50 protein-coding genes and 1 pseudogene (2 of these 51 cut by a window edge) are annotated in these 57,671 nt (G+C 67.6%); 23 read left to right on the forward strand and 28 right to left on the reverse strand.

The window, feature by feature from the left end; translation table 11 throughout:
• The 5 genes from DBO33_RS23995 to DBO33_RS24015 form a co-directional block, all read left to right on the forward strand.
• Positions 1–1,151, forward strand: the 3' portion of a protein-coding gene (locus tag DBO33_RS23995; RefSeq protein WP_107657069.1) for a glutamine synthetase family protein. The gene continues 154 nt to the left of window position 1, outside the view; the window shows 1,151 of its 1,305 coding nt (coding positions 155–1,305); its start codon lies off the left edge, out of view; its stop codon occupies positions 1,149–1,151.
• A gap of 52 nt (positions 1,152–1,203) precedes the next feature.
• Positions 1,204–3,192, forward strand: a complete 1,989-nt coding sequence (gene asnB, locus DBO33_RS24000; RefSeq protein ID WP_159080453.1) for an asparagine synthase (glutamine-hydrolyzing) — start codon at positions 1,204–1,206, stop codon at positions 3,190–3,192.
• A 63-nt stretch (positions 3,193–3,255) separates the two neighbouring features.
• Positions 3,256–4,653 (forward strand): pyridoxal phosphate-dependent decarboxylase family protein, encoded by a 1,398-nt coding sequence (locus DBO33_RS24005; RefSeq protein WP_107657071.1) that lies wholly within the window; start codon positions 3,256–3,258, stop codon positions 4,651–4,653.
• Between the two features lie 290 nt (positions 4,654–4,943).
• Entirely contained in the window at positions 4,944–7,049 is a 2,106-nt protein-coding gene (locus tag DBO33_RS24010; protein WP_107660540.1) for an AMP-binding protein, read from the forward strand.
• Positions 7,050–7,094: 45 nt separating this feature from the next.
• Positions 7,095–7,973, forward strand: a complete 879-nt coding sequence (locus tag DBO33_RS24015) for a GNAT family N-acetyltransferase (protein WP_107657072.1) — start codon at positions 7,095–7,097, stop codon at positions 7,971–7,973.
• 15 nt (positions 7,974–7,988) lie between these two features.
• Here the strand turns inward: DBO33_RS24015 and DBO33_RS24020 are convergent, their stop codons facing one another.
• The 7 genes from DBO33_RS24020 to DBO33_RS24050 are packed head-to-tail and all read right to left on the reverse strand — an operon-like array spanning position 7,989 to position 16,186.
• Entirely contained in the window at positions 7,989–9,230 is a 1,242-nt protein-coding gene (locus tag DBO33_RS24020) for an ATP-grasp domain-containing protein (protein ID WP_107657073.1), read from the reverse strand.
• Between the two features lie 20 nt (positions 9,231–9,250).
• On the reverse strand, positions 9,251–10,498 hold the full coding sequence (locus tag DBO33_RS24025; protein WP_107657074.1) for a methylaspartate mutase: 1,248 nt from the start codon (positions 10,496–10,498) through the stop codon (positions 9,251–9,253).
• Position 10,499: 1 nt separating this feature from the next.
• Positions 10,500–11,987: a hypothetical protein gene (locus DBO33_RS24030; RefSeq protein ID WP_107657075.1), complete on the reverse strand. Its 1,488-nt coding sequence runs from the start codon at positions 11,985–11,987 to the stop codon at positions 10,500–10,502.
• Positions 11,984–13,222: an ATP-grasp domain-containing protein gene (locus tag DBO33_RS24035; RefSeq protein ID WP_107660541.1), complete on the reverse strand. Its 1,239-nt coding sequence runs from the start codon at positions 13,220–13,222 to the stop codon at positions 11,984–11,986. The genes DBO33_RS24030 and DBO33_RS24035 overlap by 4 nt, the downstream gene beginning before the upstream one ends.
• Positions 13,222–13,710: a cobalamin B12-binding domain-containing protein gene (locus DBO33_RS24040; protein WP_107657076.1), complete on the reverse strand. Its 489-nt coding sequence runs from the start codon at positions 13,708–13,710 to the stop codon at positions 13,222–13,224. The genes DBO33_RS24035 and DBO33_RS24040 overlap by 1 nt, the downstream gene beginning before the upstream one ends.
• Positions 13,707–15,080, reverse strand: coding sequence for an MFS transporter (locus tag DBO33_RS24045; RefSeq protein WP_199856736.1), 1,374 nt, complete (start codon positions 15,078–15,080; stop codon positions 13,707–13,709). The genes DBO33_RS24040 and DBO33_RS24045 overlap by 4 nt, the downstream gene beginning before the upstream one ends.
• Positions 15,077–16,186 (reverse strand): LLM class flavin-dependent oxidoreductase, encoded by a 1,110-nt coding sequence (locus DBO33_RS24050; RefSeq protein WP_107657077.1) that lies wholly within the window; start codon positions 16,184–16,186, stop codon positions 15,077–15,079. The genes DBO33_RS24045 and DBO33_RS24050 overlap by 4 nt, the downstream gene beginning before the upstream one ends.
• Before the next feature lie 563 nt (positions 16,187–16,749).
• Between DBO33_RS24050 and DBO33_RS24055 the strand changes: the two genes are divergently transcribed.
• Genes DBO33_RS24055 through DBO33_RS24065 form a run of 3 tightly spaced genes read left to right on the forward strand, consistent with a single transcriptional unit; the run spans position 16,750 to position 19,927 of the window.
• Positions 16,750–17,742: an asparagine synthetase A gene (locus DBO33_RS24055; RefSeq protein WP_107657078.1), complete on the forward strand. Its 993-nt coding sequence runs from the start codon at positions 16,750–16,752 to the stop codon at positions 17,740–17,742.
• Positions 17,739–19,010, forward strand: coding sequence for a glutamate synthase-related protein (locus tag DBO33_RS24060; protein WP_107657079.1), 1,272 nt, complete (start codon positions 17,739–17,741; stop codon positions 19,008–19,010). Before DBO33_RS24055 ends, DBO33_RS24060 begins: the two co-directional genes overlap by 4 nt.
• Positions 19,007–19,927 carry a ketopantoate reductase family protein gene (locus DBO33_RS24065; protein WP_107657080.1) on the forward strand — a complete coding sequence of 307 codons (921 nt, stop codon included), beginning with the start codon at positions 19,007–19,009 and terminating at the stop codon, positions 19,925–19,927. The genes DBO33_RS24060 and DBO33_RS24065 overlap by 4 nt, the downstream gene beginning before the upstream one ends.
• A gap of 59 nt (positions 19,928–19,986) precedes the next feature.
• On the opposite strand, the gene DBO33_RS24070 is transcribed toward DBO33_RS24065, so the two are convergent.
• Together DBO33_RS24070 and DBO33_RS24075 are read right to left on the reverse strand one after the other, a co-directional pair.
• Positions 19,987–20,586, reverse strand: coding sequence for an ABC transporter permease (locus tag DBO33_RS24070; protein ID WP_107657081.1), 600 nt, complete (start codon positions 20,584–20,586; stop codon positions 19,987–19,989).
• 46 nt (positions 20,587–20,632) lie between these two features.
• Positions 20,633–21,688, reverse strand: coding sequence for a medium chain dehydrogenase/reductase family protein (locus tag DBO33_RS24075; RefSeq protein ID WP_107660543.1), 1,056 nt, complete (start codon positions 21,686–21,688; stop codon positions 20,633–20,635).
• A gap of 108 nt (positions 21,689–21,796) precedes the next feature.
• Here DBO33_RS24075 and DBO33_RS24080 point away from each other — a divergent pair, with 108 nt between their 5' ends.
• Positions 21,797–22,438 carry a TetR/AcrR family transcriptional regulator gene (locus tag DBO33_RS24080; protein WP_107657082.1) on the forward strand — a complete coding sequence of 214 codons (642 nt, stop codon included), beginning with the start codon at positions 21,797–21,799 and terminating at the stop codon, positions 22,436–22,438.
• Here DBO33_RS24080 and DBO33_RS24085 read toward each other — a convergent pair.
• Together DBO33_RS24085 and DBO33_RS24090 are read right to left on the reverse strand one after the other, a co-directional pair.
• Positions 22,425–22,940: a hypothetical protein gene (locus DBO33_RS24085; protein WP_107657083.1), complete on the reverse strand. Its 516-nt coding sequence runs from the start codon at positions 22,938–22,940 to the stop codon at positions 22,425–22,427. The genes DBO33_RS24080 and DBO33_RS24085 overlap by 14 nt on opposite strands.
• Before the next feature lie 366 nt (positions 22,941–23,306).
• Positions 23,307–24,491: a protein-arginine deiminase domain-containing protein gene (locus DBO33_RS24090; protein ID WP_159080454.1), complete on the reverse strand. Its 1,185-nt coding sequence runs from the start codon at positions 24,489–24,491 to the stop codon at positions 23,307–23,309.
• Between the two features lie 760 nt (positions 24,492–25,251).
• On the opposite strand from DBO33_RS24090, the gene DBO33_RS24095 reads away from it, so the two are divergent.
• Positions 25,252–26,145 carry a LysR family transcriptional regulator gene (locus tag DBO33_RS24095; RefSeq protein ID WP_107657085.1) on the forward strand — a complete coding sequence of 298 codons (894 nt, stop codon included), beginning with the start codon at positions 25,252–25,254 and terminating at the stop codon, positions 26,143–26,145.
• Between the two features lie 63 nt (positions 26,146–26,208).
• Here DBO33_RS24095 and DBO33_RS24100 read toward each other — a convergent pair whose 3' ends face one another.
• The 3 genes from DBO33_RS24100 to DBO33_RS24110 form a co-directional block, all read right to left on the reverse strand.
• Positions 26,209–27,141, reverse strand: coding sequence for an alpha/beta fold hydrolase (locus tag DBO33_RS24100; protein WP_159080455.1), 933 nt, complete (start codon positions 27,139–27,141; stop codon positions 26,209–26,211).
• Positions 27,142–27,190: 49 nt separating this feature from the next.
• Positions 27,191–28,027, reverse strand: a complete 837-nt coding sequence (locus DBO33_RS24105; protein WP_107657087.1) for an alpha/beta fold hydrolase — start codon at positions 28,025–28,027, stop codon at positions 27,191–27,193.
• A gap of 234 nt (positions 28,028–28,261) precedes the next feature.
• Positions 28,262–29,221 (reverse strand): acyl-ACP desaturase, encoded by a 960-nt coding sequence (locus tag DBO33_RS24110; protein ID WP_107657088.1) that lies wholly within the window; start codon positions 29,219–29,221, stop codon positions 28,262–28,264.
• Between the two features lie 242 nt (positions 29,222–29,463).
• Between DBO33_RS24110 and DBO33_RS24115 the strand changes: the two genes are divergently transcribed.
• The gene (locus DBO33_RS24115; protein ID WP_199856737.1) at positions 29,464–30,453 is read left to right on the forward strand and encodes an Acg family FMN-binding oxidoreductase; all 990 of its coding nucleotides are present in this window, start codon (positions 29,464–29,466) and stop codon (positions 30,451–30,453) included.
• Positions 30,454–30,608: 155 nt separating this feature from the next.
• Here DBO33_RS24115 and DBO33_RS24120 read toward each other — a convergent pair whose 3' ends face one another.
• The 5 genes and pseudogenes from DBO33_RS24120 to DBO33_RS24140 form a co-directional block, all read right to left on the reverse strand.
• Entirely contained in the window at positions 30,609–31,094 is a 486-nt protein-coding gene (locus DBO33_RS24120) for an SRPBCC family protein (RefSeq protein WP_107657089.1), read from the reverse strand.
• Positions 31,091–31,411, reverse strand: a pseudogene (locus tag DBO33_RS24125) (ArsR/SmtB family transcription factor); the annotation flags it as partial. The pseudogene DBO33_RS24125 and the gene DBO33_RS24120, both read right to left, overlap by 4 nt.
• A 101-nt stretch (positions 31,412–31,512) precedes the next feature.
• Positions 31,513–32,412, reverse strand: coding sequence for a universal stress protein (locus DBO33_RS24130; protein ID WP_107657091.1), 900 nt, complete (start codon positions 32,410–32,412; stop codon positions 31,513–31,515).
• Positions 32,413–32,478: 66 nt separating this feature from the next.
• Positions 32,479–34,182 (reverse strand): SulP family inorganic anion transporter, encoded by a 1,704-nt coding sequence (locus tag DBO33_RS24135; RefSeq protein ID WP_234391006.1) that lies wholly within the window; start codon positions 34,180–34,182, stop codon positions 32,479–32,481.
• A 285-nt stretch (positions 34,183–34,467) separates the two neighbouring features.
• Positions 34,468–35,310 (reverse strand): nitroreductase family protein, encoded by an 843-nt coding sequence (locus DBO33_RS24140; RefSeq protein WP_199856738.1) that lies wholly within the window; start codon positions 35,308–35,310, stop codon positions 34,468–34,470.
• 236 nt (positions 35,311–35,546) lie between these two features.
• Here DBO33_RS24140 and DBO33_RS24145 point away from each other — a divergent pair, with 236 nt between their 5' ends.
• The 3 genes from DBO33_RS24145 (at position 35,547) to DBO33_RS24155 (ending at position 38,995) form a co-directional block, all read left to right on the forward strand.
• On the forward strand, positions 35,547–36,209 hold the full coding sequence (locus DBO33_RS24145; protein WP_107657092.1) for a response regulator: 663 nt from the start codon (positions 35,547–35,549) through the stop codon (positions 36,207–36,209).
• Between the two features lie 64 nt (positions 36,210–36,273).
• Entirely contained in the window at positions 36,274–38,019 is a 1,746-nt protein-coding gene (locus DBO33_RS24150; protein WP_107657093.1) for a GAF domain-containing sensor histidine kinase, read from the forward strand.
• Between the two features lie 106 nt (positions 38,020–38,125).
• A complete protein-coding gene (locus tag DBO33_RS24155) occupies positions 38,126–38,995 on the forward strand; it encodes a universal stress protein (RefSeq protein ID WP_107657094.1) in 870 nt (289 codons plus the stop codon).
• A gap of 8 nt (positions 38,996–39,003) precedes the next feature.
• On the opposite strand, the gene DBO33_RS24160 is transcribed toward DBO33_RS24155, so the two are convergent.
• From DBO33_RS24160 to DBO33_RS24185, 6 genes are all read right to left on the reverse strand, one after another.
• The gene (locus tag DBO33_RS24160; RefSeq protein WP_107657095.1) at positions 39,004–39,192 is read right to left on the reverse strand and encodes a ferredoxin; all 189 of its coding nucleotides are present in this window, start codon (positions 39,190–39,192) and stop codon (positions 39,004–39,006) included.
• 18 nt (positions 39,193–39,210) lie between these two features.
• Positions 39,211–40,431 carry a cytochrome P450 gene (locus DBO33_RS24165; protein WP_107657096.1) on the reverse strand — a complete coding sequence of 407 codons (1,221 nt, stop codon included), beginning with the start codon at positions 40,429–40,431 and terminating at the stop codon, positions 39,211–39,213.
• An 89-nt stretch (positions 40,432–40,520) separates the two neighbouring features.
• Positions 40,521–41,003 carry a flavin reductase family protein gene (locus tag DBO33_RS24170; protein WP_107657097.1) on the reverse strand — a complete coding sequence of 161 codons (483 nt, stop codon included), beginning with the start codon at positions 41,001–41,003 and terminating at the stop codon, positions 40,521–40,523.
• Between the two features lie 12 nt (positions 41,004–41,015).
• Complete coding sequence (locus tag DBO33_RS24175) at positions 41,016–41,276, reverse strand: acyl carrier protein (RefSeq protein ID WP_199856739.1); 261 nt, start codon at positions 41,274–41,276, stop codon at positions 41,016–41,018.
• Positions 41,261–42,553, reverse strand: a complete 1,293-nt coding sequence (locus DBO33_RS24180) for a ketosynthase chain-length factor (protein WP_107657098.1) — start codon at positions 42,551–42,553, stop codon at positions 41,261–41,263. The genes DBO33_RS24175 and DBO33_RS24180 overlap by 16 nt, the downstream gene beginning before the upstream one ends.
• A complete protein-coding gene (locus tag DBO33_RS24185; RefSeq protein WP_107657099.1) occupies positions 42,550–43,818 on the reverse strand; it encodes a beta-ketoacyl-[acyl-carrier-protein] synthase family protein in 1,269 nt (422 codons plus the stop codon). Before DBO33_RS24185 ends, DBO33_RS24180 begins: the two co-directional genes overlap by 4 nt.
• A gap of 175 nt (positions 43,819–43,993) precedes the next feature.
• On the opposite strand from DBO33_RS24185, the gene DBO33_RS24190 reads away from it, so the two are divergent.
• Positions 43,994–45,298, forward strand: coding sequence for a helix-turn-helix transcriptional regulator (locus DBO33_RS24190; RefSeq protein ID WP_107657100.1), 1,305 nt, complete (start codon positions 43,994–43,996; stop codon positions 45,296–45,298).
• Here DBO33_RS24190 and DBO33_RS24195 read toward each other — a convergent pair.
• Positions 45,293–45,718: a nuclear transport factor 2 family protein gene (locus tag DBO33_RS24195; RefSeq protein WP_107657101.1), complete on the reverse strand. Its 426-nt coding sequence runs from the start codon at positions 45,716–45,718 to the stop codon at positions 45,293–45,295. The two genes, DBO33_RS24190 and DBO33_RS24195, sit on opposite strands and share 6 nt — an antisense overlap.
• 231 nt (positions 45,719–45,949) lie before the next feature.
• Here DBO33_RS24195 and DBO33_RS24200 point away from each other — a divergent pair, with 231 nt between their 5' ends.
• Positions 45,950–47,494 (forward strand): FAD-dependent oxidoreductase, encoded by a 1,545-nt coding sequence (locus tag DBO33_RS24200; RefSeq protein ID WP_199856740.1) that lies wholly within the window; start codon positions 45,950–45,952, stop codon positions 47,492–47,494.
• 22 nt (positions 47,495–47,516) lie between these two features.
• On the opposite strand, the gene DBO33_RS24205 is transcribed toward DBO33_RS24200, so the two are convergent.
• Positions 47,517–49,409: a flavin-containing monooxygenase gene (locus tag DBO33_RS24205; protein WP_107657102.1), complete on the reverse strand. Its 1,893-nt coding sequence runs from the start codon at positions 49,407–49,409 to the stop codon at positions 47,517–47,519.
• Positions 49,410–49,589: 180 nt separating this feature from the next.
• Between DBO33_RS24205 and DBO33_RS24210 the strand changes: the two genes are divergently transcribed.
• The 6 genes from DBO33_RS24210 (at position 49,590) to DBO33_RS24235 (ending at position 56,264) form a co-directional block, all read left to right on the forward strand.
• Complete coding sequence (locus tag DBO33_RS24210; protein ID WP_107657103.1) at positions 49,590–50,756, forward strand: acyl-CoA dehydrogenase family protein; 1,167 nt, start codon at positions 49,590–49,592, stop codon at positions 50,754–50,756.
• On the forward strand, positions 50,753–52,498 hold the full coding sequence (accD, locus tag DBO33_RS24215; RefSeq protein WP_234391007.1) for an acetyl-CoA carboxylase, carboxyltransferase subunit beta: 1,746 nt from the start codon (positions 50,753–50,755) through the stop codon (positions 52,496–52,498). Before DBO33_RS24210 ends, accD begins: the two co-directional genes overlap by 4 nt.
• Positions 52,499–52,501: 3 nt before the next feature.
• Positions 52,502–53,866, forward strand: coding sequence for an acetyl-CoA carboxylase biotin carboxylase subunit (locus DBO33_RS24220; protein ID WP_107657104.1), 1,365 nt, complete (start codon positions 52,502–52,504; stop codon positions 53,864–53,866).
• A 5-nt stretch (positions 53,867–53,871) separates the two neighbouring features.
• Positions 53,872–54,261, forward strand: a complete 390-nt coding sequence (locus DBO33_RS24225; RefSeq protein ID WP_107660549.1) for a lipocalin-like domain-containing protein — start codon at positions 53,872–53,874, stop codon at positions 54,259–54,261.
• Positions 54,258–55,184: an alpha/beta hydrolase gene (locus tag DBO33_RS24230; RefSeq protein WP_107657105.1), complete on the forward strand. Its 927-nt coding sequence runs from the start codon at positions 54,258–54,260 to the stop codon at positions 55,182–55,184. The genes DBO33_RS24225 and DBO33_RS24230 overlap by 4 nt, the downstream gene beginning before the upstream one ends.
• Positions 55,185–55,508: 324 nt before the next feature.
• Positions 55,509–56,264: an AfsR/SARP family transcriptional regulator gene (locus tag DBO33_RS24235; protein WP_107657106.1), complete on the forward strand. Its 756-nt coding sequence runs from the start codon at positions 55,509–55,511 to the stop codon at positions 56,262–56,264.
• 19 nt (positions 56,265–56,283) lie between these two features.
• Here the strand turns inward: DBO33_RS24235 and DBO33_RS24240 are convergent, their stop codons facing one another.
• Positions 56,284–56,670 (reverse strand): winged helix-turn-helix transcriptional regulator, encoded by a 387-nt coding sequence (locus tag DBO33_RS24240; RefSeq protein WP_107657107.1) that lies wholly within the window; start codon positions 56,668–56,670, stop codon positions 56,284–56,286.
• A gap of 259 nt (positions 56,671–56,929) precedes the next feature.
• Here DBO33_RS24240 and DBO33_RS24245 point away from each other — a divergent pair, with 259 nt between their 5' ends.
• Positions 56,930–57,671, forward strand: partial view of an aromatase/cyclase gene (locus DBO33_RS24245; protein ID WP_107657108.1) — the 5' portion only. 101 nt of this gene lie beyond the right edge of the window; the window shows 742 of its 843 coding nt (coding positions 1–742); its start codon is at positions 56,930–56,932; its stop codon lies off the right edge, out of view.

Genomic DNA, 57,671 nt, shown 5'->3' on the forward strand with positions numbered 1-57,671 from the left:
TATTGGCCTGGGATTACCAGATGGAGGTCATCGAGACCGATGACTACAGCTGGTCCAATGGTTATCCCGATATCTTCCTGCGCCCCGATGTGGCGACGCTGCGACTCGTGCCATGGAAGCAGCGGACCGCCCTGGTCTTCTGTGACGTCGTCGACGGGTCCGGCAAGCTCGCCACGGTAGCGCCGCGCGACGTACTGCGCCGTGCGACAGCCGAGTTGGTGCAAGCCGGTCTCTCGCCCTACATCGCGATGGAGAGCGAGTTCTACGCACTCGACGCGGAGACGCTGCGCCCCAGGGGCGACCGCAATCCGGTCTACAGTTTGCACGACCATCATTACCTGGAGCCGTTCCTCGACGACGTCTGCCAGACGCTGCTCAGCGCCGAGGTCGAGGTCGAGGCGTGCGGGGCCGAGTACGCGCCGGGTCAGGTCGAGATCAACCTCACCCCCTCCGACCCGCTCACCGCGGCCGACGGGCTGCTCTTCTTCCGTTATGCCGTGAAGCAACTGGCGCCCCGGCACGGATTCCGGGCGACCTTCATGGCCAAGCCGTTCGGCGACCTCTCCGGCAGCGGCCTGCACATCCATCAGAGCATGTGGCGCAAGGAAAAAGACAATGCGTTCTGGGACGCGGGCACGCTGAGCAGCATCGGCCACAATTACGTGGCCGGGCTCCTGAAGTACGCCGCCGAGCTACAGCTCGTGTCCGTGCCGACGCCCAATGGCTACAAACGCGTCGCCGATCATTCGTTCGCGCCGACGAATCTCTCCTGGGGCGTGGACAACAGGTGCGCCGCGGTGCGCGTCCTGGTCCGCGACGCCGGCGGCACCCGGGTGGAGACGCGCATCGCCGCCGCCGACGCCAACCCCTACCTGCTCGCGGCCGCCCAGCTCACCGCGGGCTTGGCCGGCGTCACCGAAGACCTGAAACCGCCACCGCCCGCCGCGAATTCCTATGTCTCGGAAGAGTATCCGCCGCTGCCGACAAATATCTGGGCGGCCGCGAACCTGTTCGGCGAGAGCGAGTTCGCCCGGCGCGCACTCGGCGCGGCAACAGTGGAGAACCTGTGCCGGGTGGCGCGCAGCGAGGCGGCGGCGGGGCAGCGCGAAGTGACCGATGGGGAGCGCGGCCGGTATCTGGATTCGGTGTAGTCGGCGATGCTCCGTAATTCTCGAGGAAACAGGAGATAGACCCGTGTGTGGTGTGGTCGGATTCATTGACAGCGGATTACGCAAAGACCAGCGACTGGATCTGGTACGGCGGGGCATTCGGGCGATCGCCCATCGCGGCCCGGACGAAGTGGGCCTGTACGACTGTTCCGCCTTCACCCTCGGCACGGTCCGCCTCTCGGTGATCGACCCGAGGCTCGGCCAGCAGCCCATGGTGACCCCGGACAATCGTTACATCGCCGGCTTCAACGGCGAGGTGTTCAACTACATCGAGCTGCGCAGCGAGCTGGAGCGCAACGGCGTGCGCTTCAAGACGAACTCCGACACCGAGGTGCTACTGCATTCGCTCGCCTACTGGGGACTGGATGCGCTGTCGCGCATGAACGGCCAGTTCGGTTTCGTCTTCTACGACAAGTGGGAGGACGTGCTGATCCTCGGCCGCGACCGCTTCGGCGAGCGCCCGATGTTCTACACCGAGCAGGACGGCACCTTCTATTTCGCGTCCGAGATCAAAGGACTGTTCGCCTTCCCCCGGGTGCCGCGCGAGCTCGCCCCGGACAAGGTGCGGCGCGCCATGCGGTATTGGAGCCCGGTCCCCGGCGAGACGTGCTTCACGGGCATCGACGCGATCCCGCCGGGGCACATATTGACCGTGCGCGACGGGCAGGCCGAGCTGTCGAAGTATTACCACGGCATCGCCCGACAGAGCACCGTCTCGCCGCCGAAGTCGTTCGAGGAAGCGAAGATCGGACTGCGGGAGGTCATTCGAGAGTCCATCCGGCTGCGCCTGCGCACGGACTACTCACTGGGCACCTATATCAGCGGCGGCATCGATTCGGCGGTCGTCTCCTCGGTGATGAACGAGCTGATCGACGAGCCGCTCACCACATTCTCCATCGATGCCGCGGACAGTCCGGTGAACGAGTGGCCGTACCAGCGGGCCATGGTGGACCGGTTGGGTAGCAAGCACACTCGCATTCCGGTTTCGCGGGCACAGGTCCGCGAACGATTCCCGCATGTCGTCCGGCAGTGTGAACAGCCGCTGCATTTCACGGCTCCGGTGGCCTACGGCGTGCTGGCCGAGCAAGTCGGGTTGGCCGGTGTGCGAGTCATTCTCGGCGGCGAAGGCTCCGACGAGCTCTTCGCCGGTTACGACATCGCCAAAGAGGCGCGCATCATCGAAGCCTGTCTCGGCCGGGGGTCCTTCGCCGGTGCGGCCGACGAACTGGCGCCCGCGCTGAACGACGTGCTGTACAGCGACGGCAAGAGCGCCGACGCGATCATCCGGTTCTACACGGATCGAGCGAACCGCGATTTCACCCTCGGACCGCATCTGCGTCGCTTCGAATCCGAGCCCGTCGACGAGCTCATCGATGCGGCGGGTGGCGTCCAGGACGATCACGCGGTACTGCTGCGCCGGTTCCGCGCCGACTTCCCGGACTTCGAGCAGCGATCCGCCGTCGATCGATCGATGCTCGTCGACATGCACACCTTCCTGATCGGCTACGGGATGACCTGCCTGGGCGACCGGGCCGGAACGGGTTTCGGCGTCGAAGGCCGATACCCCTTCATGGATTCCAACGTGGTCGAATACGCGGCCGCCCTGCCGGTCGAGTGGAAGTTGAACGGAGTGCGGGAGAAGCACATTCTGCGCGAGGCGTATGCCGACCGCCTGCCACCCGAGATCGTCGATCGACCGAAGTTCGGCATGCGGCTGCCCGGTGCCGAGGCGCTGCTGCCGGACGGTGACGACTGGGTGGCGGCGATCTTGACACCGTCCGCCATCCGCCGCGTCGGTTTCCTCGTGCCCGCCGCGGTGGACCGGCTCGTGGACCGGGTGACGAAGGCCGAGACACCGCGCGTGCCTTATCCCTTCGGTGACGCGTACGTGCACCTGCTCAGTGTGCTGCTGATGGAGGAGTTCCTGATCCACGACTTCCAGGTGCCCGAGGTCGATATCGACCGAATCATGATGCGCAACATCGACGGCGACCACGACCCGGTGGGTACGGCCGCGCGCTGATCGACGCGCGCTCGCCGAGGTGGGCCAGGCGAGCTTCCCGAGTTAGTCCAGAGAGGATCCATCATGTCTCATGTCGATTTGGTCGACGATGTGCGAGAAGTAGGGACGGCGGTCCTCGAAACCCTTGCCGCCCATATCGAAACGGCCCGGACCGGCGCGGGCGAGGTCGTGTCCTCGGCCGATATCGATACGGTCGCCAAGCGGCTGGAGCTGCGCCGGTGGATCGAGGAAGGGGGGATGACGCTGCCCGAGTTGCTGTCGTTCGTCACCACCTACAGCGACATCTCGGCCGGCCATCATCACCCCGGGTACATGGCGCATCAGATCGCGCCGTCGGATACTCCCGGGGTGGTCGCCGATCTGCTCCAGGCGATGACCAACAACATTCCCCTGGTATACGAGCTCGCTCCGGCCGCCGCGGCGGTGGACCGGGCGGTGTGCCGGTGGATGCTGGACAACGTCGGCTGGGGCGCGACCGGCCTCGGGGCGATGACCAATGGCGGCACCCTGGGCAATCTGACCGCCTTGCTCGCCGCTCGTTCGCATGCCGACGCCACGGCGTGGCGGGACGGAAACCCTGGCGATCTCGTCATTTTCGCCCCGGCGACCAGTCACTACTCCGTGCGCAAGGCAGCCGCCGTCATGGGGCTGGGCGAACGCGGGGTCTACCCGTTGCGCACCGACGCCCTGGGCCGCATCGATCCGGCGGAGCTCGAACCCGCGCTCGCCGAAGTGCGCGCCCAAGGAAAGCGGCCGGTCGCCGTGGTGGCCAACGGCTGCGCCACCGGGACGGGCCTGTACGACCCGATCGCCGAGGTGGCGCAGTTCTGCGAGGACAACGGCCTGTGGTTCCACGTGGACGGCGCGCACGGCGCCGCCGCGCTGATCTCGCCGCGCCACCGCGGCCTGCTGGCCGGCATCGAGCGGGCCGACTCCACGGTGTGGGACGGGCACAAGATGCTGCGGACCTCGGCGCTGTGCACGGGCGTGTTGTTCCGCGAAAAGCGTTATCTCGACACCATGTTCAAGCAGGACGCGAGTTATCTCTATCGCCCCGAGGCCGAAGACGTGGACCCGGGGCAGTACACCTTCGAAACCTCCAAGGCGCCACTCGGTCTCAAGATCTTGCTGACGCTGGCCTATCGCGGTGAAGCTTCCTTGCGTTCTTATGTCGAACGGCAATACGGCCTCGCCACCGATCTGTGGGAGCTCATCCAGGAGCGGGCCGACTTCACCGCGCCGTATCAGCCGCAGAGCAATATCCTCTGCTTCCGGTACGAGCCGTGGGGCGACCGGCAGCTCGAATTGCGGTCCCGGCTCATCCAAGACGGCCGGTTCTATCTCTCGTCGTTCGCGCTGGGTGGCCGTCCCTACCTGCGCGCCGCGCTCATGTCGCCGACGACCGACCGGCAGACGTTGAACGACCTGCTGGAGGTGATCGTCAAGGTCGCCGAGGCGTGATTCCCGGCGCGTACCTGCGACCGGTCACCAAGTGCGCATGATGATCCAGGTCGACCGACGCACCGGCCGGGAACCGTTGCGCGTTGGGCGAGTTCACATCAAGGCCGACTCCGGATGGGTGCGGCGCACAATGTAGCGGTAAATGGTGGGCAACATCGCCATCGCGTCCCATACTGGGGTCGATTGCAGGTTGCCGGTTCGCTGACGCATCGGCCGCACGGGTGACCGGCGAATCGAGGGGCACCCGCCGGCCCCGAGTTGTTCGAACCGGCCGACGAGAAGTGCGTGAGTTGGTAACCGACGTCATCGATGTGAGCGCCGACTTCGCGGTCGCCCGGAAAGCGCTGTGGGATCTGCTACTCGAACCGCAGACCTACCCACGGTTGTTCGCGGGCATCGGCGCCTGTGAGCTGGTGGAGACCGGACCGGACAGCCGGATCGCGCAGCTGCGCATCGGCACCGCCGAGTCCGGCATCCGCACGCATGAGCTGCGGCTGACCGTGTGGCGCTGGTACGAGAGCTTCGAGTTGCAGTGCCCGGGGACGGGCAGCTTCGTATCGGTGAAGCTGCAGGGTGACCAGGAGCGCACCAAGGTCGTCGTCACCGTGTTCGCGCCGGGCCGGTGGCATCCACACATCGCCGAGCAGTCCAACGCGGCCGTGGTGGCGTGGGTGAAGAGCGGGCTGCGGCGGGCGGTCGATGTCATCCGCGGCGCACGGACCTCGACGGTGATCAATGCCGAGAATGCCCCGCTGCGCAGGCAGGTCAGCGTGGCCAAACAGATGGTCACCGTCGGTGTCGGGCGCACCACGAACCTCGCGATCGGCGTGAAACAGGCTCGCTCCCTGGCGAAATGGGGCTTCAACCTGGCCGGTGGTTACGCGGCGGCCGCGGCCTACGATCCGGATCGCATCGCCCTGATCGACGGATCCGGCACCCGCACCTTCGCCGAGATGCACGCTCGCACAAGCGCACTGGCCGGTGCGATGGCCCGGCTCGACCTCGGCTTCGGCGATACGGTGGGGCTGCTCTCGCGCAACCATGCCGGCATGGTCGAATGCATGGTCGCCGCAGGCAAACTCGGCGTCGACGTGGCGCTGTTGAATGTCGGGCTGTCCGGTCGGCAGATCGAGGACATCGTGCAGCGGCACCGGATCGCCGCGCTGTTCGTCGACGGCGACCTCGAGCAGCTGGTCTGCTACCTGCACACCGACCTGCCGCGCTTCAACATCGACGGCCACCCGCCGGTGCCGCACCGGACCACCATCGAGGATCTGATCGCGCAGGGCGAGCGGAACTTTCATCGCCCGACCCGGCCGGGCCGGTTGATCGTGCTGACCTCCGGCACCAGCGGCACGCCGAAGGGCGCGCGCCGCCCCGAACCCAAAGGCTTCGGCACCATCGCCGCGCTGCTGTCGCGGATTCCGCTGCCCATGGAAGAGCCGATGCTCATCCCCGCTCCGCTGTTCCACACCTGGGGGCTGGCCGGACTCCAGATCAGTACGCCACTGCGCGCGACAGTGGTGCTGCCGGAGCGATTCGACGCCGAAGAATGTCTGCGGCTCGTCGCCGAACACCGGGTCGCCAGCATGATCGTCGTGCCGACCATGGTGAACCGCATCCTCGATCTGCCCACCGCGGTGCGGGCCCGCTACGACACGTCGAGCCTGCGCGCCGTCGTCAGCTGCGGCGCCCCGCTGGCCGGTGCGACGGTGCTGCGTTTCATGGACGTCTACGGTGAAATCCTCTACAACGTCTACGGTTCCACCGAAGTCTCCTGGGCCACCATCGCCACCCCCGACGACCTGCGGACCGCGCCGACCACCGCGGGCAAGCCGCCACTGGGCACCCGAGTCGCCGTGCTCGGCCCCGATCAACGCCCGGTACCGATCGGCGTCACCGGAAACATCTACGTCGGCAACCACATGCTGTTCGACGGTTACGTCAGCTCGGCTCCGCCCGCCGAATCCGACGGCATGCTCGACACCGGCGACCTCGGCTATCTCGACGTCGCCGGACGACTGTTCATCGCGGGCCGCGACGACGAAATGATCATCTCCGGCGGCGAGAACGTCTTCCCCCGCCCCGTAGAAGAGGCCCTCGCCCATCTCCCCCAGGTCAGCGAGGTCGCCGTAGTCGGCGTCCCCGACCAGGAATTCGGCCAGCGCCTCGCCGCCTTCGTCGTGAAACGCGAAGACTCCGGCCTGGATTCGGACATGATCCGCTCCTACATCCGCCACCGCCTCAGCCGCTTCTCCGTCCCCCGCGACGTCACCTTCCTCGCCTCCCTCCCCCGCGGTGAAACCGGCAAGATCATCAAACAACTGCTCACCGGCCCCCACTCCGGCGAAGCCCCACTGCCCTCCCCACTCGGCGGCCCGCACGTAATCACCTGAGCCGCTGCACCGAGTCCCGCGCTCGATGCTCAGTAGCGTGACGGGATGGATTCCGTGGAGATCAGGGTGATGGGGACCGAGGACCTGGCGAAGGCAGAACGGGCGTCGGATGTGACGTTCCTGGACGGTGATCGGCGCATTCGGCGGGTCAGCGAGCCGGAGCCGGAACCTCGGTCGGAAACAGCGGCCAAGCAGTGGATCGATCGGATGCGATATTTCCTGACGGTGGATCCGGCGGGTTGCTTGGTCGCGATGGATGGTGACGAGGTGGTCGGCTTCGCGATTTCCCAAAATCGTGACCAGCTCTGGTTTCTCGCGACGTATGGCGTGCTGCCGGACCGGCAAGGCCAAGGGATCGGCAAGCAGCTGATGGACGCCGTGCTCGCGCACGCGGGCGACCGGCCCGGGATGTTCTCCGCCACCGTGCATCCCGGTGCGACCAGACGGTACCGGCTCGCCGGGTTCATGCTGCATCCGCAGATGCGCATGGTCGGGACGGTTGATCGTGCCACGCTTCCGGCGGTGACCGGGCTGCGCGACGGAGGGGTCGAGGACTTCGACTGGATGAACCGGTTGGACCGGCAGCTCCGTGGCGCCGGGCACGGGCCCGATCACCATTACCTGCTCGGCGCCAACCGTCTTGTCGTCTCCCACACGGGAGGCGAGTCGGGTTACGCCTACATCGATGACCGCGGCCGAGCCGTCCTGCTGGCCGCGGCGAACCCGGAAATCGCACAGCAGCTGCTGTGGGAAGCCTTCGCCTCGGCGCGCGGTGACACTCTGGTCAATTGCATCACCACCGCCAACCACTGGGCGATCGACGTCGGATTGGCGGCCCGGCTCGATATCGGCCAGGAGGGCTACCTCGCGCTGCGCGGCATGCCCGAGCCTGCACCGTACCTGGCCAACGGCCGCTTCCTCTGAGGGACCGGTCCGGGACTACAGCAGATCGTGTTCGAGCTGGCGGAGTTTCAGGTAGGAGCGGTCGATCTCGGCGGGGTCTTGATGGACGAGGAAGACGACGCCTGGGGAGGAGTTGAGGTCGACGGTGGGTCTGGTGGGGGCTTGGTCGGCGATGCGGAAGCGGATGCTTTCGATGGCGGGGAGTTGTTCGAGTTCGGCTCGGAGGGGCTGGGCGGGGAGTGGGAGTTCGCGGTGGGCAATGAGATTGACGCAGCGAGCGTGTTCGTGGCGGGTGTAGACGGGGGGTTGGGCAGCCAGGGCTCGGCCTTCGCCGAGGTAGCAGTCCATGGTCAGGCCCACCTGGTTCACCCCGGTGCAGCGGTCCAGGGCGGGTGGGTTGGCCAGGCCGGAGATGCGGGCACCGGTTTCCAACAGCACCGGGCCTGCGGCGGTGTAGATGAGTTCGGTGTGGGCGGGGCCGTTCGCGATGCCCAGTGCGTCGAGGACACCGGAGACGTAGTCGAGGATCTCGGTGCAGCGGGGGTCGGTCGGCGACAGGAGGTCTTCGTAGTCGTAGATCCTGCGGTTGTCGCGCACGGTCACCTTGTGGCTGATCCACGCGTCGGTGAACCAGTGCTTGCCGTCGCGGCTGACCGAGTTGACGATGTACTCGTCGCCGACGAGGTATTCCTGTGCCAGCACAGCGGCATTGGTGCGCAGCATCAGGTTGGTCTTGCCGATGATGGCGTGCACGGCGGCGCGGATCTCCGCCTCGGAGTCGCTGATGAACACGTCGTCGGAGCCGGCGCTGTCGAGCGGTTTCACCACGGTGCGGCCGAGGCCGGCCTTGCGCCGCCAGTCCAGCAGCGCCGCCGCGTCGGTGCCGCGCCGCTGCCGTGCGGTGCGCAGACCCGCGGCGGCCACCGCCTCCACCATGTGGAACTTGTCGCGCCGCACATACGACAGCGCCGGATCATTGCCGCGCAACGCCAGTTTCGCCGCGATCTCGTCGGCCACCTCGACGCCGAACTCGCTGGCCGCGATCACCGCGACCGGTGCCAGTTCGGCCAGTCGGTGCAGCACGTCGTCGGCCTGGTCGGCGTAGGAGAGGTCCGCGTCGAACAACTCGGCGGGCAGGCTCGCGGCGAAGGTCGCGGACAGGTTGGCGCGGGACCGGACGTGGATCAGCCGGTAGTGCTGCCGCGCCTGGCGGGCCAGCAGCGCTCCGGTGGAGAACGCGTCCACCAGCACGACGGTGGGCGAATCAGCTTCGGACATCGAAGATCCCCTCGGGGTAGTCACGGGACCAGCCTGCTGTCATAGCTGTTCGCGACATGGTCGAGCATCCCGTAGAGCTGGTCGGATCCGAGCCGGGCGAGATCGTCGCGACCGGCGGTGGCGGGCAATGGAAGCCGGCCCAGCGACCCCCAGCGCAGCGCGCCCTGTTCGTCGATGACGCAGGTGGTGGCACCGAGGTTGTCGGTGTGCAGGCAGAAGGGCACGTCGAGCAGGCCGGTGGCGAACGCCTTCAGCAACGCCTGCCCTACGTCGGCGTCGAGGTCGAGCACCGCGTCGATGAGGATGCGCGCCTCGTCGTGCACCTCGGTGAAATACTCCGCCTCGGCCGGGGACGCCGGGTCGAGCGGCCCGGCGGCCTCCTCCGCCGCGATGCGCAGCGCCGCAACGTTTTCGGCGACGGAGGGAATCTGCCAGGCCTCGGACACCGTTTTCACGATCATCCGTTCGCAGCCGGTCGCCATGGCCAGGCGCGCACTGTCGCGGATGAGCCGCGTCGCGCCGTCGGCGGTCCTCGGGAAAAGTCCCATGTACGTGTAGAAGACGACGTGCCAGGTCACGTCGCCGAGGTAGGCGGCGGCGAGGGTCCGCAAGGCGCGCAGCGCGCCGCGATCCTGTTCGGCCAGCGTGCCCTGCGCGTAACTGAGCGACATGTAACGCAGACCGTGCTGGCGGAAGAAACACCCTTCCAGCACGGCCAGCGCCACCAGCAGGGACGGCGGGCACAGCTGGCCGAGCATGCATCCGCCGAAACTCTCGATGTGACCGAACTCGGTCTCCCCCGCGAGAAATCGCGTGCTCTCCGACCAGGCTTCGACCGCGTCGCGCAGCGGCAACCTGCTATAGGGCAGGCAGTACGAGACCGGACCGCCTTCGGTCGCGTCCAGACCGACCTCGACCAATCGCTGAAAGACGCGCAACGGCAGTGCGGTGCCGTGGCGCGCCTGCACCGGAAAGGTCGGCCCGTACAAGCCGTTGAGCACTTTCTTGGTGTCCTCGACGGAATGGGAGACCAGCGGGTACCCGTTCAACTCCTCACCGACGGCGAGGCGTTCCAGCGGTGTCCGGTAATCGCCGACGCGGGTGTAACTGTCGAGCGTGATGGTGCCGATCACCGGAAAGTCCAGGTGCGCAACGCGCGCGAGACCGGCCCGCATCGCCGCGAGGCTGCCGAAACCCATGCGGGGCTGGACGACCAGTTGCCCCGCATCGGCTCGGTCCGCTACAAAACTGTCGAAAAACCCTGCCACGTCACCGACCCGAGATCAGTTCGAGCGTGGGCAGTCCCGACTGCGCGTCGACGGTGTGCACCTGAGATTTGTGCGGGTCACCGGCGCGCACCCTGGCCATCACGGTGTCCCCGGCCGCGAAGTCGACCAGCGAGCTGCGATAGAGCGTGCGCAGGTGCGTGATGGACAGCCCGGACACCTCCGCCAGCCAGGCGGCGGCGTGGTCGCTACCGTCTTCGGCGAGCAGCGCGGCGTGCAAGGCCGGGATCTCGTCGCGCCACTCGGGGTGGCAGCGTTCGATGAATTGCGGCAGCCGCGCGCCCTTGTCGGTGAACGGCGAGAACACCATCGCGACCAACGCGTCCTCGTTCAACCCGAAGGCATTCTCCGCGTACGCCCTTGCCACCGCGCGCCGTTCGGCGATCTTCTCCGGCGAGTCGTAGCGGGCCAGGGCTAGATCGATAAGCCGGTCCGGCATTTCCTTTCTGCGCATCATCGTCTCGGCGAACTCCAGGTACTCCGTGATGCCCGCCGCGTAGCTGCGCCCCTCCACGTACTCGACGCGCAGTCCGCGCAAATGTGCCATCAGTGTCGGATTGGCGCAGTCGGATTCGGTGAAGCTGAAGGCCAGGTCGTCGAAGCGGAAGCCGAGGAAATCGACGATCAGATCCCAGTGGTCGTGCACCCGGTAGCTGACCAGGTCGTAGATGGAGACGAAGGTGGGCTGCACCGACCGGTCCCCCACCGCGACCTCGCGTTCGGCGGGCTCGTGCCGGTCGTCGCCGAACAACTCGCGGAAGTAGGCGTCGCCCACGCCGCGCAGCGCGGCGAGCAGATCCTGGAACGTCATGCCCTTGCGCTGCACATCGATGCCGATGCCCTTGGCCAGCCGCAGAATCCACGCGGCGTAGAGGGCCTGTTCCCGGCGGGAGTCGCCGGTCATGATCGCGTCGACGCCGCCACGCCACCAGGCGGCGCGCCCGTAGAAATCAGCGACCGCAAGATTGCAGCTGTTGCAGAAAGTGGGGCGGCCGTCGCCCGCGGAGCGGTGCCCGTTCATCAGCACGTCGAGCCGGTTGATGGCCACCAACTTCTCCGGCAGCGGCAGATCGACTCGGAAACGGCGAATCTCGGTGTGGTCGATGGTCAGTAGCTCGGCTCGCTCGTCGTCCAGCAGGCCCAGCGCCGAATACACCCGATCGATGTTCTCCATCACCGCGCCGACCACACCGGCATGGCGCATGTTCGCGACCCGCATCAGGAAGGTGCTGCCGTGCGCGAGTTGCAGCCGTAATTGCACAGCACGCACGAACGCGACGACGTAGGTGCTGTCCTTGCCGCCGCCGTAGGCGACCATGACCTTGTAGTCGGCGAGTTTCTGGCGACCGCCCGCGGCTTCGATCAACTTGTCGCCGACGGCCGCCACCCCTAGTCGCTCCTCCTCGGTGAGGAAGCCGATCAGCTGCTCGTAGCGTGCCCGGTCGTCGTTGGCATCATGTGCACTGTTCACAGCGATTCCGCCTCGAAGTCGAAGTTCTCGATGATCTTTCGGATGCCGGCCTCGACGACGTGCTCATCCTCGTGCAGCAGAATGAAACGCCCACGGTGCAGCGCGTCGTACGCACCGCCCGGCGCCAGCACCTGCCCGGGCTCGGGCAGCAGCTCCCGCCAGACGATCGGCACCTGGTCGCGCATGGAGGCGACCCGCAGCACCCGTTCGGCCTGCGCGGCGGACTTGGGCATGATCAGCCAGCCGCCGGAGGAGTCGATGAGGTCGGGCACCGGCGGGACCGGCCCGCCGGACAGCACCCGCAGGAACATCTCGTACAGGTTGACGCCGAAGACCCGGTAGATCAGGTGCGGGACCTCGGCACCGCCCACTCGGCCGCCGATCTCCAGGAACACCGGATCGCCGGCCGGGGTGATGAACACCTCGAGGTGAAAAGGCAAGCGGCGCAACCCGAGTGCCGTGACGATCTGCTGCGAGAACTCCTCGATCAGCGTCCGCCGCGGCGAGGGGCTCATCAATACCGAGCCGAGCGGCGCACCGTGTGTGAAGGACAGGCAGTCGTTGATGTAGCGAGAGGTCGCCTGGAACGTGATGCGGGAGTCGTCATCGACGAAGCCGTCCACGTGGTAGATCTGGCCCGCAATGAACTGCTCGATCTCGTAGTCACCGAGATCGACGGTGGCCAGTGCGGCGTCCAGCTCCGCGGCGTTGTCCACCCGGCGCACCCCGATACTGGCGGCCGCGGCAACCGGCTTGAGGATCAGCGGATAACCGCAGGACGCCGCGAACGCGCGCACCTGCTCGGCACTCACGCAGGAATCGAAGCGCGGCACCCGGATTCCCGCCTCGTCCAGCACCTGCTTCATCCGGACTTTGTCGCGGTAGACGGCGACCTCCGTGCGGGTCGGTCCGGGAATGCCGAGGTCCTCGCGGACCTTGGCCGCGATCTCCAGGGTGAACTCCGACAGCGCGATCAGCTCGTCCACCGGTCCGACCCGCTCGGTGATCTCCAGCACGGCCGCACCGAGGGCCACGACGTCGTTGACGTCCTCGACCTGCACCTGGCAGGCGATCTTCGCCGGATCGGCGAGCACGCCCGCGGCCCCGGGACCGTCCACCACGTAACTCACCTGGTTGGTGTCGTGGTCGATGAACTCCTCGTAGCGGGTGAGCTCGTTGTCCCAGCGGGTCCCGTCGAAGAAACGTGGCCACCGATTGACGATGACGATATGCATCAGGACACCTTTCGGGTCGCGGAGTTCGCGCTGTCCCACGGCGTGATCAGCGCGGGGTCCGCGCGCCAGGCCGAAAACCCTTGGGCGAGACCGAAACGCAGGAAACCGCGGAAGCGCGCGATGGCGTCGTCGCCGAGGAATACGTCGGTGTAGCCCAGGTCGAGCAGTTCGCGGCGGACGCGGTCGTCGTCGGAGACCGCGGTGGTCAGTTTGCCGCCGATGGCGCACGGCACCTCGAGTCCGCGCTCGCGCAGACCGGACAGCAGCACCTGCGCGCCGTGGAAACCGTGGCCGTTGACGCTGGATACGACCAGCAGGTCGGGCCGGTCCGCGCGGATGGCGTCCGCCACGCTCTCGACCGGCGTACACGGCCCGAGGTTGTGCACCGAGGCACCGTTCTCCTCGAGCAGCTTCTGCAGGTACACCAGATTCCAGAGATGGGAATCGGACTCCACGGTGCTCAGCACGCACCGGAAACGAACGTTCATGTCACGACCTCAACGTTAGCGTTCTCGCGGGCCAGCAAGGCTTTTCGGAAACTGGCCATCGTCAACGGCAGGAGAACCGCGCCGATCAGGCAGAGCATGATGCCCAGCCACAGCGCGAGTCGTTGCGGGCCGATGGTGGCACCCAGACCACCGATCAGCAGGCCCGCGATCGGATAGGACAACAGGTTGAGCAGATAGAACGGCCCCATCACCTTGCCGAGATGCTCGATCGGGATCACCTTCACCCGCTGGGTGCGGTTGTAGATGTTGTAGAGCGCGTCGCCGACGAGCATCGCGACAAAGGCTGGGGCGTAGACCCAATACGACGGTGCGAGAGCGGCTATCAGGAATGCGGCACACATCAGCCAGAATCCCGTCACCCCGATGGGCCCGACACCGACGCGACGGAGCAGCGCGGGCATCAGCAGGAGGTTCAGCAGCCCGGTGACCCCGACGGCCGCGTTCAGCAGACCGTAGGCGGAGTCGGGTGCCTTGAAAACGTCGGTGACCAGGGCTGCGTTCGAGACGATCAGCACGCCGACCACCAGGTTGATGGTGAAGTTGAGGATGCCGAGCAGCAGGACCGGGCGGATCTGCACCATGAGCCGCCATCCGGTGGCCAACTCCGCGAGCACTTCCCGGGCCACCCACCCGACGGCGGCGCGCACTTCCGGCCGCGGCAGTGGCAGCCAGGTCAACGCGCTGATGCCGAACGCGGCCGCGGCGACCAGCAGTAACGGCAGCTTGCCGAGCAAGGCGGCGCCCACGATCGCGAGCGCGGGCCCGAGCGCCATGGCGAGCAACTCCATGTTCTGCACCAGCGACTGCACCGTGGCGATCTGGGAGTCCCGGGCCAGCTGCGGCACCATCCGCTCGATCGACATCCGAATGGGCGCGACACACACCGACAGGCAGGCGCCACCGGTCATCAAGGCGGGCACCAGCCAGCCGGGCCGGACGAGGCAGACCAGCACGACGGCGACCAGGATCAGTGCGCGCATCGTCGCGACGCGGGTGAACAGCCGGGCGCCGCCGTCCCGGTCGGCGAGCATGCCTGCGAACGGGTAGGCGATGAGGGCGGGCAGCCACTCGAGCGCGAACGCGAAGCCGAGGGTGGAGACCTGCTTGGTGTCGTGAAAGATCAACAGCGGCACCGCGAACAGCACCACTTGTTCGGCGACCAGTCCGAGCAGCACGCCGGTGGCGAACAGCACGCTGAGTTTGTTCAGCCCGTCGTCTCCGCCGACCGCCTTCCCACTGGGCGCACCCACCCCGTCGGCCCCGCCTACTACCTTCCGGCGGCGCTTACCCACCCCGTCGGCTCCGCCGCCTGCCGTCCCCGAGCGCCGAGCCACCGCCCGTTGCCTCATCCCAGCCGTCTCTCGCGTTCACGGATGAGGGGCAGGACATGGGTGTAGAAGATGCGCATCTCGTCGCGGGTCGGCCAACCAGAGAAGATGAACTCGCTGATTCCGGCCGCCTTGTACTGGTAGAGGTAGTCGGCCACCTCCTGGTAGCTGCCGACCACGCACAGCGCGGGCCCGCCGCGGTACGGCACGAAACCGGAGTAGATCATCGGCGACAGCCAGTCGTCGGCGGCCTGTTCGGCAAGGCGGAAGGAGGTTTTCACGGCCTCGGAGTCGGACGCGGCGACCACCTGCGCGACCCATTCGCGATGCTTTTCGTCGGGGTTCTCTTGCATGGCGGCGAGATCGGCGAGCGCCTGCGCGCGAGTTTCCCTGGCCAGCACGTGCATTCGGGTGCCGACCCGGGTGCCTTTGTCGAGGACCGGTCGCGCCGCGGCGCCCATGCCCTCGGGCGTATCGCCGTAGCGCAGCCAGCAGTCGCCGTACATGGCGGCGGTCTCCTGTGCGATCTCCGACGCGCCGCTCAGGTAGATCTCGGGCCGGCCGCCACCCTTGTAGCCCAGGCCGAGCGCGGCCTCTTTGATCACGTAGTGGTCGCCCTCGTAGGACAGCGGCTTCTCGCCGCCCCAGAACCGGTGGCAGATATCGAGGAATTCCTGAGTGCGGGCGTACCGGCCGTCGTGGGCGACGAAATCGCCGTAGCCCGCCTGCTCGGCCGGCGAGATGCCCGCGACCAGGTTGAGTGCGATGCGCCCGTCGGACATCCACGAGATCGTGTTGACGACCTGGGTGAACAAGGTCGGCGACAACAGGCCGGGCCGGTACGCCAGGATGAAGGTGACGTTCTCGGTCTCCCGGACCAGCGCGCCGATCATCGGCAGCGGGTCGGGCATGTAGTCGGCGATGCCCATCAGCAAGGAGTCGACGCCGAGCGCGTCGGCCTCCTGGCAGAAGTCCACCATCCCGTCGAAGTCGAGTTCGCCGACTCGATACTTCTCCGTGGCCTTCTGCTGACCACTGTCCAGCGGCGCGCACCAGTGGAACCTCAGCTCGCCGGGCTCGACTCGCGAATGAGACAGCGGGGCGAAGTTCGTACGGTCGTAGTTCATTATCTCGGGATTCACTTCCAGTTATCGCGACGGAGACAGTAGAAGATTCTCAGCATCAATGGAAAGTCGCACCCCGTCCAACTCCCCCTGCCCTGTTAAGGCAAAGTTACATCGACTTCCCGCCGCTGTCAAAGGGGTATAAGCTGCCTGCACCGCGCCGTTAACACCATTTTTCGGCAACCCCTATAGGGGGCCTCGAACAGGGCTGCTAAACGATCTTCACAACCGGAATACCCCCCATTCGGGGGGTGGACGACGTCGCCGGAACGAGGGAGAATAGGGCCGCTACCAGTGCGTTAGCAGTACAGTTCGACAGGTTAGGGGGGTTCGACGAAGGCCGTCAAGCAATAGTTTCCCACCAGTTACCGCGTATTCGCGTCGATCACGCGAGAACAGTTAACGTGGATAGATACGTTAGTCGATAGTAGACCAATTGCATACGAGGAATCGTCGAATATCGGGCACCGCAATCGGCTTGTCCAGGTATTTCCGTTGGCGAATATCCGCGCCTCGGAATTCGACCACCCTCGCACGACTATTGAACGGATCGAACTTTGCCTGAAGTGACTGAACCGACCGGATCCGCGCCCCCACTACCGCGTGCGCATCTCACGTCGAAACGAACCGTCGCGGCATTGACGGTGCAGGCCCGATTCCTGTCCGCCGCGCGCGAATTTCTGACCGCAGAGGGATTCACCGAGCTGCTGCCGCCCATCATCGGTCCGGTGACCGACCCGGGGGCGCGCGGCGCGAAACAGGTCGACATCGACTACTACGGCCACCGCTACAAGCTGATGACCAGCGGCATCCTCTACAAGCAGGCCTCGCTGCTCGCCTTCGACAAGATCTTCCACGTGGCGCCCAATGTGCGGCTCGAGCCGCTGGAGACCGCGGTGACGCATCGGCACCTCGCGGAGTTCCATCAGCTCGATGTGGAAATCGCGAACGGCTCGCGCGAAGACGCCATGGACGTGGCCGAGCGGCTGACGAAATACGCCGTGGACCACGTCCTGAGCAACGCCCAGCGCGAGCTGGAGATCCTGGACCGCGACCTCGAACAGTTGAAGCAGGTGCTCGCGGGCCCCTACGACCGCAAGCGCCACTCGGCGACGGTCGCGGAGCTGCGCGCGCTCGGCCACGACCAGCGCGAGCACACCGAAATCGACTGGCAGGGTGAGGAAATCATCTCCGCGGCCGCCACCCGCCCGTTCTTCATCACGGACTACCCGAAGGGTTCGCGCGGCTTCTACGACAGCGAGAACCCCGACGAGCCGGGCACGCTGCGTAACTTCGACCTGATCTTTCCGGGCGGCTTCGGCGAGATGATGAGCGGCAGCGCCCGCGAATCGGACTACCGCACCCTGCTGACCCGCATGCGGGAGACCGGTGAGAATCCGGCCAAATACGAGTGGTACCTCACTCTGGCCCGCGACGGCCTTTCGCCCAGTGCGGGTTTCGGCCTCGGCGTCGAGCGGTTCACCCGGTTCCTCGGCGGCTTGGACGCGGTCTGGCAGGCCAGCGCCTACCCCAAGATTCCGGGGGAGCTCCGGCCATGAGTGTGTTGTCGGCTCCCGGATTCCCCGAGCACGAGGTGCGGGCGCGGGCGCGCACGGCAGCGGGTTCGGTGTTCCCCGACAACGCGCAGTACGGCTCGACCCTGTTCGGGCAGGGGCAACCGGCAGCCGCAACGGACTCCCTGGACGCGATCGACCACGCCCGGCTGGTCCCGCCGGTGTTCGTGCCGCTGCGCGCGGAGATGATGTTCGAGCTGGGCCGGGAGCCGCTGGCCGGTGACGTCGATCTGAGCACCACCATCGGCGGTCTGCGATCGACCCTGCCGGTGTACGTTTCGGCGTTCGGGTCCACCGCTGTGGCCGACGGCGATCTCGGTGTCGCGGTGGCCGGGCAAGCCGGCGCCGCGGGCGTGCCGATGGTGATCGGCGAGAACATCGTGCCGGTGTCCGGCTACGGGCGGATGGCGGACGAGGAACAGAGCTCGCTGCTGCGTCGGCTCACGGAATACACCAAGATGGCGGCCGAGGACACCGGCGGGGTGATCGTTCAGCAGAGCACCGAAGATGCCGACGCCGAGGTGTGGAACCTGGTGTACAGCGATCCGGCGAGCGAACAACTGCTGACGAGCGGTCGCCTGGCCTTCGAATTGAAGGTGGGCCAAGGTGCCAAGCCTGGTCTCGGCGGCATGACCCTGCTCCCGCCGGATCGGGCCGCACACCTGTCGGCGCAGTACGACATTCTCGATATCTACGACGGCGCGGCGGCACCGATGCTGCGCTCGGCCACGCCCGGCACCTTCACCCCGGAGATCCTGCGCCAGCAGATTCGGTTGATGCGCAACAACTATCCGCGCTGCCGCATCTGGGTGAAACTGCCGCCGGCCCGGGATGTGGGCGACGCGGCCGAGGTCGCCTGGGCGGCGGGCGCCGATGCGGTGACCGTCGACGGCGCGGAGGCGGGCACCGGCTGGGCGCCGCACGGCTTCCTCGAGCACGTCGGACTGCCCTTGGCCGAATGTTTACGCCGGGTCGCCGACCGCGACCGGCAAGGAAACAGCCTGCTGGTGTCCGGAAGGTGCTGGGAGGGAACCAGAGTCGTCAAGTGCCTGGCTCTGGGCGCCTCCGCCGTCGGACTCGGCCGGGCCGCGCTGGTGGCCGCCGACGAGAATGCCGATCATGGACTGACGAACCTGTTGGTCGCGTTCGAGCTGGAGCTCCGGCTCCTGATCAGCGCGCTCGGCAAGTACCGGATCGCGGATCTGGCCGCCGAGGACATCTGGTTCCCCGCTACCAACGAAAGGACGCGATGAATACAGGGCGACCGTGGCGTGTGGCAGTACTCGGCCCGGGCGGAGTCGGAGGCCTGGTGGGCGCGTTGCTGGCCCGGGCCGGGCATCAGGTGACGTTCCTCGGCGGCGAAGAGACCGTGCGGGCCGTACGGGAGCACGGAATACAGGTGCGCAGTGGGATGTTCGGTGATTTCACCGTGCAGGCCGCAGCGGACACCGAGTTACGCGAGCCGGTCGACGTGTGCCTGGTGACGGTCAAGCAGAACGTCCTCGGCGCGGCTCTCGACCGGGTGTCCCCTGCCGCGCTCGGCGACGGCCTGGTGGTACCGCTGCTCAACGGGATCGAGCATCCGGCGGCGCTGCGTGCGCGGTATCGCCCGGAGTTGGTGGTGCCCGGCGTGATTCGGGTGGCGTCGACGCGGGTCGCGCCGGGGATCGTCGAGCACGGCAGCCCGTTCGTCGAGATCGATCTGGCGAGTACGACTACGTCAGCCGAGCGGCTCGACGAGTTGGTCGCGGTGCTCGACGCCGCGGGTGTGCGCGCGACGACACGCGACGACGAAGCCGCCATGTTGTGGGGGAAGCTGTTCTTCCTCGCACCGTTCGCCCTGATGACCACGCATCACAAGTGTCCCGTCGGCGAGATGCGGACCGTGCATCGCGCGGAGCTGATCGACCTGGTCGCGGAGGTCGCGGCACTCAGCCGCGCGGCCGGCGTGCCCGCCGATGTCGATGCGGCCCTGCGGTTCTACGACGGCTTTCCGCCGGAAGCCAAGTCGTCGATGCAACGCGATGCCGAGGCCGGACGGCCGCTCGAGCTCGATGCGATCGGCGGGGCGCTGTTGCGTATCGCCGAGCAGCACTCGGTGGCGATGCCGCTGACCGAGCGGCTGGTCGCTGACTTGGCCCGGCTGAGCGAGGGATCGGCTTCGGCCTGACCGGGTGACTACAGGGCTCAACCCCCGGACACATGTGCCGGGGGTTGGGCTTGTGGAGATCAGAGCAGGCCGCGACGGCGAAACTCGAGGACGGTGGCCACCGCATAGCCGCCGCCACCGGCGACCGCGAGGATCCCGAAGAAGCCGGGGACGCTGAAAAACAGTGCGGCGGTGGAGATCAGCGCGAGCCAGCCGCCGAGGCCGTAGTGCAGCACGTTGCGGCGCGCGGCGCCCTCGCCGAGGTAGAGCAGGCCGACGACGAGCCCGGAACCGGCGGGCCAGAGCAAGGTTTGCAGTTCGGGCACGGCCAGCGTGGACGAGAGGCCGGTGATGGCCAGGATCAGCGCCCCGAAACCGACGCCCCAGGACAGGCCGAGCAGTTTTCCGCCGAGCACCTCGGCTTTGCCGGCACCGCGCTGGGCGTGCAGCGCGGCGCGGGTGGCGCACACGGTGCCGATCAGGAAACCGAGACCCAGCAGCGTCATCGGCAACCACCCGGGCAGGGCGACCAGTGGGCTGTCGCCGCGGGAGAGCGCGGCGGCACCGTGGCCGAGGATGTAGGCGAGTCCGAAGCTGATGTAGGTGGCGCGGTTGTCGACGTCACCGGTGCGGGTGACGGCGGGGATGGTGGGCATCGAGGTGGCGACATAGGTAGTCATGACTGAGCCTTCGAGTATCGGTGCGGACGAAATGGAGAAGTGGGATTCAGGAGTGGCGGGTATCCGGCACGATGACGACCTTGCCCGCGACGGTGCGTGACTCGGCCAGCGCCAAGGCCGAACTTGCTTCGGAGAGTGGGAATTCCGCAGCGATCTGCGGGGTCAGCACACCGTCGGCGAGCAGCCGCAGCACCTGGGTGAGGTCTTCGCGCAGTCGGCTACGGAAGGCGTCGCGGCGCCGCTGGCCCGCCCACAGGTTGTAGAAGCGCGCGCTCTTGCCGTTGGGCAGCAGGTTCCACATCAGCAACCGCGGGAACAACTTCAGCACCGGCAGCTGCGAATTGCCGTCCACGTCCTTCGTCGACGCGGTGCCGTAGGAGACCAGCGTGCCGCCGCGGCGCAGCAGCCGCCACGACTCGACCACCCCCGCACCGCCGACATGGTCGAACACCGCGTCGACGCCGCCGGGCGCGAGTTCCCTTATCCGGCGGTACATTTCGGGATCGTGGTAGTCGACCGGGCGCACGCCCTGCTCGAGCAGGGCCGCGTGATGCCGTGGCGAGGCCGTGCCGATCACCGTGATCCCGGCATGGCGAGCCAGCTGCACCAGGGTGGAGCCGACGCCGCCGTTGGCGCCGAGCACGACAATCGTTGCGCCGGAACGCACTTCGGCCGACCGGTGCAGCAGCTGCCAGGCCGTGAGGCCGTTCACCACCACGGTCTCGGCGGCGGCCGGGGTCACGCCGTCCGGCACCGCCACCAGATCCGCGGCATCGACCAGCAGCGCGCTGGCCCAGGCGCCGACCTTGGTGACCGCGGCGAACCGGCGCCCGATCAGCGCGGTGTCCACGCCGGGCCCGGTCGCGGTGACGGTGCCGACCACGTCGTAACCGGGCACGAAGGGGAACGGCGGCTGGTCGAAGTACTTGCCGCGGCGCATCTGCTGCTCGGCGAAGGAGACACCAGTCGCCTCCATGCCGAGCACGACCTGACCGGCGCCGGGTGCGGCGAGGCCGCGACGGGTGACCTGCAAGCCGTCGGGCTCGACCTTGCCCGGCAGGACGACCGCGGTGACGGTAGTGGTGACGGTGCTGTTTTCCATGAGGTGGTCCATTCCGGATCGGTTGAGCTAACGAGTGTAAGGCTACGACTGTAAGCCGATATTGCGCAAGAGGTAACAGCTGTAAGTTTTGTGATGTAATCTGACGGCATGGGAAAGAACGAGGTCGCGACCCCGGTCCGCACGCGCAACCCCCGCGGCGAGGGCGCTCGATTGCGCGACGAGATCGTGGCGGCCGCGGTCGCACTGCTCGACGAAACCGGTGAGGAAAGCGCCATCACCCTGCGTTCGGTCGCGCGTCGCGCGGGCATCGCCGCTCCCTCGATCTATCGCCACTTCCCCGATCAGGCGGCCATCATGCTGGCCGTGGTGCAGAACGCCTTCGCCGAGCTGGACGAGCGATTGCGCACCGCAAGGGACGCGGCGGGCAAGACCCCGCGCGAACGATTGCTGGCCGTCTGTTACGGCTACCTGGAGTTCGCGCGCGCCCGTCCGGGCCGATACCGCACCATGTTCGGCGGACTGTGGGTGCCCGATCTGGACAAGTCCTCGGTGACCGCAGCCGACGTGGCCACCCTCGGGCAGCCGAGCATGCAACTGCTGGCCGACGGCCTCGCGGAGTGCGTCACCGCGGGCGACGCCACCAGCGACGACCCAGCTGCGGACGCGGTAGCACTCTGGCTGGGTCTGCACGGGCTCGCCCACCAGCACGCCGCCGCACCCTCTTTTCCGTGGCCGGCCGATATCGCGGAACGGGTCGTCAACACGCTCGCGCACTTCACCGAGCGGTAGGTTCCGCCCGCCGAACAGGCCGGTAGTACGCGGCGAGCAGCCCGAGCCAGACCACCGTGAGGATGCTGGCGGGGTACAGGAACGGCCGGGGCAGGTAGTGACTGCCGAAGCTGTAAAGGGCGAGCCAGCTGCCGACGAGCACCCCGGCGACCCGGACCGCCTTCGATTCGGCGAGCAGCGACGCCGCGACCATCCAGACGCCGGCGAGAATATGACCGCCCAGCCGGATCGGCCAGGTGATGTCCTCGGGTACCTCATTGATCACCAGGACGCCGGTGACCACATCGATCACGATCCACCCGTAACCCGCTGCCCTGGCCCATTCCGGGACGGCCATCCGCGCGATGAGCACGAGAATCGCCAGATGGAACAGGATGCCGGGATACTCCGCCCACACCGCTCCCGGCGCGACCGCGAAGCTGACGAGCGGCGGCAGGAAGAATACGATCGGCAGCATCGCCGAGGTACGGAACGACACGAGTTCCCGGTCTGCGGTGAGCATTACGTCTCCAGGGGTGGTGCGGCCATGCGCTCGTCGCGGTGGCGGGGCGGGAATCGGCCCGCCGGTCTCGGGCCAGGTTCGAGGGATTGGTGCCTGGCGAGCGATAACCGAGACCGGCGGACCTGTGCGGTGATCGGCCGTGCCACCCGACAGCGACAACGGAGGGCAGTCCGTGCGGCTGATCACCGAGCTCTGACGTTAAGTGGCGGTGCGTATTCGGGCCTATCCCCCGGCGAGCTGTTCTTTCCGGCCGATCGGCTGGAGCCCGCGGGCTCATGACGGGTGGCCGGTTGGGATGGGTACGTACTGTCGTCTTGCCATGCACTCATCGTCACGGGGGCAGCGCAATGTTCGCGTCGGTAGTTTTCACCTAGTCGGCGGACTGCCTAGCTGTCGCATGACGTTGGTCCCGCAGTGGATCTCGCCACCGCCCAGGTGCAGCGCCTCCCACTCGTCGACGTAGTGCACCGAGATTCCGGCCGACCGGTACGCCTCGGTCACCGCGGCTTCGAACACGTCCCGTCCGTCGACGATCGGGCCCCACTGCCGCGCCGAGATGTAGTTCGTCGCGTTCATCAGGACGCCGTTGACCGCGCCCGGGTAGAAGCTCGTCAGCGCGTCCGGTGCTTCCGGTATGTCGCCGCCTTTGTAAAGACCTGGAATGCGCACGAACTCCTCGGGTTTCAGCCCGGCCTCCTGGTGCAGCCGCGCGACATTCGCTTCGATCTTCTGCGCCGCGCGTTCGTTGTCGGCGACGAATTTCTGGTCGGCCAGGATGTCGTCGATGGTCCGATCGGAGACGCCAGGGCGGGAGAACGCCGGCACGCTGCCATGCCCGGCTCGTTGCTGATCGCGCAGGACCTGGAGACCGCGCCGGGGATCGGTGACCGCGGGCCGCCACCCGCGACCGGACGCCGTCGGCAGGAATTGAACGAATTCGTCGACGTGCCCGACGATCAGCCACGAGGCGTCCAGAATCACCGGCGGCTGAATCTGCTGGGCGTTGAAGAACTTTTGCAGTTCCACACTTGTCGCGTTCGGGTTGTCCACGTTTCCGGTGCCGATGATTACCCGGCCTGCCGGAAACTCGCGTCCCGCGTGCGTGTGCGGCGGTATCGTCTCGACATTGCCGAATCCGTCCACGTGGTCGCTACCGACTCCGCCGAGTTGAATCGCTCCCACACCGGGGCCCCGCAGGTCGAAAACCGCACGGCCGCCTTCACGTTCGGGTTGCGGGGAACGAATCGCGATGCGCATCGAAATACTCTTACCGCCCCGGCCGGGCATCGACACATAGCCGAACTCCAGGAAGTCCTGACCCCAGGTATCGGTGGTATTCAGTCGGACCAGTGGCGCTTTGAGCCCACTCGCGCGGGCCGCCGAAGCCAATTCGCCGACGAATCGCTGGTGGCTTTCGTCGTCACCGCTCTCGGACACCAGCAGTGTCTCCACGCTCTGGTTGTGGTGATGCAGGACAACCGGCGCCACCCGAAGAGCGACCTCATCGGTGACCGTCCGGTCACCCCGCTGGACCGTAAAACGAACGGTCACAGACCCATCCCACACCGCCCGATCACGCACGACATCCCGCGAATCGATCCCGAGAGTCGCGCCGTGCCGCAGTTCGGATTCGGTCAGCGCGGCGCCCGGACCTAGCAGAACCCACTCCGCACGTTTCACAAATATCCGAATCTTGTCGGCTCCGACCCCCACCGCCGCCACCCGCCCGGTCGCCCCCTTCGCTCCCCGACCGAACGGCATGGTCACCATAGGCGCCAGATAATCAGGTGCGCGCGCCACATCATCGGCCGCATCGTGACAGCCCGCAAGCTCATCGTCGGAAACTTGACTACTACTCGACGGACACCGCCGCGCCACATCACCGATATTCGGCAACAGCACAGCGCCGTATTCCGCTGTCCACCGACCTTTCCCGTTCCGACCGCCGACATCGTTGCCGTCGACAACACCGTCCCGATTACTGTCGGCCCGAATATCCGCGACAAAACTGTCCGCCGCCGACACCGCGCACCCGCCTAGAACCAACGCTGAAACGCCCGCGAGCAGCCAGATCTTACGAACACGCTTTCTCGAAAAGGCCATATCCACGCCGATTTACGCTACGCACGACCCCGACCCGCCACCTCCCCCCGAAGGTCCGGAATGCACTGCCGACAGCCCGCCGATTACCGCCGACCGGCTGGCCGTTCCGGACCGACGTCGGCGCACGGTTCCAGGTCGCAACACATAACGCAAGGGCCGAATCGAGCATGCTACGTTGAGCCTCGCTCAACGATACGAGGGAAGACGCATGCTGGAACGCCTCGAGCTGGAGGCCTTCCTCACGCTCGCCGACGAACTACATTTCGGCAGGACCGCAGAACGCCTGCACGTGACCACGAGCCGGATCAGTCAGACGATCCGCAAGCTGGAACGGCGCATCGGCGCGCCGCTGTTCGAACGCAACAGCCGCACAGTGACTCTCACGCCCCTCGGCAAACAGCTGCGCGACGAACTGCGCCCGGCCTACGACCAGATATCAGCCAGCGTCACCGCGGCGAGCAAGGGCAACAGCGCCCAACGGGCCATCACGGTCGGGTTCTCCGCGCCGTGGTGCGGGAACCTGATCGTGCGGGCGACGGAGATGTTCCGCCTCCGCTACCCGGACACGGTGGTCGACATCGAGGAGATCCAGCTCACCGATCCGCTCGGCCGGATGCGTTCGGGCGCAGTCGATCTCCAGCTCACCGAGTTCCCGATCGCCGAGCCCGACATCAAGACCGGGCCGGTCGTGTTCGCCGAACCGCGCGCGCTCATGGTCCCCGAGGATCATCCGTTCGCGACGCGGAAATCGGTATCGATGGAGGACCTCGCCAACACCACGCTGGTCACCCTCGCCGACGAACTCGTCCCGAGCTACTGGATGGACCGCTACTTCCCGCGCCACACACCGCTGGGGCGCCCGATTCCGCAGGGACCGGCGACGAACTTCTGGCCCGAGGTGCTCGTGCACGTCAGCCAGGGGGTCGGCGTCAGCACCGTCTCGTTGCGCGCGGCCCAGTTCCACTCCCGGCCGGGCGTGGTCTTCGTCCCCTTCCACGACGCGGCGACGATCGACTACGGGCTGATGTGGCCGGTCGCGGGTAAGAATCCACTCGTGCACCCGTTCCTCGAGACCATCGCCGAGGCGGCCGTGCTGGGTTGACCGGCCTGGCGCAACAGCAGAGCCGCGACCGAGGTGTCGGTCGCGGCTCGCTGAGGTGGGCGGTTATCGGGTGGTGTCGAGGAACGTGCCGATCAGCGGTAGCAATAGATCAGCCCGGTACATGATGTCGTAATGCGTTGTGCCCGGCACAATTTCGAGCCGGGAATCGGGCTTACCGGTGTTGAGCCCGGCGACCATGTCGGTGGCGTGGTCGCGGAACAGCGCGTCGGACTCGGCGGTCAGCACGAGCGCGGGTGCTCGGACCTGCGCCAACTGAGCCGTCCAGTCATACTCCTTGCTGAGCAGGTCCCTGGTCTTGGTGACCAGACCGTGCCAGCCCGCCGGGTCCGGCGCGACACCGCTGTAGAGCTGGAACAACGGGGTTTCGCGCAGCGCATCCGGATTCATGGCGGCCATGCCCGCGCGGGTCTCCGGCACCCAACCGTCGTAGCGGAAAGGTGCCGAGGCGACGACCAACCGGTCGACCAGGTCCGGGGTGCGGGCAGCCACTTGGAGGGCGACGCCGCCGCCGAGCGAGTAGCCGAGCAGGTCGGCTTTGCCGAGCTGCAAGTGGTTGATCAGTGCCGCGACATCATCGGCCAGCGCCTCGTAGGACAACGGTCGCGCGAGATCGGGGGTGTGGCCGTGCGCCTGCAGGTCCACCGCGATGACCCGGCGGGTCTTGGCCAGCTCGGGAATCATTGCGCCGAAGGTGGATTCGCCGGTGCCGAGGCCGCCGTGCAACAGGATCAATGGCCGGCCGGTGCCGTGGGTTTCGTAGTAGAGCCTGCCGCCGTTGACCGCGGCGTAGTGGCCTTTGCCGTCGGCGGAGGCCTGGTCGGCCGCGGGGCGGACCGCCGAGGTGGCGGCGCGGTCGGTGGCCTCGGCGCTGTCGCAGCCGGTGACCAGTATGGCGGACAAGGCCACGGCGGTCAGGGCAGCAAACGAGCGCGCGCCGCCGTTGCGCGAAAAGAAAATTCCGGTGTTTTTGGGCATGACGAAGCTCCGTCGGAAATAGGTGTGGTGTGGAAAATGGGCCGCTGAGTCAGGCCACGAATCGGCTCGCGCCGACGAGGAATTCACCCGAGACCGGGACCAGGAGTTCGACATTCGGGTTGTGGCTCAACTTCGCCACTTCCACGTGCCGCGCATTCGGCAGCACTTCGGTGATGGCGCGCGCGGCGGTGCGCAACAGGGCACCGCTCTTGCCGCCGGAAATAACCAAGGTGGGCACGTCGACGCCGGCCCAGTCCGCCGGACGCAAGGCCTCGCCGCGCATGAAGCGGCCCATGATCGCCCAGTCGTGCGCGGTGGCCGGGGCGGTGGCCAGCAGGTGCTTCCAGAACGGGGTGACGCGCATCATCGCAGCGATGAAGGCGGGCATACCCATTCCCTTGGTCATGTAGTACCGCACCACCTCGGCCCGCCGGTCCTCGGCGATCATCACGTGCAACCGATCGGCGAGATCCGCTGGCGGCACGAAGTTTTCGTCGTTGGTTACGAAGGGCGGCTCGAAGGCGACCACCTTCGTAATGCCCGGTACGCGCCCCGAGGCCGCCGCCGACAGCGCCAGACCCGCCCCCGAGGACCAGCCGAACACCGCGGCTTTGCCGCCGACCGCCTCGATCAGCGCGGCCAGATCATCGATCTCGTTCGCCACGTCGTAGACGCCGGGCGAATCGGTGCTGTCGCCCCGGCCGCGTCGGTCGTAATTCACCACCGTCAACCCGTAGCGCTCGGCCAATTTATCGGCCAGCTCCACCATTTTGGGGAATGTGCGGTAGCTGAACGCACCGCCGATCAGAATGACCGTTCCGGCGTCGCCGCCGACGATACGATCGAAGGCCAGCTCGACTCCCCCAGGCGTGGTGATCGTCTCCAAGGTCTTACCTTTCCTAGCAACTGGTTACCGCGGCGATGTCCTGCGCGCTCACCCATAAAGACAGCAGCTCGCCACAGAATTAACCGCACCCGACCCGTGACCTGCATCACGGCCGCCGAATGGCGCACCATGATCTTCACCGAGGCCGACCAGCGCAACAAGCGACAACTCAGCAACGCGGGGTGTAGTTCTGCTCAACGATCACGGCGGGCTCCCCCAGTGCCAGAGCGTCACTCAGGCTCTTGCACGCTCGCGGGCCAGCGAACGGTCGCGCTGCTCTTCGAATTTCGGGATCTTCACTGTCGCCAGGTCGTCGAGGTAGGCGGCGAGGCGCTCGCGGACCTGCTCGCCGCGGGCGGTGAAGTCGGTGCGGCCGAAGATGTTCCATTGCCGGAGTACCGGCGCGAGCACGTCCTCGAGGTGCTGGCGCAGGTCGTAGACGCCGTGCTTGGCCATCAGCACGCCGTTGCGCCGGAAGTTCGGCATGCCCGCGCCGGGCATCTGGAAGTTCCGGACGATCGCGTCGATGGCCTCGATCGCCTGGTCGGGGACCAGGTCCAGGGCCGCGCCGCAGATGGTGCGGTAGAAGATCATGTGCAGGTTCTCGTCGGCGGCGATGCGCTGCAACATCCGGTCGGCGACCGGGTCATTACAGACCCGGCTGGTATTGCGGTGGGTGACGCGGGTGGCCAGTTCCTGAAAGCTCACGTAGGCAACGGAATGCAGGAAACCCGCGCCGCTGGCGACGTCGGCCGCGGTGGCGCCGGAGGCGAAACCATTGGTCATGTGGATCATCCGGGCCTGCTCGAGCGCGACGGGGTCGACGCCGCGGGTCACCACCAGATAGTCCCGGAGCACGGTGCTGTGCCGCATCTCCTCCGCGGTCCAGCGGCCGACCCAGGTGCCCCAGGCGCCGTCGCGGGAGAAGTTCTCGGCGATCTCGCGATGGTAGGAGGGCAGGTTGTCCTCGGTGAGCAGGTTCGTCACCATCGCGGCCTTGGCGACCTCACTGAGCCGCGATTGCCCGGCCTCCCAATCGATCCCGCCCAACTCGGCGAAATTGCGGCCCTCGTCCCACGGCACGTAGTCGTGCGGCTGCCAGTCCTTGGTCATCGACAGGTGCCGGTGCACACAGTCCTCGGCCATCGGTTCGAGGTCGGTCAGGATCTCGCGTTGTGTCAGATCGCGCGGCAACAGTGTTCCTACCCTTCGCTTCGATGAATGCGGCGGAATGCCCTCGACTCGACCGGCTTCCGGCGGCTCCCATGTCACCACCGCGCGCGGCGGGCGGGCAGGGCCGAAGGTCCCAGGCCGTAGGGTCCGATTGCCTCAGCGGGACCCTGCCGCCCGCACCCGCCGGAACTGGGGCCGGAGGTCCCCGGATCAGCTGCGCAAAGGCCATATCGGCGGCGCCGGGACCGGACGAAACTCGCGATATGACCGACAAAGACCCCGAGGTGCCGGACCACCCGACGATGCTGGCGGCGATGCGGCTGGCTTGTCGCGCGCCGTCGGTGCACAACACGCAGCCGTGGCGCTGGGTGTTCGACGGAACCCGGCTGCGCCTCTACACCGACACCGACCGCCAACTACTGGCCACCGATCCCCGGGGGCGCCAGCAGCTGATCAGCTGTGGCGCCGGGCTGCATCACCTGCGCAGCGCCTTCGCCGCCTACCACTGGCACACCGACACGGTGCGCCTGCCCGACCCCGCTGAACCGCAGCACCTGGCGACCATCGAGTTCCGGCCATGGCCCGACCCGCCCGACGGGATCCGCGCCCGCACCAGTGCGATCGACCGCCGCTACACCGATCGGCTGCCGATGCTCGAGCCACAACGCTGGGACGACATCGTGCACACCTTGCGAATGCTGGTGTCGCCGCACGACATCGCGCTCGACGTGCTCGACGAGAGCGCGCGAGCACGGCTGTCGACCGCTTCGGAGCAGTCGGCCGCGCTACGCCGCTACGACATGCAGTACCAGGCCGAATTGCAGTGGTGGACCGGGCATCACGAGATGCCGGAGGGCATCCCACCGGCGTCCATGGTCTCCGACGCCGAGTTCGCGAGGGTCGGTGTCGGCCGGGCGTTTCCACCGGTGCCGCATTCGATGCGCCGCGCCGAGATCGAGGACCGCGCACGCCTCGTCGTGCTCAGCTCGACCGGCGACTCCGCCATGCAGTGGCTGCACACGGGCGAAGCGCTATCGGCGGTGCTGCTCGAGTGCACCGCCGCCGACCTGCACACCTGCGCCCTCACCCACGTCACCGAAGTCCCCGCAGGCCGCCGACTGCTGGCCGGCCTCACCGCCCACGACGGCCTGCCCCAAGTCGTCATTCGCATCGGCGCGGCCCCGGACGACCACGAACCGCCCCCGACCCCACGACGCCCACTGACCGACGTGTTCACCACGCGACGTGGATGAACGTCCGTCCCGCTTTCGGAGACCTTGGTCCGGTCGCCCCGGGACCAAGGACCCTGACCCGCACGGTCCGCTGACGGGCACGCTGATCGAGCGGGCCGCGGCAAGCCGCCCAGCCGCGGCCCGCTCGCACCGGCACGTGCCTGCGCCGTAGCCCGTCAGCCTCGAGCCTCGTCGACAGCCTCGAGGTACCGCTGCAAGTAATGCGGCCAGCCGCCCTCGCCGTCGACACCGGCGCGCACCGCCTCCCATCCGTCGCCGTGGCGGTCGATATGCCGGTGTTCGAGTTCGACGCGCGTGTGGTCCGCGTCCTCAGCGGTGAACCGGACCTCCACCTCGCTGGTCTTGTCCGGGTCGGTCTCGATTTCCCAGCGCCCGTTGATATCCCAGGTGAACACCACCCGGTTCGGCGGCTCGTAGGCCAGTACCCGCGCCCACCGGCACACGCTGCCGTCCTCGCCCCGGTCGTAGATGTGCCCGCCGACTCGCGGCTCGAACACCGTCTCGGCGATCGGGACCGCCAGCAGATTGTGCTCGCGCGGCTTTATCGCGTCGAAGCGCTCGGTGAACAACGCGAACGCACGCTCCAACGGTGCGTTGACGACGATCTGCAACTGCACCGGTTCGGCTTTGGTCTGGGTCATGACTTCTCCTGATCTTCGTCGACTATCTGTTGATACGTCGCGAGGGCTCGACTCCAGAACCGGTCGAGTTGTGCACGCAGCGCGCCCATCCCGTCCGGATTCAACTGGTAGATCCGGCGCGTACCGACGGCCCGATCCAGCACCAGCCCCGCATCTTTGAGCACCTTCAAATGCTGGGAAACCGCAGGGCGGCTGATCGGCAGCTCGCGCGCGAGCTCACCGACCGCCTGCGGTTTCTCAGCCAGGCGCTCCAAAATCGTGCGCCGCATTCGATCGGCGAGCGCACCCCATTCGTCTCCTGCTTGGTAAGTCTCTACGAACCGTAAGTCTTCGCTTACCGAAGCGAGTTGTCAAGGCTCCGACGGGACAACAAAAAGCGCGGGGCCGAGTGCTCTCGACCCCGCGCCCGGCGGTGCGGTCAGTGTTCGCGCACGACGATCATCGGCACCTCGACCGAGTGCAGCAGTGCGTTGCTGGTCGAGCCCAGGACCATGCTGGCGAAGCCCCCGCGTCCGTGGCTGCCGACGACGACCAGTTGGGCGCTCGAGGATTCGTCGAGCAAGGATCGAACGGGCCTGTCGGCCACCACGATTCGGCGCACCGTGACATCGGGATAGCGGTCGGCGTAACCTGCGAGGCTCTCCGCGAGCACGGCCTCGGCGGACTGTTGCGCGGCATCCCAGCCTGCAACCGGCAGGTCGAAACCACTGGTGTCACTCCAGGCGTGCAACGCGGTCAGCCCGACCTTGCGGCGCGACGCCTCCTCGAACGCGAGCTCCACCGCGGGCACACTGTTGCCGGTGCCATCGACACCCACCAGGACCGGCTGGGTCGCCGACACGACATCGATCGCGGCACTGCCATGGATGACCGCGACCGGGCAGTGCGCATGATGGGTGGTGGCGGTGCTGACCGAACCCAGCAGCCCACGCTGGAAGGCACCGATCCCCCGGCTGCCGACCACCAACATGCGCGCCTGTGCCGAACGCTCGATCAGCATCGGGATGACCAGTTCGAACGACACCTCGGTGGTGAGGTGCGGCGCCGCGCCCGGTGCTGCCGTCCGGGCCACCCTGCTGGCCTCGGTCAGGATGCGCTCGCCGTCGACGCGCAACCAGTCCAGATCCGTCTCACCCAGCCCGAGGCCTGGTCCGAAGCCGGGCTGGATCGCCATCGAGGTGAGCAGGTGCAGCCGGCAGTTGTGCAGGACGGCTTCGACCGCCGCCCACGCCGCCGCCTGATACGAGCTCGCGGAGCCGTCGACGGCGACCAGAATCGTCGGGTCTTGCATTGCGTTCGAGGGACTTTCGGCTGCCATGGTCTGTCCTTTCGGAGGGTCTGCCATCGACTTCGAGCATCGCGCTGTCACCGGCGGATAACAAGGTCACCCACCGGGCGACCGCTTCTCGCGGTCCGCCTCGTAGGCGGCCACCGCCGTCGGCAATGTGGGATAGAGGTGGTGTTCCCCGATCGCTGCGGTCAGCCCGAAGGCGTCCAGGTCGTCACGAAGGTCCCGCTTCACCCTGGCCATCGCGAAGACGATGTCCCGCGCGGCCAGGTCGGCCCGGAGCTGTTCGACGGCGTCGAGGGCGGTGAGGTCGACCTCGACATTGGCTTCGACATTGAGGACGAACCAGCGCACCGGCTCGCCGCCGTGCTTGCTCCACCAGTCGACCGCCGCGAGCGCCCCGCGGTGCAGGTCCTCGGCGTTGGCGAAGCACAGAGGGGCGTCGTAGCGGTAGATCACCAGTCCTGGAACGGGTTTCGCGCCGGGATAGTCGTCGACGTCGTGCATGCCTGCCAAACCCGGCACGAAGCCGAGGACGGCATCGTGCGCGCGGGCGATGCGGCGCAGCAGATCGAACGTCGACAGCGCGATCGCCACCAGCACGCCGTACAGCACGCCGAGCGCCAGCACGGCCGCGACCGTACCCAGCGCGAGAACCAGCTCGCTGCGCCGGAATCGGGCGATCCGCCGGAACTCGGCCAGATCGATCAGCCGCAATGCCGCGTAAATGACCAAGGCCCCCAACGCCGCCGACGGGAACGCCGCAAGCACATCGCGGGCACCGAGCAGCACCGCGAGCACACTGCCCAGCGCGACAATGGAATACAGCTGGGTGCGCGCGCCCATCGCATCCGCGATCGTGGTCCGGCTGCCGCTGCAACTCACCGGGAACCCGTGCAGCACCCCGGCCGCCACATTGGTCGCGCCGAGCGCGGCCAGTTCGGTGTTCGCCTCCACGCGATAGCCGTTGCGTGCGGCGAAAGCCCTTGCGGTGAGCGCGTTGTCAGAGAAGCCGACTACCGCGATGCCGACCGCAGGCAGGATGAGCGCCGCCACATCGGCCATCGCGACCGCGGACAGTCCGGGCACCGGGATGCCCGCGGGAATCGTCCCGACGACCCGAATGCCGTAGCGCTGCAACGAGAACACCGCGACAACGCCGGTGGCGAGCAGCACTGCCAGCAGCGGTCCCGGCACCCGCGGCGCACGCCAAGCCAGCACCAGCAGCCCGCTCAGCACCGCGGCCGCGAGCACACTTGTCGGCCAGTGCCACTGGTCCAGCTGCGTCACGAACGAACGTAGCTGCGCGACAATCGATTCCCCGGTCACCGGAACCCCGCTGACCCGCCCGAGCTGACTGGCGATCATCATCCCCGCGGTGCCCGCCAGATACCCGATCAGCACCGGCCTCGACAGCAGATCCGCCAGCACCCCCAATCGGGCGACCGCCGCCAGCAGACACACTCCGCCGACCAGCAACGCCAACACCGCCGCGAGCGCGGCATACCGCTCGGGATCGCCCAGGGCCAGCGGAGCCAGCGCGACCGCGGTGAGCAACGCGGTCGTCGACTCGGGCCCCACCGACAGCTGCCGCGAAGTAGCCAGCAGCGCATACACGGCCAGCGGCCCGAGCACCGCCCACAACCCCACCACCGGCGGCAACCCCGCCACCGTCGCGTACGCCATCACTTGCGGAACGAGATACGCGGCCACGGTGATACCAGCGACCAGGTCGGACCTGAGCCACGCCCGCTGGTAGCCGTCGAATTGCCGGAGCCCCGGCAGAAAACGTGCCAGCACTGTCCCAGCATTGTGCCCTCCGCAGGACGATGCGGGGATCAACTGCCGGAGGTGCCTCGCCCTGTGTCGCGTCGGCACCCGTACGCCCGCGAGCATGACGGCGGCTGCCACCTCCTGAGTGCCCGCTCGGCCGCGCTGCCTTTCCACCACCACGCGGTGCCCCGCGCCCACCAGCGCCGCGGCCACCCCGTAATGGTCCCGTCGGGCGCGGTGCCGAAGGCTGCGGGCCGTGATCCTCCTGGTGGAATCGCGCTCATGCCGACGCCATACTGCTGTCCGGCACATTCAGCATGGACCCGCGTGACTGCTGCGGCAGGCCCAGCTGCGCGCGTCCTCGAGAGTCGGCTCCGGCGATCCGGCGACGGTCGGTGCCCAGCCGATGCGGACGACGGCCTGGGGGTGGGCGGTGCCGTCGAGCACGCCGGTGCGGACGGTGCGGCGCAGCTCCGGGGTTTCGAGGGGGTGGGTGAGCAGGGCGGTGGCGAGGCCGATGTTGGTGGCGGTCAGCAGGACTGCGCTCAGGGCCTCGCCGGCGCGCAGGCGGGAGGTGCGGTCGTCGGCGGTCGTGCCGATGACCAGCAGCTCGGCGAAGTCGGGATCGGGCCTTTGCTCGCTCGGATCGATCACCTGTTCGCGGGCCGGATCGGTAGCTCGGCGCACGAGCGCACCCAGGGCGGTGGCGCGTTCGGTCACCAGGCCCAGGCAGCCGGGTGGGATCGGCAAGGAGGTGAAGTGCCGGTGGTCGGTGTGCCTGCGTGAAATGGCCGCGCTCAGTGCGATTTCCACCGGCGTCGGGCGATGGCGTAGCAGCCGCACCGACGCCAGGTGGTCGGGCTGGGCTGGGTTCGGTAGTCGACGGACCACCGCGGACCAGCCGAGGGCGGCGAGGGCGACGCGCAAATGATGCAGGGACGCACCACAACTCAGCACCGGCCCGCGCTGATCGGGGTCGGCCGCCCGCGCCGGATCGAGGTAGAGGTGGATGGCGCGACTGCCGATCTGCCAGCGCCACGGCTGGGTGTCGGCGACCGACGGCGCTCGCGCCGCGAGTGCCAATGCGGTGTCGAGGGTGGTGCTGTCGGGTAATCCGTAATCCATGTCGCGGGCCTCCATCTCCTGTCGACCCACCGTCGCACCGGTGCATCGGCCCGGGTAAGGGGAAGACGGCCCTTGCCCGTAGGACTTCCGACGCCGATCGCCCCGGCCCATGTGCCTGAGAAGGTCGCGCCCACGGCGTTCGGCGGCGGCGCGGCGAACCGGGGCACCCGTGCACTCCATCGAGCTCGATGAGTCAAGGGACTTAGGTCCTCAGAACAGGGTCCAACTCCGTCGCCCCGCGCCCGAGTGCTCCGTAACCTGGAGGAATGCCGGAGTTGCCCCCGATCAAGGTGTTCCTGGTCGACGACCACGAAATCGTCCGCCGCGGCGTCGGCGACCTCATCGGGCTCGAGCCCGACCTCGAGGTGATCGGCGAGGCAGGCACCTTCTCCCAGGCCCTGGCCCGCATTCCCGCGCTGCGCCCCGATGTGGTGGTGCTGGATGTGCGACTACCCGACGGCAACGGCATCGAACTGTGCCGCGAACTGCTCTCCGCGAACCCGGAACTGCGCTGCCTGATCCTCACCTCGTTCACCGACGAACAAGCCATGCTCAACGCGATCCTCGCCGGGGCGAGCGGTTACGTCGTCAAAGACATCAAGAGCCTCGAACTCATCGAAGCCATCCGCGAGGTCGGCGCCGGTAAATCCCTGCTGGACAACCGCGCCGCCGCCGCGTTGATGGCCAAACTTCGTTCCGAAGCCGAGGCCAAGACCGGCCCGCTGGCCAGCCTGACCGACCAGGAACGCGTACTGCTCGCTTTGCTCGGCGAGGGCCTGACCAACCGGCAGATCGCGGGCCGGATGTTCCTGGCCGAAAAGACGGTGAAGAACTATGTCTCCCGATTGCTGACCAAGCTCGGCGTCGAACGGCGCACCCAAGCCGCCGTCCTGGCCTCCAAGCTGAACCAGCCGGACCGGGAGCGGTAAGCCGCCCGACTCCGAGGCCCGGCGGGAGGAATTCGAAACGTCCGGACGTGAAAGAATCCCGGGTATGGATCGCGAGCCGCCTGTCGCAGCCGCCGGCGGCCGAACGCCGGTGACCGAAACGCTGTCGCAGCTCCGGCTGCGGGAGCTGCTCGTCGAAGTCCAGGACCGGATCGCCCAGATCGTCGACGTCCGCGACCGCATGGACCGGCTCATCGAGGCCATGCTGGTGATCACCGCCGGACTCGACCTCGACAACACCCTGCGCTCGATCGTGCACACCGCCATCGAGTTGGTCGACGCGGGTTACGGCGCGCTCGGCGTCCGCGAAACCGACAAGGCGAGCTTGCAGCTGTCCGAGTTCGTCTACGAGGGCATCGATGACCGGACCCGGGTGATGATCGGCGATCTGCCGCGCGGCCACGGCGTGCTCGGCGTGCTGATCGAGCAGCCGAAACCCATTCGGCTGTCGAACCTTTCGGATCATCCGTCCTCGGTGGGGTTCCCCGCGCACCATCCGCCGATGAGCACCTTCCTCGGCGTCCCGGTCCAGGTCCGCGATGAGGTGTTCGGCAACCTCTACCTCACCGAGAAGGCCGGCGGTCAAGAGTTCACCGAGGACGACGAGGTCGTCGTGCAGGCGCTCGCCGCGGCCGCGGGCATCGCCATCGAGAACGCCCGCCTCTACGAGCAGTCCAGGCAGCGGCAGCAGTGGCTCGAAGCGACCCGCGATGTGGCCACCGAACTGCTGGCGGGCGGCGAACCGAACGAAGTGCTGACCCTGGTCGCCGACCGCGCGCTGACGCTCACCGAGTCGTCGTGCACCTTCCTCGCGCTGCCCGAGGACCCGGACATTCCGCAGGACGAGGTGACCGAGTTGGTGGTGGTCGCCGCCGCGGGCACCGGCGCGGAAAAGCTACTCGGACAACGGATCCCGGTCGACGAATCGCACTCCGGCGCCGCGTTCCGGGACGGACACACCGCCGCGGTCGACCAGCTCGCCTACACCGACCTCTTCGACTCCACCGCCACTTTCGGTCCCGCCCTTGTCCTTCCGTTGCGCGCGGGCCAGTCGGTCATCGGCGTGCTCACCACCTTGCGGCCCACCGGTGCACCGCCACTGGACACCGCGGCCCAGTCGATGATGGCCGCCATCGCCGATCAGGCGGCCCTGGCCCTGCAACTGTCGGACAACCAACGCCAGCGCCGCGAACTCGACGTGCTCTCCGACCGCGACCGCATCGCCCGCGGCCTGCACGACCACGTCATCCAACGCCTCTTCGCCGTCGGCCTGTCCCTGCAAGGCACCGCGCAACGCGCCCGAGCACCCGAGGTCAAGTCCCGGCTCATCGAAACCATCGACGACGTGCAAGCGATCGTGCAGGACATCCGCCACTCCATCTTCGACCTGCAGAGCAACACCGCCGCCGACTCCTCGAAGTACCGAAAACACTTGCACGGCATCATCGTCGACATGACCGCCGACACCGGCCTGCGCACCACCGTGCGCCTGGCCGGCCCGGTCACCGTCCTCGCCCCACCCCTGTCCGACGATGTCGAAGCAGTCCTACGCGAAGCGGTCAGCAACGTCGTCCGGCACGCCTCCGCCACCACCGTCGCGGTCGAACTCAAAATCCGCGACGACGTCACCATCGAGGTCACCGACGACGGCGCCGGCGTCCGCGCCGACAACACCCGCCGCAGCGGCCTGGCCAACCTCGCCGCCCGCGCCGAACAAGCAGGCGGCACCTTCAGCATCGACAGCAAACCCGGCGGCGGCACCGTACTGCGCTGGTCCGCACCGCTGCCCTAAGACCTCTCGATTCGGGACCAACGCCAGCAGCGCCGGGACGTGCCGAATTCCTAACCTACGGGTACCGGAAAACAACGGTTCCGAAGGCAGAGAGGCGCGAATTCAGATGTCTACCAACAGCATCAATCCCCCGGTCGTGGTCGGCACCGACGGCTCGGCCACCGCCACCGAGGCGGTGCGCTGGGCCGCGCTCGACGCGGCCCGCCACGGCGCACCGCTGCACATCGTCTACGCCATCGGTGCGCCGATGGACTTCGGCCCCGGCCTCGCCTTCGATCAGTTCGACTACGACGCCTACCGGAAGGCCGGGGCCGCCGCGGTCGCCGCCGCGACCGAAACCGCAAGGGCCGCAGCCGAACCCATGCATCACCTCGACATCACCACGGTCGTGGCCGAGGCGCCGCCGATCCCGGTGCTGTGCGACCGCTCCAAGGATGCGCGACTGCTCGTCGTCGGCACCCGCGGGCTCGGCGCCTTCCGCCGCGGGCTGCTCGGCTCGGTGAGCACCTCGGTGGCGCGGCACGCGCACTGCCCGGTCGCGGTCATCCCCGAGGAGCCCGCGCCGAGCTCCCGCCGTCCCGTGGTGGTCGGCGTGGACGGCTCACCCAGCAGCGAACTGGCCCTCGATATCGCCTTCGACGAGGCCTCGCGCCGCCGGGTCACGCTGATCACCGTCCTCACCTGGTCCGAATTCAATCGCTACATTCCCCGCCACGACATGCAGAAAGAGGCCGAGGAACTGCTCGCCGAAAACGTCGCGGGCTACGGCGAGAAGTACCCCGACGTGAAAGTCCTCCGGCTGGTCGCCGAAGCCCGGCCCGCCCAGCGGCTGCTCGAGACCGCCGAACAGGCGCAGCTGATCGTCGTCGGCAGCCACGGCCGCGGTGGTTTCGCGGGAATGACCCTCGGGTCGGTCAGCCAGGCCGTGCTGCACTGCGCCGACTGCCCCGTCATCATCGCCCGACCTGCCGGCTGAACAAGCGACTACTCCGTCAGCGCAATGGCACCGGATGGGCAGAGGTCGACGGCCTCGCGGACTGCGGGGTCGTCGGCGGCGGCGGGATCGAGCACTTCGACGAGGCCGTCGTCGTCACCCTGGTCGAAGATGGCGGGGGCGGTGAGGGCGCACAGGCCTGCGCCGACGCAGACGGTTCGGTCGGCGGTTATTCGCATGGGTCTCCTCTGCGCCGGTCACCAGGTGACCGGAAGTTCGTTGACGCCTTGGATTGTCGAGCCGGGCCGCAGGGTCAGTTGTTCCACGGGCACGGCCAGGCGCAAAGTCGGGATGCGTTCGAACAGTGCCGCGAGGGCTATCTCGAGTTCCAGCCGGGCCAGGTTCTGGCCGAGGCACTGGTGCACGCCGTAGCCGAACGAGAGGTGGTGGCGGGCCGAGCGGTGCACGTCGAAGGTGTCCGGATCGGCGAAGACCGAACCGTCGCGGTTGGCGATGGCGTTGCTGACGAGCACGCCGTCGCCCGCCTTGATCAGGTGGCCGTCGATCTCGATGTCGGCCGTCGCGAATCGACCGCCGCCGACGTCGGCGATGGCCAGGTAGCGCAGCAGTTCCTCGACCGCACCCGGAATGAGGCTGGGGTCGGCGCGCAAGGCAGCGTGCTGATCGGGATGGGCCAGCAGCGTGATCACCGACAGCGCGATCATCGATGCCGTCGTCTCGTGGCCCGCGACGAGCAGCAACATCGCGGTCGCGACCAGTTCACCCCGATCGATACCGCCGTGCGCCAGTTGATCTTCGGCCAGCGCGGACAGCAGCCCGGGACCCGGCTGGTTCTGCAACGTGGTGATCAGCCCGTCGAGGTAGGCCTCGACTTCCGCCCGCGCACCGATCGCCTCCGCCGCGGTGGTCCCCTGCACGATCCGCCTGCTCGCGTCCTGGAACAGTTCGTGGTCCGCGTACGGCACCCCGAGCAGTCGGCAGATCACCAGCGACGGCACCGGCAGCGCGAACCGGCTGACCAGATCGGCGGGCGGTCCCGCGGCGAGCAGGTCATCGAGGCAGCCGTGCACGATGCGCTCGATGTCGGCCCGCATGCCCTTGATCCGCTTCACGGTGAACTCGCTGATCAGCATCCGCCGCTTGACGGTGTGTTCGGGCGGGTCGAGGGAGATGAACACCCGCGGGCCGTTCCGGAACATCCGGAAGCGGGGCGACACCGCGGGAAAGTTCGGATGCGACCGATCCGAGGACAATCGAGGGTCGGCGAGCAGCGCGCGGGCGGTCTCGTGCTTGGTGACCACCCAGGCCGGGCGACCGTCGAAGAGGGTCACCCGGCGCAGCGAGTCGTCGCCGTCCCGGAGCCGGGAATACTGCTCGGGTAGCTGATAAGGACAGGTCCGGTCGCTCGGAAAGGCCGGAGCTTGATCGGTTCGGGGCGGCGCAACAGTGTCGGACATCGTTCCCCTCGAGCTCGTAAGATGCTCTTGCGTACTCTCTTTGAGAGTAGAACGACTTACCCGGCCACGCAGCTGAACGACCGCCCGTGCTACACCAAGGCGGCGAACCTGCGGTCGCAGTAGACGGCCGGTGGTAGCTCGCTCGGGGCGCAAAGCTGTTCCACCGCACCGACCATGATCAGGTGATCACCGGCCGGTCGCCGGTCGTGCACGGTGCACTCCAGCGCCGCAACGCAGTCGGCGACCACCAGCCCGCCGCGCGCGGTCGGCACGAATCCGCCCGCACCGAACTTGTCGCCGTTCTTGCTCGCGAACCGGCTCGCGAGGGCACCCTGGCCGGTGGCCAGGATGCTTACCGCGAACCGGTCGGCGTGCGCGAAGACGGGATAGCAGTTCGCTTTCCGCGCCAGGCAGACGAGCACGAGCGGCGGCTGTGCGGAGACCGAACAGAACGAGCTGGCCGTGAAGCCGACCGGCCGGGGCCCGTCGGTCGTGGTGACGATCGTGACGCCACTCGGAAAGCGCGCCATCACCTCGCGAAAGAGCACGGCCGTATCGGCGGTGGCAGGCATGAAGACTGCCGCCTACGCCGCATCCGAGGCGGCCTCGTTGACGAGTGCGATGAACTCACTCGGCGTGCGCAGCTCGATGAGCCGATCGTCGGGCAGGCCGACACCGAACTCCCGCTCGATCCGGGCCGCGGACTCCATCAGCGCCAGCGATTCGTAGCCGAGGTCTTCGAAGAGGGTGTCCGCGAATTCGGTGTCGGACACCGGCCGATCCGGTTCGCCCGCGCTGGCGATCAGGATGCGTCGCAGGTCGTCGATGGTCATGATCTTGCGCATGATGTCTCCTCTGAGTGTGTTCGGTGTTCGGACACGGCGGGACGGGCGGGCCAGCCGCTCGCCTGCCGTACGACCACGGCCGAGTTGAAACCCCACAGGCCGCGGGCGAGTACTAGTGCGGTCGAGACCCGAGCCGGGCGCGGCGTCTGCCGCACCAGATCGAGCTGGTAGTCGTCGGGCACGTCGTGCGTGCCCGTCGTATGCGGGAGCACGCCGTCCCGGATGGCGAGCAGCGCCGCGGCGACATCGAGCGGTCCACCGCCCGAATACAGCCGTCCGGTCAGTGTTTTCGGCGCCGTCACCGGCACCCCGTGTGGGCCGAAGATGTTGCCGATGGCCGTTGCCTCGGCACGGTCGGCATCCGGCAGAGCCACTGCGTCGGCGAAAACAACGTCCACCTCGGCGGGCGTGATACCCGCGTCGGCGAGCGCCAACTCGGCGGCGCGTTGCAGGCCGGGCGGCCGCGGCGAACCGGGCGGCGGATCGAAAGTCGATGCATACCCGGCGATCTCGCCGTACACGTGGCTCGCGCCACGAGCCCTGGCCGCATCGGGATCCTCCAGCATCAGGATGGCTCCACCCTCCCCTGGTACGAAACCCTGTGCTGCGCAATCGAATGGCAGATACGCACGTGCCGGATCGGCCGCGTCGCTGAGACGCCCGCCGGCGATCTGGGAAACCCAGCCCCAGGGATCGAGCGCCGAGTCGACGCCGCCGGTCACCACGCACGGCGTGCCGCGCCGGATGGTGCGCCGTGCGTGCCCGATGGCGTCGAGCCCGCCGGCCTGCTCCGCGACCAGGGCGCTGCTCGCGCCGCGCATCCCGTTGCGGATCGAGATCTGCCCGGTGTTGACCGCGTAGAACCACGCGAACGACTCGTAGACGCTCACCGTCTGCGGACCCTGCGACCACAGCTTCTGGAACTCACGGTGCGTGAATTCGAAACCGCCGCAAGCGTTTGCGGTGACCACGCCCATGTCGTAGTCGACCAGTTCATCGGACTTCAGCTCGGCGTCCGCGAGCGCCCAGTCGGCCGCGACGAGCGCCAGCCGGGTCGAGATGTCGGTTTGCGGCAGCAACCGGTCGGGCAGGTGATCCGCGGCGTCGAAGCCGGTGATCTCACCCGCCAGTTGCACCGGATAGCGCGATACGTCGAACCGGGTCAGCCGATCGATGCCGCTGACGCCATGCAATGTCGCGTCCCAGAACTGTTCGAGCCCAAGCCCGTTCGGCGCGACCACGCCGATGCCCGTCACGACGGGGTTGCCGGTGATCATCGAGTCGTTCCTTCCGGGCGGCGCAGCACCATCGCGCTCTGGAATCCGCCGAACCCGCTGCCCACCGTGAGCACGGTCCGCACGTCGAGTTCGCGCGCGACGCGCGGCACGTAGTCGAGGTCGCATTCGGGATCGGCCTCGTGCAGGTTCGCCGTGGGCGGCACCACCCCGTACTCGAGGGCGAGCGCGGACGCGGCGATCTCCACCGAACCGATCGCACCCAGCGAATGCCCGACCATGGACTTGATCGAGCTGATCGGCGTCCGATAGGCGTGCTCGCCCAGCGCGCGTTTCACGGCCGCCGTCTCGTGCCGGTCGTTCTGTTTGGTGCCGGAGCCGTGCGCGTTGATGTAGTCGATGGCGGTGCCGTCGATCTGCGCCTCGTCCAAGGCGGCCCGGATGGCCTCCGCCATCTCGCGACCGTCGGTCTTCAGCCCGGTCATGTGGTAGGCGTTGCACCGGCTGGCGTACCCGCTGATCTCGGCATAGATGTGCGCGCCGCGGCGCCGCGCGTGCTCGTAGCGCTCCAGCACGAACATCGCCGCGCCCTCCGCCAGCACGAAACCGTTACGGGAGCGGTCGAATGGCCGCGATGCGTGCTCGGGATCGTCGTTGTTGGTCGTCGTCGCCTTGATCGCGTCGAAGCACGCCACCACGATCGGCGTGATCGGCGTGTCCGTGGCGCCGGCGAGCATGACGTCGGCGCTGCCCTCCCGGATCAACTGGCAGGCATGACCCACCGAGTCCAGCCCGGAGGTGCATCCGTTGGAGACCAACGACACCGGCCCCTCGGCCCCGACCGTCCAGGCCACCTCCGCGGGCATGACGCTGGGCGCCAGGTAGTCGAACATGTGCGGGGACAGCCACTCGTAGTCGACCAGCCAGTTCCGGCCGGAGTCGGACAGCACGAGATACTCGCGCTCCAGGCTGGTCGCCGCGGCGACCGCGCTGCCGAGGGTGACGCCGACCCGATGCGGGTCGATCGACTCGAAGTTCAGCCCGCTGGCCGCCACCGCGTCGCGCGCACACACCGTCGCGAACTGGGTGGCCCGGTCCATCCGGCGAATCTCGCGCTGGCTCAGGCCTTCCCACACCGGATCGAAATCCGCCTCGCCGGCGACCCGAGAGCGGTAGGGCGACGGGTCGAAGAACGAAATTCGCCGGGTCGCCGTGCGGCCTTCGGTCAGCAGGTTCCAGAATTCCTTGATGCCGTTGCCGCCAGGGGCACGCACCCCTATTCCGGTAATCACCACGCGGGGCGTCATCGCACGGAACCAACGGGCTCGGTGATCATGGTCATCTTGCTCAACACGACCTCTCTCCAGGGTTGATGTCTGGAGTAATGCTGAGTGGCTCGGCTCGAGTCCTGGTCGAGCACAGCTCGGTCGCGGCTCGGTGATACCGGCGACACCTGTGGCCGAGCGACGTATTCTCGGGCCTATGGCAGGCGGGGCTTGGGGAAATTCGGCAAGGGCCTTGGCGTCGGCGAACGAATTGATGCGTGCGCCACTGAGCGGAATTCTGGCCACCCTGTCGACCATTCTCCTGGAGCTGATCGACCATCGCGCGCTGATCATGCTCACCGGCGACTGCCCGAAATCACCACTGTGGGCGACGGGCGACGCCGAGCTCACCGAGTGCGTCAGCACGACCGAAATGTCGGCGCTGGCACGGGAAGTCGATGTCGGCACGCCGAGGTTCGGGCGCGCGGTGCTGGCCGGCGCGCCGCGCGACGTGCTCGCCTTCGCGGCGTCCCCGCCCAACTCCGCGGGCGCGTTGCTCGCGGTCGTCACCGACGGCGACGCCGAGCCGCCCGCGGCGACCGCCGAGACGGTGCAGCAGCTGTGGGACCTGACTACGGCACGCATCCGCGACTTGATCCAGACGGTCGCACCCGTCGAATCCTCGGGGCTGCTCGCCGGCGGCGATCGGGTCCGCGCGATCGCCGACCTCGCCGACGAGCACGCCGCCACCCTGTCCACGCTGCTGGCGGCCCTGCGAGCCCGGGATCTCGACGACGCGACGGCCCGCCGGACGGCCGTCGACATCGCGGTCTCCGCGATCATCCGGCACCGTTCGGTCGACGACGTGGACCGGGTCGCGGACATCCTCGGCGAGGAGCGGGCCGACCGCGCCTACACCCGGCTGTCGGACATGCTCGGCATGCTCTCGCACTACGGCGCCGTCACCCTCGAATACTCGGCCTTCGACGGCGGCCAGCGCCATATTCCGTCGCACGTCACCGAGATCGCGCGGACAGTCGCGCGCGGCTGCGTCCTGTCGATGCTCGCGCAGGACGGGATCAGCCGAATCCGGGTGTGCTGGGATCTGGCCGACACCGAATTGCTGATGACGATCCGCGACGACGGGCCCGGCACGCTCACCGTCGAGTCGTTCACCCCGCACCGGGTCACCGATCGTGTGGCCGTGCTCGGTGGGTCGCTCGAACTCGACGCGGTGCCCGGCTGGGGCGCCACCGTCACCATCCGGCTACCGCTGCTGGTCCGCGAGATACCGCGTTCCGACCTGCGCAGCACGCTGAATCCGCGCGAGGTCGACGTACTGCGCCACCTCGTGCTCGGGCACCGCAATCGCGCGATCGCCGACGATCTGCACATCAGCGAACACACGGTGAAGTTCCATGTGGCGCGGATCTTGAAGAAGCTCAACGCGGGTTCGCGCGGTGAGGCCGCGGCCATCGCCCGGTCCCTGGGTTTTCCGACCGCGGCACTGCCTAGATCATGACGGCCAGTCCGAAATCATCTCCGCCACGCTCGACCCCTCCGGCACTCCCTGATGCACGTCCCATTTCTCGGCCAGCAAACCATCCTCGATGCGCCAGATGTCGACCACGATCACGACGGGGCCGTCCGGTTCGAGCTGCACCAATCCGTGCGTCCACACATGGTCGTCCTCGGCCACCATCCGCCGAATCGTCAAGGTGAACTCCGGAAACGGATCACCGACCTCCTTGCGGAAGGTGTCCACGGTGCGCTGCCGTCCCACTCCCACGCCCGGATGATGGTTGACGAAATCCGGCCTGAGCAGTTCGGCGGCGCGGTCGAAGTTCTTCTCGTTGTAGAACAGCCGGATGAAATCGCTGACCAGCGTCTTCTGCGGCGCCAGCGCGTCCTCCCCCACCACGGTCGTGCTGTTCGATTGCATGGCCCTCCCTTGCCGACGTTCGAACCTGTTCGTCCTCTCATCCTCACACTTCCGCGCGGCCGGCAGAACTAGCCGGTCGAGTAGCCGAACCCGTACCTTCGAGCGATTGTCCGCCCGCCCGGCCTGGCGATAACCTCACCGCAAGGGGATGGATTTCTTTTCTGTGCCTTGGCGTCCGCGACCGATCGGCCGGACGCCGGATGTTTTATGCGAGCATTACGGGAGGGTGCTGTGCAGGAAATCACGTCGACTGCAACGGAATTCGGGCCGGTGATCATCACGCCCGACAGTAAACGTTATCCACAAATGGTCGTCGGCTGGAACAGGCGATTCGTCGCCGCGCCGGAATCGGTCTGGCTGGTCGGTAACACCGAGCAGGTGGTGCGGGCCGTACAGGAGGCGGTCGACTCCGGCAAACGAATATCCATTCGCGGCGGCGGCCATTCGTATGGCGATCTCGTTTACCACGCCGAGGCCGAAGTCATTCTCGACATGTCGCAGATGAACGCCATCTATTACGACCGGGACCGCTGCGCATTCGCGATCGAGAGCGGCGCGCTGCTCAGCGAAATCTATGAAACGCTTTTTCGCGGTTGGGGTGTCACGCTGCCCGGCGGCGTATGCCCGTCGACCGGTATCGCCGGTCACGCGACCGGCGGCGGCCACGGGCTGCTGTCCCGGATGCACGGCAATGTCAGCGATCTGCTCGAGGCGGTCGAGATCGTCGTGGTCGACGCCGACGGCTGCGCCAGGGCGGTGGTCGCCTGCCGCGACGACACCGGCGCGCTGAATGATCTCTGGTGGGCGTGTTCGGGGGGCGGCGGTGGCAGCTTCGGCGTGATCACCCGGTTCTGGTTCCGTTCGCGCGATGCCTTCGGCGACGATCCGGAGACGCAACTGCCCCAACCACCGACCGAAGTTCTCATCCACACCCAATTCATTCCGTGGGCGGTACTGGACGAGGAGAAGTTCGCGAATCTGCTTCGCAACCACGGGCAATGGCATGTGGACAACAAGCATCCGGACTCCCCCGGCCGGGAGTTGGCGGGCATGATCTTCGTCGGGCATGTGTCCGGCGGCGGCATCGGGATGCTCACCCAGGTCGACGCGACCGTGCCCGGCGCGGAGAAGCTGCTCGACGACTACCTCGCCACCGTCACCGCGGGCACCGGCATCACCGGCCCGTTCCCGCGCCGCAGGCTGGGCTGGTGGGCCTCCACCGAGACGGTCGACACGAGCAATCCCACGGTGATGACCAACGCGACATTGCGCAGCACGGTCAAAGCGGCCTACTTCCGGCAGAACTTCACCGACGAGCAGATCGCGGCGATCTACCGGAACATGACCCGCTCCGACTACCAGGCCCCGCCGCCCGGCGCGGCGGTGCTGCAGCTCGGCGCGATCGCCGGCGGTAAGGTCAACTCGTTCAGTGCGACGGAAACGCCGGTGTTCCAACGCGATTCATCCTTCTTCGCCTGGTTCCAGGCCTACTGGACCGAGGCCGCCGACGACGACATGCACCTCAACTGGGTGCGGGATATCTACGGTCAGACGTTCGCGTCGACCGGCGGATATCCGGTGCCCGGTGATCGCTACGAAGGCTGCCAGATCAACTCGCCGGACCCGGACATCTTCGATGACCGGTACAACAAGTCCGGTGTCGCCTGGCCGACCTTCATGTTCGGTGACAATTACGACCGGTTGCAGCGCGCCAAGTGCACCTGGGACCCCAATGACGTGTTCCGGCATTCTTTTTCGATCCGTTTGCCCGACTAGGTCGTGTTCCGGCGGGTTGCGATCAGTAGAGATCGTAATCCGCCGGATTCACCCGCTTGGTGCGCGCCCAGTATTCGCGGGCGGTGAACGGCCAGTTGACCGCCGAGCGGCCGTTCTCGTTGTACCAGCCGCCCACCGTCGTCCGCTGCCAGGCGCGATTGCGGTTGCCGTTGTCGACCCTGGCATTGTAGGCATCGTGCACGTCCTTGCGGACCGTCAGCGCGCGTTTGCCGTTCGCCAGCAGCAACCGGATCGCGTCGAGGATGTAGGTCGTGCCGCATTCGGAGAAGTACACGATGCTGCCGCCCTGGCCGACCAGATTCGTGTTCGGCCCGTACAGGCAGAACAGGTTCGGGAATTGCGGCACCGTGATACCGAGATACGCGCGCGACTGGCCGTTCCACATCTCGTGCAGGTCGACCCCGCTCTGGCCGGTGACCCGCATCGGCAGCAGGAACTCCGAGGCGCGGAAACCGGTGGCGTAGATGATGACGTCGGCGTCGAACTCGGTGCCGTTCGCGACCACTCCGGCGGGGCTGATGCGCTCGATCGGGTCGCACACGAGCCGCACATCGGGTCGCTTCAGCGTCGCCAACCATCGACCGTTGTCGCGCAGCACTCTTTTGGCGCCGACCGGATACTTCGGGATCACCTTGTCCAGGAGTTCCGGCGCATCGGCCAGCTGAGCCTGCATCGCTTGCCACAACGACGCCCGCAACTCCTCGTTGCGCGCGGACACCGCGTGCTCACTCGGCGGATAGTCCTCGTCGACGATCCAGCCCTCCAGAATCCCCCGCAGACCCGGGGCGAACAGCCAGAAGCGATACCACTGCAGGTAATACGGCACCTGCGCGAAGAGCCACTGCGCGCCCTCGGACAGTGTGTCGTGATAGTGCGGGGTCGGCCGCAGCCACGGCGGATTGCGCTGGAACACAGTGATTTCCGCGGGCGTGCCGGCGAGTTCGGGCACCAGCTGATAGGCGCTCGCCCCGGTGCCGATCACCGCGACCCGCGCGCCGGTGAGGTCCACCGAATGGTCCCAGGTCGCGGAGTGGAAAGCGGGTCCGGCGAATTCGTCGCGGCCCGGGATGTCCGGCAGTCGCGGGCGGTTCAGCTGCCCGACGGCGCTGATCACCGCGTTGTGCCGGACGGTCTCGTCGCCGCCGGGACCGTGCGTGGTCAGCTGCCAAACCAGTTCCCGGTCGTCCCAAGCCATTTCGCGAACCTCGGTGGCGAACCGGATGTGCTCGGTGAGACCGTACTTCTGGGCGAAGTCGCGCAGGTAGTCCAGCATCACGTCCCGCGTGCAGAAGTGTTCGGGCCAATCAGGTTTGGGCGCAAAGGAATAGTTGTACAGGTGGCTGGCCACGTCGGTGCGGCAGCCGGGATAGGAGTTCTCGAACCAGGTGCCGCCGACCTCGGGATTCTTTTCGTAGATCACGAAGTCGACGCCGGCCTGGGCGAGCCGGTACGCGGCGAGCAATCCGCTGAAACCCGCGCCGACGATCGCCACGCTGAACGGTTCCGCCGCGCCGCCCGCAGTCCAGCGCGGCGCCTTCGGATCGTGCTCGGGTAGCGCGATCTCCTCGCTGAGCAGCCCGATGAGGTCCGCGGTGTCCGAACCCATGGCCCAGGTGGTGATCGCCCGCAGCAGCGCCGGGTCGGGCGGCGCCGCGGGTGATCCGTTGTCGCGCAGCCGCCGTAACGCCGCGAAGGCGAGCTCGCGGGCCTGCGCCTGCTGGGCGTCGGTCAGGCCCCCCTGCGGCGCGAACAGCCAGCCCGGTGCGCGCAGGTCGTCGCGCAGCACGGACAGGTCGCCGGTGAGGTGGGCCACGGTCATCAGCATCGCTGGAAGTTCCGCATGGCCGAGAAACGCACGCAACTCGTCGTCGGCCGCGGTGATCGCCGGATTCATGACGCTCAGCGTCGCGCTGCCCGCTCGGATTCCGGTCGAATCCGGCTGGTGCCGGGTGCCCCAGCGGGCGTCGAGCGGATCTCGACTCGCCGCTGCGACCGTGGTCTCCGATGTGCCGGACGGCCTCGGTACGAACCGGGACCGACGCCCACCGAATCACCCATGAGCCGAGGAGAATTCATGTCCGAGTCCGAGAACAGCCCGACCTTGTTGCAGTCCGCGGCGCACGACGTCGCGGCCGTCGCGGCCGCCGAAGCCACGACCGCCGAGGCGAGTCGGCGCTTGGCTCCCGACGTGGTGAAATCCTTTGTCGTCGCGGGCTTTCCGCGACACTTCGTGCCCGCCGAGTGCGGCGGCACGATGGGCACCTTCGCCGACCTCGGCCGGGCGGTCGCCACGCTGGGCACCGGCTGCACCGCGACCGCATGGTGCGCCTCGCTGGCCGCGCACACCTCGCGGATGGCGGCGCATCTGCCCACCGCGGGCTACCGGGAGATCTGGGCCGACGGACCGGATGCCCTGCTGGTGGCGGCATTGTCACCCTCCGGCACCGCCGAACCCGTCCCCGGCGGTTATCGACTGTCGGGCACCTGGCCGTTCGTGAGCGCCATCGACTACGCCGATTGGGGCATGCTCACGGCGCTGGTGCCGCGCGACGGCGAGCCGGAGCCAAGGGTGCTCGCCGTGCCCCGCGCCGCGATGCGGACGGTGGACACCTGGCGCAACATGGGGATGGCGGCGACCGGCAGCAACATGGTGATCGTCGAGGATGTCTTCGTCCCCGAGGCACGCACCATCGGGCGCGCCGATCTGTTCGCCGGACGCGCGAACGACTCTGCCGCGCCGTGTCATTCGGTCCCCATGCAGGCCACCACCATGATGTTCGCCTACCCCGCGCTCGGTGCGGCGAAGGGCGCGCTGCAAGGCTGGCTCGACCACGTCACCCCGAAGATCCGCGCCGCCGCGAACCAGCCGAAGCCGGCCCTGCCCGGCATGCCGACGTTCAACCGCACCTCGCACGACGTCACCCTGGCCCGCGCCGCCACCGAGATCGACGCGGCCGAACTGCTGCTCGGTCGCGCGGCGGCGACCGCCGACGCCCCACCGATCACCACGTACGACACCATGCGGAACTGGCGCGACGTGGCGGTGGCGACCGACCTGCTCGTCGGCGTCGCCAACCGGCTGCTGCGCGCGGTCGGCACCAGCGGTCAGGCCGCGGGCCACCCGGTGCAGCGCTTCTGGCGCGACATCAACTCGGTGGCCGGACATCAGGCGTTGCAGGTCGAGTCGGCCGCAATCGCCTTCTCCCATCAGGTGATCGACAACGCCGAGGAAGCACGATGACCGAAACTGTGATGAACACGCCTGTCGCGGACCATGATCCGGCGGCCGACGTCGAATGGGTACTGTGCCGTGCCTGCAAGACGCCGATCTACGGCAGACGGTTGCGCCGCAATCTCCAGGTATGTCCCGAGTGTGCCGCGCATCTGCCGGTGACCGCCCGCGAGCGGCTGACGCAGCTGGCCGACGACGGCCGATTCACATTGCTGCCGTTCGAGATGACCAATACCGACCCGCTCGGCTTCGTCGACACGGTGCCCTATTGGCAGCGGCTGTCCCAGGCTCAGGCGCAGACCGGGATGGCGGAGGCGGTGCTCTGCGCGCGCCTGACCATCGACGACCACCCGGTGATCGCCGCGGTGATGGACTTCCGGTTTCTCGGCGGCAGCCTCGGCACCGCCGTCGGCGAGTTGATCACCCTGGCCATCGAAACCGCGCTGGCCGAACGCATTGCGCTGCTGCTGGTCACCTCCTCGGGTGGCGCGCGGATGCAGGAGGGCGCGCTGTCGCTGATGCAGATGGCGAAGACGAGTGCGGCCCTGAGCGATCTCGATCGGGCGGGTGTGCTGTGCGTCTCGCTGATCGCGGATCCGACCTTCGGCGGCGTGGCGGCCTCGTTCGCGACCCTCGGGGACATCATCATCGCCGAACCCGGTGCCCGCCTCGGGTTCGCCGGACGGCGGGTCATCGAACAGACCATCCGGCAACAGCTTCCGGCGGACTTCCAGACCGCCGAGTTCCTGCTGGAGCGCGGCTTCATCGACATGATCGTGCCCAGGCCACAGCTGCGGGCCGAGCTGGGAAACCTGTTGCGACTGAACGGCGCCGGTGACAAGCCCCAGATCCCGGCCCGGCGCTCCGACCGCTCGTCCGCCATAGTCACCGACCCGGATCAGCTGCCGCACGCCTATCCGTGGGACCAGGTGCGCAAGGCACGCTCACTCGATCGGCCTACCGCGCTGGACTATCTCGGGTACGCCTTCGAAGGCTTCCGCGAGCTGCACGGGGACCGGATCTCCGGCGAGTGCCCGGCCTTGATCGGCGGAACGGCACGCCTGGACGGGCTGCCGGTCATGGTGCTGGCCACACAGAAAGGTCACACCCCAAGGGAATTGGCCGAGCGCAACTTCGGCATGGCCTCGCCGGCCGGTTATCGCAAGGCGGCGCGGCTGATGCGCATGGCCGACAAACTCGGCGTGCCGATCGTGACCCTCATCGATACCCCCGGCGCCTACCCCGGCGCCGACGCCGAGGAGCGCGGCCAGGCGGTGGCCATCGCGGAGAACCTGCGGCTGATGGCCACGCTGTCGGTACCGGTGGTGGCCGTCATCATCGGCGAGGGCGGCAGCGGCGGCGCGCTGGCCTTGGCGGTCGCGAACCGCGTGCTGATGTTCTCCGACGCCGTGTACTCGGTGATCAGTCCCGAGGGTTGCGCGGCCATCGTCTGGAAGGACGACACGGCCGTCACCGCGGCGGCACAGGCCTTGCGCCTCAACGCCCGGGAACTGTTGCGGCTCGGCGTGGTCGACGGCGTATTGCCGGAGCCGGACGGCGGTGTCGGCGCGGACCCGGTCCGGGCCGCCGAGACCCTCCGGTCCGCACTGACCGCCGCGCTGCACGAGTTGGGCGGGCTGGCACCGACACAGCTGCGGCTGGCACGGCGGGCCCGCTTCCGCGGCTTCGGCGCCTCGGTCGCGGTCGAGACCGAGCTGGCCGACATCGAAGACTGGGCCCGGCGGAGGTAGGAAATGTTCACCAAGGTACTGATCGCCAATCGGGGAGAGATCGCGGTGCGGGTCGCCCGAGCCTGTCGCGAGCTCGGCATCGCCACGGTCGCGGTGCATTCGACCGCGGATCGCGAATCATCGGTGGTTCGTCTCGCCGACGAGGCGGTCCAGATCGGGCCCGCTCCCCCGGGCCGCAGCTATCTCAATGCCGCCGCCGTGCTACAGGCGGCCGAGCAGACCGGCGCCGACGCGATCCATCCCGGCTACGGATTCCTGTCGGAGTCAGCGGATTTCGCCGAGGCCTGCGAGTCACTCGGTATCACGTTGATCGGCCCGCCCGCGTCGGTGATGGACAAGCTCGGCGACAAGTCGTCCGCGCGGGCGCTGATGACGGACGTGGGAATTCCGTTGCTGCCGGGCAGTATCGAGCCGCTGGATCACGCGTCGGCCCGGAAGTTGGCCGCGCGCATCGGGTTCCCCGTCATCATCAAAGCGTCCGCCGGCGGCGGTGGGCGCGGCATGACCGTGGTGGAACACGGCGAGCACTTCGACGAGGCCTTCCATCGCACGCAGGCGGTCGCCCAGGCCTTGTTCGGGGACGGCCGCGTCTACGTGGAGCGATATCTGCCGCACACCCGGCACGTGGAGGTGCAGGTGCTCTGCGACAGCTACGGCAACGGCGTGTACCTCGGCGAACGCGACTGCACCGTGCAGCGCAGACACCAGAAGCTCATCGAAGAAAGCCCGGCGCCCGAACTGCCGACCGGGTTGGCGGAGCGGATGGGCCGCGCCGCGGTGGACGGGGCGCTGGCCGCGGGTTATGTCGGCGCGGGCACCTTCGAATTCCTGCTCGCGCCCGACGGTAACTACTACTTCATGGAGGTCAACTGCCGGATCCAGGTCGAGCATCCGGTGACCGAGATGGTGACCGGCATCGATCTGGTCGCCGCCCAGCTCGACATCGCCGCGGGCGGCGTGCTCGGTCTGTCCCAAGCCGATGTGGTGCCCACCGGGTGCGCCATCGAATGCCGGATCAACGCCGAGGATCCCGCGCACGGGTTCGCCCCGGCGCCGGGCGCCATCACCGAATTCGTGCCGCCCGGTGGGCCTTTCGTGCGGGTCGATACGCACGTCTATCCGGGGTACGTGGTGCCGGCCAGTTACGACTCGCTGCTCGCCAAGTTGATCGTGTGGGCGCCGCACCGCGACGGCGCGATCGCCCGAATGCGGTGCGCGCTGGACGAATTCCGGATGTCGGGGCCACAGTTGCGCACCACGGCGGCGTTCCTCGCCGAGGTACTCGACCACGAGCGCTTCCGGTCGGCGACGCACACCACCGCGCTGGTCGACGAGATCCTCATGACGTCGTCCTCGGTCGGCGGGTGAGCGGGATGCGCGCGGCGGACCTCATCGGCACCTGGTGGCTGGAGGCCTATTGCAGCATCGGCGAAGACGGCGGCGTGCACGAGGGGCCACTCGGCGCCGATCCGTGCGGCCTGCTCTTCTACGCCGCCGACGGTCACATGTCGGTGAGCATGATGCGCGCGCCGGGCACCGGCCCCGGCTTCATGGGGTATGCGGGCACCTGGGAGCTGTGCGGCAGGCAGGTGATCCACCGGGTGCTGGTCAGCTCGCACGACTATCTGGTCGGGACCCGGCAACACCGCGACGCCGAGCTGGCCGACGATCGGCTGACCCTGCATGCGGTGGCGCCCGCGGCGTCCGGCCGGGCCGGGCGACGGTTGTTGCGGTGGCGACGAACGACGGGAGTGGGCCGGTGACTTACGATTTCGACCCTGAGCTGGCGCCGTTCGTGCCGCAGCTACGACCGCTCGACTATTCGGATCCGGTGGCCGCGCGCGCCGCGCTGCGCGCGGTGATGGCTCGTCAGCCCGCCTACGAGGCCGCGTCGCGGGTGACGATCGTGGACCGGCCGATACCCGGCCCACCCGGCGCTGGACCGGTCACCGTGCGGATCTATCGTCCGGTCGATCGGCCGGAACCCCTGCCTGCCTTGATATTTCCGCACTGGGGTGGCTTCGTGACCGGGGATCTGGATACCGCGCAGACCTTCGCGTCGCGCATCGCCGATCAGGTCGGCGCGGTCGTGGTGTCCCCCGAGTACCGGCTCGCGCCGGAGCATCCCTTCCCGGCCGGCCTGCACGATTGTTACGCCGCCCTGGAATGGACCGCGGACCGGTCAGTGGAACTAGGGGTGGAACCACATCGGATCGGCGTCGGCGGCTTCAGTGCGGGCGGCGGGCTGGCCGCGGGGGTCGCGCTGCTCGCACGGGACCGGCACGGCCCCCGAATCGCGTTCCTGTACCTGCTTTTTCCGCAGCTCGACGACCGCCTCGCCACCGTCTCCGCGCGGTCCTTCGTGGACACGCCGATGCTCGACCGCACCGCGCTCAGCCGGTGCTGGCGGCACTACCTGGGCGATGGCCCACCGTCGCCGTACGCGGCACCGGCGCGGGCCGTGGACCTTTCCGGATTGCCGCCCGCGTTCGTCGGGGTCTGCGAGTACGACCCGCTGCGCGACGAGGGAATTTCCTTCGCGCACCGCTTGATTCAGGCCGGCGTGAAAACCGAGATCGTGCACTATCTCGGCACATTCCACGCGTCGATCGGACTCGCGCATGCCGCCGTGTCGCAACGCATGGTACGCGACCAGATCGCGGCATTACGGCACGGTTTGCGGTGACGAATCAGATAAACAGGACATGAGCCTTTCGGACGATAGGTATTATGTGACCGAACCGAAATGTGAAACTCAGGCTATCGTTGAGCACCCATAGGTGCCGACCACAGAAGTCTGGGCTTGGGGCGCGGAGAATAGTCGCGATAGCATTCGAGCGACACGATATGGGTTGAGTCGAGCGACATTTCCTCGTTGGCCCAGTGTCATTGGAGCCGCTGCGGCCGGGGCGCGGCGTACTCTTGGTTCGAACACATTCAACGGTCAGCTACGACCAGTGCGACGTTGACCGTCTTGACGCATGTCCGACACCCCGGGGGGGAATGGAAAATGAGGTTCAAGCTGCTCGGCCAGTTCGAAATCGTCGCCGACGAAGGGCCGATCCTGTTGACACAATCGAAAATAAGCCAACTACTCGGCTTGTTATTGATTCAGAACGGCGAGACGGTGAGCGTGGATTCCTTGATCGAGGAGCTCTGGGGCGAGGACATGCCCCGCAGCGCGCTCACCACCCTGCAAACCTACGTCTACCACGCCCGCAAGATGTTCGCGGCGCTGTCCGGCGGCAAGGACATCCTGGTCACCAGGCCGTCCGGGTACGCGATCGAGGTGGCCGACGAGTCGGTCGACGTGCGGGCGTACATCGCGCACGTCGACAAGGCCACCAAAGCGTACGCACTCGGCGACCTGGAATCGGTGATCGATCATTTGGACATCACCCGCAAATTATGGCGCGGGCCGTTCTTGGTCGGCATTCCGAAAGGCCAGGTACTCGACGCCTACGTCACCTATCTGAAAGAAGTCCGACTCACGGCGCTCGAACTCGACATCGAAATCAAGCAGCGCACAGGTAATTACCGAGGGCTGATTCCGCAACTTCGGTTACTGGTGGCGGAGAATCCGCTCAACGAAAATCTGCACGCGCAATTGATAAAGGTGCTGCACAAATGTGGCCGCCGGGCGGAGGCGCTGGCGGCGTATCGCGATCTGTGGCAAGTACTCGATGCGGAATTGGGCGTGCGGCCGACCTCGGAGCTCCAGTCGATCCAGCAGGAACTGCTGACCGAGGACCGGGTGGCTTATTAGCAGCGATCCCGCCGGGCCGTTACCGCCCGGCGGGATGCTCGGCCATCGCGGAGCGCACCGCATCACCGTGGCGGTGCGCCCACGCCCCCAATGCGAAAATGGGAAGCAGCAGGTCTTTTCCTGCCTCGGTGAGCTGATATTCGACGCGCGGCGGGGCTTCCGGATAACGCCGGCGTTCGACCAAGGCCATGTGTTCCATCCGCCGCAGCGTCTGGGTGAGCATCTTCTGACTGATGCCGCCGATGCTGCGGCGCAACTGACCCGTGCGCATCGGCCCGTCGCGCAGCGCGTACGCCGTGACCGTCAGCCAGGAGTTGCCGAACAGGGGGCCCACCAGCCGCGGCGGACAACGGCCCGCGACAGCGTCCGGGGACGAGGTGTACCGGGAATCGGCTGGCGTCGTCATGAATCTCAGCCTGCCAAGTCGTTAGGCACCCGTTGGTGCGTATCGGCGGGACTACCGTCGGCGTTCGGTGCGGCAGGATCGATGGCACCTCGACCGGCCGACCACCGCGGCGCTGCGTACGGAGCGTTCCGTACGCAGCGCGTGAGGGGTTGTGGTGGTCGGCCGGTGCCTGCCGCGCCGCCTCAACTCGGGTACGAGTGAACTTCGAGCCCGCCCGCGCACGATCGAGCGTGACAGCACTCGACCAGCGGAGGCTCGCTTGATAATCCACACAATCATCTACCGTTTCGCGAACTCGGTCAGCGAACAGGACCGCGACCAGTTCTTCACCGGACTACGCGCGCTCGCCGAAAGTTCGGACCTCATCGAACAATTCGGCCACGGCCCGCACATTCGGCTGCCCGTCGACGACGGCGCCCAGGGCGTCACCGCCGACGCCATCGCGCAGTTCTCCTGCCGGACCATCGCGGACCTGCGGACCTTCTCCGAACTGCCGCACGTCCACGGCTTCATCTCCCAGTGGCGCTCGAAGATCACCTACGACGCCGCCTACGCCAACCACGAGGATCTCCTCGCCCGCCGCACACCGACGAACGGAGCCACCATGCACCACACCGAACACACAGTCACCGTCGAGGCACCGGTCGACGTCGTCTGGGGCGTCCTGGCCGATGTCGAGGGATACGCCAAGATCTTCCCGCCGACCCAGCAGGTCACCATCCTCGAGGAGTCGCCGACGCACCAGATCGCCCGGCTCGTGGTCGAGGTGAGCGGGGCGAACCAGTCGTGGGTCTCCCGGCGCGACCTCGACGCCGACCGGCACGTCATCGCCTACCAGCAGCTGGAGAAGGCGCCGTTGATGGGGCATATGGGCGGTGAGTGGCGGGCGCTGCCGCTGGACGACGACCGCACCCAACTGGTGCTGACCCACGACTTCGTGGCGCGCGAACCCGTCGACGGCAAGGTCGCCGGGAAGTACACCTACGCCGAGGCCGACGAGA

Source organism: Nocardia suismassiliense (genome assembly GCF_900269665.1).
Classification (GTDB): Bacteria; Actinomycetota; Actinomycetes; order Mycobacteriales; family Mycobacteriaceae; genus Nocardia; species Nocardia suismassiliense.

Excerpts from the sequence above, each read along its gene's own strand:
- DBO33_RS24160 (WP_107657095.1), bottom strand. The coding sequence starts at position 39,192 with ATGCGAATAACCGCCGACCGAACCGTCTGCGTCGGCGCAGGCCTGTGC.
- DBO33_RS24150 (WP_107657093.1), top strand. The coding sequence starts at position 36,274 with ATGGATCGCGAGCCGCCTGTCGCAGCCGCCGGCGGCCGAACGCCGGTG.
- DBO33_RS24040 (WP_107657076.1), bottom strand. The coding sequence starts at position 13,710 with ATGAACGTTCGTTTCCGGTGCGTGCTGAGCACCGTGGAGTCCGATTCC.
- DBO33_RS24015 (WP_107657072.1), top strand. The coding sequence starts at position 7,095 with ATGGATTCCGTGGAGATCAGGGTGATGGGGACCGAGGACCTGGCGAAG.
- DBO33_RS24060 (WP_107657079.1), top strand. The coding sequence starts at position 17,739 with ATGAGTGTGTTGTCGGCTCCCGGATTCCCCGAGCACGAGGTGCGGGCG.
- DBO33_RS24065 (WP_107657080.1), top strand. The coding sequence starts at position 19,007 with ATGAATACAGGGCGACCGTGGCGTGTGGCAGTACTCGGCCCGGGCGGA.
- DBO33_RS24235 (WP_107657106.1), top strand. The coding sequence starts at position 55,509 with ATGAGGTTCAAGCTGCTCGGCCAGTTCGAAATCGTCGCCGACGAAGGG.
- DBO33_RS24145 (WP_107657092.1), top strand. The coding sequence starts at position 35,547 with ATGCCGGAGTTGCCCCCGATCAAGGTGTTCCTGGTCGACGACCACGAA.
- DBO33_RS24070 (WP_107657081.1), bottom strand. The coding sequence starts at position 20,586 with ATGACTACCTATGTCGCCACCTCGATGCCCACCATCCCCGCCGTCACC.
- DBO33_RS24185 (WP_107657099.1), bottom strand. The coding sequence starts at position 43,818 with ATGACGCCCCGCGTGGTGATTACCGGAATAGGGGTGCGTGCCCCTGGC.
- DBO33_RS24085 (WP_107657083.1), bottom strand. The coding sequence starts at position 22,940 with ATGCTCACCGCAGACCGGGAACTCGTGTCGTTCCGTACCTCGGCGATG.
- DBO33_RS24190 (WP_107657100.1), top strand. The coding sequence starts at position 43,994 with ATGGCAGGCGGGGCTTGGGGAAATTCGGCAAGGGCCTTGGCGTCGGCG.
- DBO33_RS24050 (WP_107657077.1), bottom strand. The coding sequence starts at position 16,186 with ATGAACTACGACCGTACGAACTTCGCCCCGCTGTCTCATTCGCGAGTC.
- DBO33_RS24205 (WP_107657102.1), bottom strand. The coding sequence starts at position 49,409 with ATGAATCCGGCGATCACCGCGGCCGACGACGAGTTGCGTGCGTTTCTC.
- DBO33_RS24180 (WP_107657098.1), bottom strand. The coding sequence starts at position 42,553 with ATGATCACCGGCAACCCCGTCGTGACGGGCATCGGCGTGGTCGCGCCG.
- DBO33_RS24020 (WP_107657073.1), bottom strand. The coding sequence starts at position 9,230 with ATGTCCGAAGCTGATTCGCCCACCGTCGTGCTGGTGGACGCGTTCTCC.
- DBO33_RS24080 (WP_107657082.1), top strand. The coding sequence starts at position 21,797 with ATGGGAAAGAACGAGGTCGCGACCCCGGTCCGCACGCGCAACCCCCGC.
- DBO33_RS24240 (WP_107657107.1), bottom strand. The coding sequence starts at position 56,670 with ATGACGACGCCAGCCGATTCCCGGTACACCTCGTCCCCGGACGCTGTC.
- DBO33_RS24220 (WP_107657104.1), top strand. The coding sequence starts at position 52,502 with ATGTTCACCAAGGTACTGATCGCCAATCGGGGAGAGATCGCGGTGCGG.
- DBO33_RS24045 (WP_199856736.1), bottom strand. The coding sequence starts at position 15,080 with ATGAGGCAACGGGCGGTGGCTCGGCGCTCGGGGACGGCAGGCGGCGGA.
- accD (WP_234391007.1), top strand. The coding sequence starts at position 50,753 with ATGACCGAAACTGTGATGAACACGCCTGTCGCGGACCATGATCCGGCG.
- DBO33_RS24130 (WP_107657091.1), bottom strand. The coding sequence starts at position 32,412 with ATGGCAGCCGAAAGTCCCTCGAACGCAATGCAAGACCCGACGATTCTG.
- DBO33_RS24155 (WP_107657094.1), top strand. The coding sequence starts at position 38,126 with ATGTCTACCAACAGCATCAATCCCCCGGTCGTGGTCGGCACCGACGGC.
- DBO33_RS24115 (WP_199856737.1), top strand. The coding sequence starts at position 29,464 with ATGACCGACAAAGACCCCGAGGTGCCGGACCACCCGACGATGCTGGCG.
- DBO33_RS24100 (WP_159080455.1), bottom strand. The coding sequence starts at position 27,141 with ATGCCCAAAAACACCGGAATTTTCTTTTCGCGCAACGGCGGCGCGCGC.
- DBO33_RS24120 (WP_107657089.1), bottom strand. The coding sequence starts at position 31,094 with ATGACCCAGACCAAAGCCGAACCGGTGCAGTTGCAGATCGTCGTCAAC.
- DBO33_RS24170 (WP_107657097.1), bottom strand. The coding sequence starts at position 41,003 with ATGCCTGCCACCGCCGATACGGCCGTGCTCTTTCGCGAGGTGATGGCG.
- DBO33_RS24005 (WP_107657071.1), top strand. The coding sequence starts at position 3,256 with ATGTCTCATGTCGATTTGGTCGACGATGTGCGAGAAGTAGGGACGGCG.
- DBO33_RS24095 (WP_107657085.1), top strand. The coding sequence starts at position 25,252 with ATGCTGGAACGCCTCGAGCTGGAGGCCTTCCTCACGCTCGCCGACGAA.
- DBO33_RS24225 (WP_107660549.1), top strand. The coding sequence starts at position 53,872 with ATGCGCGCGGCGGACCTCATCGGCACCTGGTGGCTGGAGGCCTATTGC.
- DBO33_RS24195 (WP_107657101.1), bottom strand. The coding sequence starts at position 45,718 with ATGCAATCGAACAGCACGACCGTGGTGGGGGAGGACGCGCTGGCGCCG.
- DBO33_RS24035 (WP_107660541.1), bottom strand. The coding sequence starts at position 13,222 with ATGCATATCGTCATCGTCAATCGGTGGCCACGTTTCTTCGACGGGACC.
- DBO33_RS24210 (WP_107657103.1), top strand. The coding sequence starts at position 49,590 with ATGTCCGAGTCCGAGAACAGCCCGACCTTGTTGCAGTCCGCGGCGCAC.
- DBO33_RS24075 (WP_107660543.1), bottom strand. The coding sequence starts at position 21,688 with ATGGAAAACAGCACCGTCACCACTACCGTCACCGCGGTCGTCCTGCCG.
- DBO33_RS24165 (WP_107657096.1), bottom strand. The coding sequence starts at position 40,431 with ATGTCCGACACTGTTGCGCCGCCCCGAACCGATCAAGCTCCGGCCTTT.
- DBO33_RS24175 (WP_199856739.1), bottom strand. The coding sequence starts at position 41,276 with ATGCGCAAGATCATGACCATCGACGACCTGCGACGCATCCTGATCGCC.